A 56,629-nucleotide genomic window follows, 5' to 3' on the forward strand; every position below is an offset into this window, starting at 1 on the left:
GCTGGCGCATCCGCACTATGCGATCTGGCTGCTGGAGATGGACAACCTGCTGGTCGGCCACGCTGCCGCTGGCCCCTGCGGGCTGCCGCACCAGGACGTGCGTCCCGGCGACGGTGAGCTCAAGCGGCTGTATCTGTTGAAGGACTACCAGAACAGTGGCTGGGGCAGCCGCCTGTTCGAGACCACGCTGGAATGGCTGGAGCGCGACGGCCCGCGCACGCTGTGGATCGGCGTGTGGTCGGAGAATTTCGGCGCACAACGCTTCTACGCCCGCTACGGGTTCGAAAAGGTGGGCGAGTACGATTTCCCGGTCGGCAAGATCGTCGACCGCGAATTCATCCTGCGCCGCAATCCGCGCATTGCGGCCGACTGAGCGGCACGCCGATGCCAGCGGGTGCGCGACGTGCGACCGCGACCGCCGACGTGCTGCTGGTGCACGGCATCTGGAACACCGCGCATTGGTTGTTGCCGCTCGCGCGTCGGCTGCGTGCCGAGGGCCTGGCGCCTGCGCTGTTCGGCTACGCCAGCGTGCTCGGCGGTCCGGCGCAGGCGGTGCCGCGGCTGATCGAACGCCTGCAGGCGACCGGCGCGCAGTGGCTGGTCTGCCATAGCCTGGGCGGCCTGGTCGCGCTGCAGGCCCTGCGCGCTGCGCCCGCATTGCCGGTGCGCCGCGTGGTCTGCCTGGGCTCGCCGTTATGCGGCAGCGCTGCCGCGCGCGGCCTGGCCCGACGCGGCGGGCGATGGGCGCTGGGGCGTAGCGCGGCCTTGCTGCAGCACGGTGTCGCGCACTGGGAGGGCGAGGCGGAGATCGGCCAGATCGCCGGCACCGTCGCGCACGGGGTGGGGCGCTGGCTGGCGCCACTGGACGGCGACTCGGACGGCACCGTGGCGCTGGCCGAAACCCGCCTGCCCGGGCTGCGCGACCATTGCGTGGTGCAGGCCAGCCACAGCGGTCTGTTGCGCTCGTCCGAGGCCGCGCAGCAGGTGCTGCGCTTCCTGCGCCAGGGCCGGTTCGGCCACTGAACGCCGCCGCCCCGGTGCGGGCGAGCAATCAGGTAAAATCCGCGCCCTGTCATCCAAGCCAGTCTGGAACCACCCATGGGTAGAGGCCCCTCCATCGAAGGCCGCAAGAACGCCTCCGACGCCAAACGCGGCAAGATGTTCACCAAGATCATTCGCGAGATCAGCGTGGCCGCGCGCGGCGGCGGTGGCGATCCGTCCAACAATCCGCGCCTGCGCGTGGCGGTGGACAAGGGTCTGTCGGCGAACATGTCCAAGGACGTGATCGAGCGCGCCATCAAGAAAGCCACCGGCGAGCTGGAAGGCGTGGAATACGAGGAAGTGCGCTACGAGGGCTACGCCCCCGGCGGCGTGGCGGTGATCGTGGACTGCCTGACCGACAACCGCGTGCGTGCGGTGGCCGACGTGCGCCATGCCTTCAGCAAGTGCGGCGGCAACATGGGCACCGACGGCTCGGTGGCCTTCATGTTCAAGCGCCTGGGCGTGCTGAGCTTTGCTGCCGGCACCGACGAAGACACCCTCACCGACGCGGCGATCGAGGCCGGCGCCGACGATGTGGTGGTCTACCCGGAAGACGGCGCCATCGACGTACTGACCGCCCCGGACGCCTTCGCCCAGGTCAAGCAGGCGCTGACTGCCGCCGGCCTGGAACCGGCCCACGCCGAAATCACCTTCCGCGCCGAAAACGACATCGCCGTCGACGGCGACACCGCCGTGCAGGTCCGCAAGCTGCTCGACATGCTCGAAGACCTGGACGACGTCCAGGACGTGTATTCGAACGTCGATCAGTCGGCGCTTGGCGCGTAAGTGCCGGGAATCGGGAATGGAGAATCGGGAATTGAATCAGCTGCACCCTGCATTGCTCGGCAGCGTCGGGCATGCCAGGAGGCCGCGTTACCCATTCCCGAATCCCGAATCCCCAATCCCGGCGTTTCAATGACCCGCATCCTGGGCATCGACCCCGGCTCGCAGCGCACCGGGCTCGGCATCATCGACGTCGACGAGAGCGGTCGCAGCCGGCATGTCTATCATGCGCCGCTGGTGCTGCTGGGCGAGGGCGACTTCGCCCAGCGGCTCAAGCGCCTGCTGCACGGGCTGGGCGAGGTGATCGAGACCTACCGGCCGCAGGAAGTGGCGATCGAGAAGGTGTTCATGGGCAAGAGCGCCGATTCCGCGCTCAAGCTCGGCCACGCGCGCGGGGCGGCGATCTGCGCGGTCGTGCTGCGCGATCTGCCGGTGCACGAGTACGCTGCCACCGAGATCAAGCTGGCGCTGGTCGGCAAGGGCGGGGCGGACAAGGTGCAGGTCCAGCACATGGTCGGCATCATGCTCAACCTGAAAGGCAAGCTGCAGGCCGACGCCGCCGACGCACTGGCGGTCGCCATCACTCACGCCCACGTGCGCGCCACCGCGCAGCGCCTGGGCGTCAATACCCAACAGGCCTGGAGCCGCAAGAAATGAGAATCAGGATTCGGGAATCGGGAATCGGGAATAGCAACAGCAGAGTCCAGGGCAGCGCGCGCTCTTGCGATTCCCCATTCCCGATTCCCCATTCCCGGCACCTCCTTGGAGGTGCCCAATGATCGGCCGCCTGCGCGGGCTGCTGGCCTACAAGCAGCCGCCGTGGCTGGTGATCGACGTGGGCGGGGTGGGCTACGAGCTGGAGGCGCCGATGAGCACCTTCTACGACCTGCCCGATGTCGGCCGCGACGTGATCCTGTTCACCCACTACGCGCAGAAGGAAGATAGCGTGTCGCTGTACGGATTCCTGCGCGAAGGCGAGCGCAGGCTGTTCCGCGACGTGCAGAAGGTCACCGGCATCGGCGCCAAGATCGCGCTGGCGGTGCTGTCCGGGGTCAGCGTGGACGAGTTCGCCCGCCTGATCACCAGCGGCGACATCACCGCGCTGACCCGCATCCCCGGCATCGGCAAGAAGACCGCCGAGCGTATGGTGGTGGAGCTGCGCGACCGCGCCGCCGACTTCAGCAGTGGCGCGCCGATCACCGGCCAGCTTGGCCCGGATGCGGTGTCCGAAGCCACGGTGGCCTTGCAGCAACTGGGTTACAAGCCGGCCGAGGCCGCACGCATGGCACGCGAGGCCGGGGCAGAAGGCGACGACGTCGCCACGGTCATTCGCAAGGCCCTCCAGGCCGCGCTGCGTTAAGGGCGACTGGCAAAACGACTGCGCGCCCGCCAAGCGGGCGCGGCCGGTGCTCGGAATCGGCAGGGACCACTCGTACACTGCGGCTCCCGTGCGCGGCCCGCATCCAACTGACCACCGCTCGCTACGTTTTTAGTCACTCAACGCCGCGCTGTCTTCCTCTCCTTCACGCCACTTGGCGATACCCTGCCCACTTCATGTCCCAGACCCCCACTTCCGCAGCCGGCCACGGCCATGCGCCTGCCAATAGCCATATGGCCTTGGTCATCGGCGCCATCGGCGTCGTCTTCGGCGATATCGGCACCAGTCCGCTGTACACCCTCAAGGAGGCGTTCTCGCCGCACTACGGGCTGACCAGCGATCACGACACCGTGCTGGGCGTGCTGTCGCTGGCGTTCTGGGCGCTAATGGTCACGGTGACGCTCAAGTACGTCACCATCATCATGCGTGCCGACAACGAGGGCGAGGGCGGCATCATGGCGCTGATGGCGCTGACCCAGCGCACCCTCAAGCAGGGCTCGCGCTCGGCCTACGTGGTCGGCATCCTCGGCATCTTCGGCGCCTCGCTGTTCTTCGGCGATGGCGTGATCACCCCGGCCATCTCGGTGATGGGCGCGGTGGAAGGCCTGGAAATCGCCGCACCCAGCCTGCATCCCTTCATCGTGCCGATCACCGTGATGGTGCTGCTGGTGGTGTTCATGGTGCAGCGCTTCGGTACCGAAAAGGTCGGCAAGGTGTTCGGCCCGATCACCTGCTTGTGGTTCCTGTCGCTGGGGGCGATCGGCGCCTGGAACATCGTCGATGCGCCGGAAGTGATGAAGGCCTTCAACCCGTGGTGGGCGATCCGCTTCTTCATGGAGCATGGCTGGCACGGGGTGTTCATTCTCGGCGCGGTGGTGCTGGCAGTGACCGGCGGCGAGGCGCTGTACGCGGACATGGGCCACTTCGGCGCCAAGCCGATCCGCCATGGCTGGTATTTCTTCGTCTTGCCGATGCTGCTGCTCAACTACCTGGGGCAGGGCGCGCTGGTGCTCAATCATCCCTCCGCACTGAAGAACCCGTTCTTCGAAGCGGTGCCGGGCTGGGCGCTGTATCCGATGATCATCCTGGCCACGCTGGCGGCGGTGATCGCGTCGCAGGCGGTCATCACCGGCGCCTATTCGGTGGCCCGCCAGGCGATGCAGCTGGGCTACATCCCGCGCATGCTGATCAAGCACACTTCGCGCACCACCATCGGCCAGATCTACGTGCCCGGCATCAACTGGCTGTTGATGGTGATGGTGATCGCGCTGGTGCTGATCTTCCGCAGTTCCACCAATCTGGCGGTGGCCTACGGCATCTCGGTGTCGATGACGATGCTGATCGACACCCTGCTGCTGGCGCTGGTGGCGCGCTCGTTGTGGCCGCGCTGGCGCAACTGGGTGCTGCCGCTGTGCGTGGTGTTCTTCATCATCGAGCTGGCCTTCGTCATCGCCAACGGCGCCAAGCTCCTGCAGGGCGCCTGGTTCCCACTGGCGCTGGGCATCGTGGTGTTCACCCTGATGCGCACCTGGCGCCGCGGCCGCGCGCTGCTGCGCGAGGAAATCCGCAAGGACGGCATCCGCATCGACAGCTTCCTGCCCGGCCTGATGCTGGCCCCGCCGGCGCGCGTGCCGGGCATGGCGGTGTTCCTCACCGCCGACCCGATGGTCGTGCCGCATGCGCTGATGCACAACCTCAAGCACAACAAGGTGCTGCACGAGCGCAACATCTTCCTCAACGTCGATACCTTGCCGATCCCGTATGCGCCGGCCGACAAGCGCCTGCAGATCGAATCGATCGGCGACGAGTTCTACCGCGTCTATGTGCGCTTCGGTTTCATGGAGACGCCGGACGTGCCGCTGGCCCTGATGCGCTCCTGCGACCAGGGCGGCATCCATTTCGATCCGATGGACACCACCTTCTTCGCCAGCCGCGAGACCATCGTGGCCAGCGCCAACCGCGGCATGCCGATCTGGCGCGACAAGCTGTTCGCGCTGATGCATCGTAACGCCGCCCCGGCCACCGGCTTCTTCCGCATCCCCGGCAACCGCCTGGTCGAGCTGGGCGCCCAGGTTGAGATCTGAGGCCGCCGGTGGCGGCTCGGGATTAGGGATTGGGGAGTCGGGATTGGCAAGAGCGTAGCGCCGGAGGCGCCTCGCAGCCCATACTAGCTAGCTGCCAATCCCGAATGCGAATCCCCAATCCCCGCTCTAATGGACCGCATCATCGCCAGCAGTGCCACCCGCGAAGACGATGCCGCCGATGCGAGCATCCGTCCCAAGCGCCTGGCCGACTACCTCGGCCAGCAGCCGGTGCGCGAGCAGATGGACATCTACATCCAGGCGGCCAAGGCGCGCGGCGAGGCGATGGACCATGTGCTGATCTTCGGCCCGCCGGGTCTGGGCAAGACCACGCTCAGTCACGTCATCGCCAACGAGCTGGGCGTGAACCTGCGCTCGACCTCCGGCCCGGTGATCGAAAAGGCCGGCGATCTGGCCGCGCTGCTGACCAATCTGCAGCCGCACGACGTGCTGTTCATCGACGAGATCCATCGCCTCTCGCCGGTGGTGGAAGAAGTGCTGTATCCGGCGATGGAAGATTTCCAGATCGACATCATGATCGGCGACGGCCCGGCCGCGCGCTCGATCAAGATCGACCTGCCGCCGTTCACCCTGATCGGTGCCACCACCCGCGCCGGCCTGCTGACCGCGCCGCTGCGCGACCGCTTCGGCATCGTGCAGCGGCTGGAGTTCTATTCGCCGCAGGAACTGACCCGCATCGTGATCCGCTCGGCGGCGATCCTGGGCATCGACTGCACACCCGAAGGCGCGGCCGAGATCGCACGCCGCGCGCGCGGCACCCCGCGTATCGCCAACCGGCTGCTGCGGCGGGTGCGCGACTTTGCCCAGGTCAAGGCCGCCGGGCATATCGATCTGCCGGTGGCGCAGGCGGCGATGCAGATGCTCAAGGTCGACCCGGAAGGCTTCGACGAGCTCGACCGGCGCATGCTGCGCACCATCGTCGAACACTTCGACGGCGGCCCGGTCGGGGTGGAATCGCTGGCCGCCTCGCTGTCGGAAGAGCGCGGCACGCTGGAAGACGTGATCGAGCCCTACCTGATCCAGCAGGGCTTTTTGATCCGCACCGCGCGCGGCCGCATGGTCACCACCAAGGCCTATCTGCACCTGGGCCTGAAGCCGCCGCGCGACCGCTCTCCGCGCATCGGCGAACCAGGAGACCTGTTCTGATGACGCTCCGTTCGTCGCTCGCCCGGGCCGTCTCGACCCACACTCCGTGCCCATGACCACCGATTCCCGACTCCCTATTCCCGAATCCCCGCCTGTATTCAGTTGGCCGACACGCGTCTACTGGGAAGATACCGACGCCGGGGGCGTGGTCTACCACGCGCGCTACGTCGCTTTCATGGAACGGGCGCGCACGGAGTGGATGCGCGCGGCCGGTTACGGGCAGGAACGCCTGCGCCAGCAGCACGAGCTGGTGTTCGCGGTCCGCTCGATGCAACTGGATTTCCTCAAGCCGGCCCGGCTCGACGATGCGCTGTCAGTGTCGGCGGTGTTGCTGCGATGCAAACGGGCCAGCCTGCTGTTTGCGCAGTCGGTACGTCGCGAGGGCGAAGTGCTGCTGACCGCCGAGGTGCGCATTGCCGCACTCGGTACCGGCGACTTCCGCCCGCGCGGGATGGACGATGCGCTGTATGACGTGTTGAAAGCTCTAGAAACCCCAGAATCCGATTACTGAGGAACAAACGGATGTCGATTGCATTGCTCCTGGCCCTGCAGGACACGGTAGTGGAAGCACTACCGCAGGACGTTGCCGCCGCTGCGGCACAGACCGCCAGCGTGGCGCACAACAGCAGCATCAACTATGTCGATCTGATCCTGCGGGCGAGTATCCCGGTCAAGATCATCGTGTTGCTGCTGCTGATCGGCTCGTTCATCAGCTGGGTGATCATTTTCCGCAAGGCGCGCGCGTTCAAGCAGGCCAACCGCGAGGCGGACGAGTTCGAAAACCGCTTCTGGTCCGGTGCCGATCTGGCCAAGCTCTACGCATCGGCCACCGACCGCAACCGCACCGTCGGCGGCCTGGAGTCGATGTTCGAGAGCGGCTTCCGCGAGTTCTCGCGGCTGCGTGACCGCCGCCGGCTGGACGGGCGGGTGCAGCTGGAAGGCGCGCAGCGTGCCATGCGCACTGCCTTCACCCGCGAAGTCGACCAGCTCGAGCGCAATCTCGAATTGCTGGCCAACATCGGCTCCACCGCGCCGTACGTCGGCCTGGTCGGCACCGTGTTCGGCATCATGGTGACCATGCACGACATGGTCAGCAGCGGCGAGCAGGCCGGCATCGCTGCCGTCGCGCCGGGTATCTCCGAAGCCCTGTTCGCCACCGCCATCGGCCTGTTCGTGGCGATTCCCGCCGTGTGGGCCTACAACCGCTTCACCACCCGCGTGGAACGGCTGTCGGTGCGCTACGAGACCTTCGCCGACGAGTTCAGCTCTATCCTGCAGCGCCAGGCCGGCGCGGACGAGTGATGCGCGTGCCCTGCGACAGCTGGCAGGCAGGCGAATCCCGCGCCATGGCCCGCGCATCCCGGTGCGCGGTTGAGGCAGGTGTGACGTTCGCTCATGTCCGTTTCGCACTGCGCAAGGCTTGGACAGGCCAGCCACTCGCGACAGCTCGCACACGCATGTGCGAGGGATCGGATGGGCGAGTCCCTCGCAAGAGCCCGCACATCCATGTGCGGGGGATCAATAGGAACGTTCCGCGATGATTTCCGGTATTTCCCGCCGTAAGAAGCGCAAGCTCAAATCCGACATCAACGTCGTGCCGTACATCGACGTGATGCTGGTGCTGCTGATCATCTTCATGGTGACCGCACCGCTGCTGACCCTGAGCACCGACGTCAACCTGCCGAGCTCGCGCGCCAAGGCGCTGGAGAGCAAGCAGGATCCGGTCGTGGTGGTGGTTGCCGCCGACGGCCAGCTCGCCTTGCAGCTGCCCAAGGGCAAGCCGCAGGCGATGGACGTGGCGGCGTTGCAGGCGCAGCTGGCCGCCATCGTGGCGCAAGACAAGGACGCGCGCGTGGTCGTGGCCGGCGATCGTGCCGCGCCGTATCAAAAGATCATGGACGCCATCGACGTGCTCAAGCAGGCCAAGGTCGAGAAGGTCGGCCTGATCTCCGACTCCGGCGGCACTGCAGGCAGCGATGCACGCTGACGCACTCCCCACCCAGACGGCGCGCGAGGATGGCTGGCTACGGCCGGTCATGCTGGCCCTGGTCGTGCACGTGCTGGTCGCGCTGGTGTTCATCGCCGGCTGGCTGTGGTCGCCCGAACGCTCGGTCGAGCCCGCGGCGGGCGATCCCAGCATGGAAGCCTCGCTGGACGTGTCCGCGGCCGAAGCGCGCGTTGCGCGCCAGGCGCTGAAGGCCACGCCGGTGGAGGCGCCGCCACCGCCGGCACCGCTGCCCGAACCGGCACCGGAAGATACCGTGCCGCCGCCGCAGCCGATTCCCGAACCGCGTCCGCAGGATGCGCCCACGCCACAACAGGCGCAGGCGCAGGAACGCGTCGCGCAGCCGGACAAGGTCGATCAGGACCGCGTCGACGCGCTGGCGCTGTCGGCGGAAAAGGCCAAGCAGGAACAGGAGGCCAAGCGCCGTCAGGAACAGATCGATCTGACCGAGCGCAAACGCCAGGAAGAGGCCGAGCAGAAACTGCGCCTGGCCAAGCAGCAGGAAGAAGCCGACGCCAAGAAGAAGCAGGCCGCAGCGCAACAGGCTGCCGCCGATGCCGAACGCGAGAAGAAGATCGCAGACATCCGCCGTCAGCGCGAGCAGGCCACCAAGGAAGCCGCATTGGCCGAGCAGAAGTTGCGCCAGGTTGCGGCAGCGCGTGCGCAGCAGGCCTCGTCGGCTGCCGCGGCAAATGCGCAACCGACTGCAGGGCAGGGCGGTACCAATACCGATCTGTCGGCCAAATATGCCGCGGCGATCCAGCAGAAGGTGCTGGCGCAGTGGGTGCGTCCGCCGTCGGTGCCGCCGGGCCAGAAGTGCAGCATCAACATCCGCCAGTTGCCGGGTGGCACCGTGATGGAAGCCAAGGTGGCGCCGGGTTGCCCGTACGACGAGGCCGGCCAGCGCTCGATCGAAGCCGCGGTGCTGAGCGCCCAGCCATTGCCGTACCGTGGGTTCGAGTCGGTGTTCCAGCGCAACCTGACGTTTGTGTTCACCCCGCAGGACTAGCAAGCCCCAGATCGGGCGCGCGGCCGCATGACCTGCGCTGCGCCTCGGTCGGGATGTAGATTTGCGGGTGTGTGGCCGGCTGCCTGGCGCAGTTCTGCCGGGTGGATAGTGCTGCGCCACCGCACGCCTGCTCGCTGGTCTGGCCGATGGAACGCCCGATGGTTGACCACTCGCTCCATTTTCACGCTGTCTCGTTCACGATTGCGAGTATGTTCACTCGCTGATTGGTATCCCTTGCACACTTTTCCTGCCCGATCCGAGCCGTCCATGAAAAAACCGCTGCGTTGGCTAGCTGCCTTGACCGCCCTGTTGTTGCCGCTGAGCGCATTCGCGCAACAGCAAGGGCTCACCATCGATATCGTGGGCGGTAGCGCTTCGGCGACGCCGATCACCGTCGTGCCCATGCCGTATCAGGGCTCCGGCACTGCGCCGCAGACCGACGTGTCTGCAGTTGTTGGTGCCGATCTGGACCGTTCCGGCCAGTTCCGCACGCTGCCGGTTGCGCAGATCGTCGAAAAGCCGACCCGCGGCACCGAGGTGCAGTTCCAGACCTGGCGCACGCTCAAGCAGAACTACATCGTGGTCGGCCGCGTCATGGATGCCGGCGAAGGCGCCTACCGCGTGGAGTACGAACTGTTCGACGTGGCCAAGGGCGAGCGCATGCTTGGTCTGGCAATGACTGCGCGTGCCAATGCGATGCGCGATGTCTCGCACCAGATGGCCGATGCGATCTACGAAAAGATCACCGGCGTGCGTGGCGCGTTCTGGACCCGGATCGCCTATGTGACCGCCAGCGGCAAGGGCGGCGCCATGCGCTATGCGCTGATGGTGGCCGATTCGGACGGCTACAACCCGCAGACGATCGTGCGCTCGGCCGAGCCGCTGCTGTCGCCGAACTGGAGCCCGGACGGCAAGAAGCTGGCCTATGTGAGCTTCGAGCGCGGCAATTCCTCGATCTACCTGCAGGACATCGCCACCGGCGCGCGTGAACTGGTGTCCAGCTTCCGCGGCATCAACGGTGCGCCGTCGTTCTCGCCGGACGGTCGCCGCCTGGCGCTGGCGCTGTCGCGCAGCGGCAACCCGGAAATCTACGTCATGGACCTGGGCAGCAAGCAGTTGACCCAGCTGACCAACCACTTCGGCATCGACACCGAGCCGACCTGGGCGCCGGACGGCGGCAGCATCTACTTCACCTCCGATCGCGGTGGTCGTCCGCAGATCTATCAGGTGGCCGCAAGCGGCGGCAGCGCCAACCGCGTGACCTTCCAGGGCAACTACAACGCCACCGCCAGCGTCTCGTTCGACGGCAAGAAGATCGCCGTGGCGCAGGGCAGCGGCAATAGCTATCGCATCGCCATGATGGATCGCAGCCTGGGTTCGCCGAGCTGGAGCACGCTCTCGCCGGGCTCGCTGGACGAGTCGCCGAGCTTCGCGCCGAACGCCAGCATGGTGCTGTACGCCGCACGTGAGGGTGGTCGCGGCGTGCTTTACGCCGTCTCCTCCGACGCTCGCGTTCGCCAGCGTCTGGTCCTGGCCGATGGCGATGTGAGAGAACCTGCATGGGGGCCTTACCGAACCGCGCATTAATGTTAATATTTCGCTGCGTTAAACCACTCATTGGCCCAGAGCCTCCATAGGTATCCCATGAACAAGTCCACCCGCGTCTTGCTTGTCTCCCTGTTGTCCGTTGCCGTGCTGGCCGGTTGTTCGAAGAAGGTGAAGGAAACTCCGCCTGCTCCGACTGACACCACCGCTGGTTCCTCCGTCCCCACCGGCCCGTCCACCGCTGGCCTGTACGGCCCGGGCGACCTGGATACCGATGCCTGCCTGCGCCAGCGCGTTGTCTACTTCGATCTGGATCAGGACTCCCTGAAGCCGGAATTCCAGGCCATCATGGCGTGCCACGCCAAGTACCTGCGTGACCGTCCGTCCTCGCGCATCACCCTGCAGGGCAATGCTGACGAGCGCGGTTCGCGTGAGTACAACATGGGTCTGGGCGAGCGTCGCGGCAATGCCGTTTCGTCGTCGTTGCAGGCTGCCGGCGGTTCCGCCAGCCAGCTGACCGTCGTCAGCTACGGTGAAGAGCGTCCGGTCTGCACCGAAACCAGCGAAAGCTGCTGGTCGCAGAACCGTCGCGTTGAAATCGTGTACACGGCTCAGTAAGAAGCGATGCGCTTTCGAGTGACATCCCTGTTCGTCGCGACGGCCCTTGTGGTCGCCGCGCCGGCGCACGCGCAGCGAGCCAGTCTCGCTGATCGTGTTGCCGTTCTCGAGCAGCAGCAGGCCAACAGCCAGGCCAACAACGATCTCCTCAATCAGCTGCAGCAGGCGCGTTCGGACCTGCAGGGCTTGCGAGCGACCGTGGAACAGCTGCAGCACGACAACGAACAACTCAAGCAGCAGTCCAAGGACCAGTATCTGGATCTGGACGGACGCCTGAATCGGCTGGAAGGTGCAGGTGGCGCAACGCCGCCATTGCCATCGCCCACCGGCAGCGTCACACCTGCCCCGGCTCCGGCCGCGCGGCCTGCAGCGGCGGCAACTTCCGAGAAGCCGCCCAGCGTGCATGGCGATCCAGGCACGATGGCCGTCAGCAACGACGAACGCACTGCCTACAATGTCGCCTTCGATGCATTGAAGAACGGCAAGTACGACGATGCCTCGCAGTTGTTTTTGAGCTTCCTGGAGCTTTATCCAAACGGCGTCTACACCCCCAATGCCTTGTATTGGCTGGGTGAGAGTTACTACGCCACCCGAAATTTCCAGCTGGCCGAGGCGCAGTTTCGCGATCTGGTCAGCCGCTATCCCACGCATGACAAGGCCTCTGGCGGCCTGTTGAAGCTTGGCCTGTCGCAGTACGGCGAAGGCAAGAACGACGAAGCCCAGCAGACCTTGCAGCAGGTCGCATCGCAGTATCCCGGCTCCGACGCAGCGCGCGTGGCCCAGGAGCGTCTGCAGTCCATCCGTCTCGGCCAGCAACTGCGCTGAGCTCGCGCGTTCGCGCCCTAGGGCGTGACGCATACTTTGCCCATGAACGCCGCCGCCGTCCCCAGCGAGATCGTCCAGTCGCCGTTGCCGCGATTGAAGATCACCGAAATCTTCCTGTCCCTCCAGGGCGAAGCCGAGGCCGCCGGCTGGCCGACCGTATTCGTGCGTCTGACCGGTTGCCCGCTACGCTGCCACTACTGCGATACCGCCTACGCCTTCCACGGCGGTGAATGGCACGACATCGATGCGATCGTCGCCGAGGTCGCCGGCCATGGCGTGCGCCACGTCTGCGTGACCGGCGGCGAGCCGCTGGCGCAGAAACGTTGCCTGGTGCTGCTGCAGAAACTGTGCGATGCCGGCTTCGATGTTTCGCTGGAGACGTCTGGCGCGCTGGATGTGTCGGCGGTCGATCCACGCGTCTCGCGCGTGGTCGACATCAAGACCCCCGCATCCGGCGAGCAGCAGCGCAATCGCTGGGAGAATCTGCCGCTGCTGACCGCACGCGACCAGATCAAGTTCGTGATCTGCAGCCGCGCCGATTACGAATGGTCACGCGAGGTCGTCGCGGCCCACGCGCTGGACCGCCGGTGCACGGTGTGGTTTTCGCCCAGCAAGAGCGAAGTGACGCCGCGGGAGCTGGCCGACTGGATCGTGGCCGACCGCCTGCCGGTACGCTTCCAGATGCAGCTGCACAAGCTGCTGTGGAACGATGAGCCGGGGCGCTAAGCCCGAGCGATAGAGCGACCGCGCTCACTCAAAAAAGGCGGGCGCAGCCGGTTGCCCGCAATCGGCATGCCACGCATCCACTGCTGGCATGCCGTTCGCCCCCGCCTGACGATCACCCGCAACGCTCAGTTGCTCGCACTGATCCCGGGTGCAAGGCGCTGCCTGCCAGGACACGGCCGTCTGCGCTTACGCGGCGATCCTGTTCAATTCTTCGACGGCATCGGCCGGCAATTTCAGTTCCGCTGCGAACAGATTGGCGCGCAGATGCGCTACCGACGAGGTTCCCGGAATCAGCAGGATGTTGGGCGAGCGCTGCAGCAACCAGGCCAGTGCCACCTGCATCGGGGTTGCGGCCAGGCGCTCGGCCACAGCGGCGAGCGTGGACGATTGCAACGGCGAGAAGCCGCCGAGCGGGAAGAACGGCACGTAGGCAATGCCGTCGCGCGCGAGCGCGTCAATGAGTGCGTCGTCGTGTCGATGCGCGATGTTGTACATGTTCTGCACGCAGACGATGTCGGTCATGGCACGTGCCTCGGCCACCTGCGTCGCAGTGACATTGCTGATGCCGATGTGCCGCACCAGGCCATCGCGCTGCAGCGCGATCAGGGTCTCCAGCTGTTCGGCAATCGAGCCTTCCGCCGGTTCCTGCGTCTTGAACATCACGCGCAGGTTGACCACCTCCAGCGTCTCCAGCTCCAGGTTACGCAGATTGTCGTGCACCGCCTCGACCAGTTGCTGTGGCGAGAAGGCCGGTAGCCAGGATCCGTCCTTGCCACGGGCACCGCCGATCTTGGTGACGATGGTCAGCGCCTGCGGGTAGGGATGCAGTGCCTCGCGGATCAGCTGGTTGGTGATGTGCGGCCCGTAGAAATCGCTGGTGTCGATATGATTGATGCCCAGCGCAACGGCTTCGCGCAGCACCGCCAAAGCGCCCTCGCGATCCTTGGGCGGGCCGAACACGCCAGGCCCCGCAAGCTGCATTGCACCGTAGCCGATGCGGGCGACGTTGCGATCTCCAAGAAGAAACGTGCCGGCTTTTTCGATGTTGGTCATGGCGTGGCGCTCGCGTGTCGTTGAGCCAACAACGATAGGAAACGTGGTGCGGCATGTGAATTCGCATTTGCTGCGATGCCAGTTCACTCCCGCCAAGGCTTGCGGCATATGGGCGCAGACGCGTCGGCTGAGCGGATCGTCCGGCGGGATGTGCCGGAGTTTCAGGTTTTGCCGGCTCCGCCGGCAGTGCTTTCGCCGCGTTTCTTCGCAACCGTCGCTGCCATGTTGTGTCTTTTGCGTTGACAGACTCCAACGGGCGGAGCGAGTATTCCAGCGTCGCCGCACAATCGGCGACCGGGATTGGTCTCCCGATTACTCAGGCGCACCAGCGCCCATCGATCGATGCAAGGCGCTTTTTTGTTGCCCGGCATCGAGCGGGGTGCGTGCTTGCCATGTTTATGGCGGGCGGTACGCGGGGGGCTTCGGCCCCGCCGGTCCCTGAGTCCGGTAGACCAACCCGTGCCGTCCGCCACCCCGCTTGGTCTCGGGTTGGCGGACTCCAATCTACTCAGGAGTTCTGCATGTACTACGACACCCAAGGAGTATCCGCGTCTGCGGCAGGCCGAATTGGCCGCCATTTCAATTTGACCGCCAGCGCTCTCGGATGGAACAGTGCCGCTTCGTTCGACATGACGCCGAGCCTCGCAGGCACGAACAAAGCCATCCACACCGTTGCGTCTGCCTATCTTCCTCTCGTTGCAGTGATCGTTTGCCCCAATTTGGAGCCGCAGCGATGAGCCTGGGCAAACAGTTCCGCGTCTGCACGGGCGTCGTCCTCAGCTTCGAGATGATGCAGGGCTATGTGCTGGCCATGCTGCATTCCGACGCGCAGCCCGATGCCTCGCCCGTCCTGATCGCTTGCGAAGCCACCGGCTTTGACGACATCCTGCCGGGCGGCGATGCGCAGAGCGTCGTGCTGGGCCGGCTGCATGTCTGCATGCGCGTGGACGCTGCAGTGGACGTGCTCACGTGGCTGCGCAAGCAGGCGCGCGCCGTTGGGGCCGCGCGACGAACGCGGCGCGTGCAATCGCGTGTCCAGAAGACGCGAGCCAGGTGATCAGCGGGAACGACACGGCCGCCAGCGCCGGGCCGGGGACCTGACGGACGGCGCAGCGTGATCGGGCAGGGAGGTACTGGCTTGGGCGGCGCCGCGTGCGCTGCGGTAGGCGCAGCACCCCATCCAACTGCGTGGCCGGAGCATGGTCCCCGGCCATGCACTTGCAGGTGAATTTTACGCAGGCACAAAAAAAGCGCCCTGGGCGCTCTTCAAGCTGCTGATTTGATGGTGGGCCGTGATGGATTCGAACCATCGACCAAAAGATTAAAAGTCTTCTGCTCTACCGACTGAGCTAACGGCCCACTGTCCCGGCAGTGCGCCGGGGTGCGCATTCTACCCTACAGCGGCGTCAAGGCGAAATGGCGTAGTGGGTGGGGTCCGGGACGCCGGCGTCGGCAAAACCGGCCGCGCGCAGGCGGCAGGCGTCGCAGTGGCCGCAGGCGCGTCCGTCGGCGTCGGCGCGGTAGCAGGACACGGTCAGGCCGAAGTCCACGCCCAGGCGCACGCCTTCACGCACGATGTCGGCCTTGCTGAGGAACTGCAGCGGCGCATGCACACGCAGCCCGGCGCCTTCCACGCCGGCTTTGGTGGCCAGGTTGGCCAGCACTTCGAAGGCGCGCACGAATTCGGGCCGGCAGTCGGGGTAACCCGAATAATCGACCGCATTGACGCCGCAGAACAGGTCGTTGGCGCCGATCACCTCGGCCCAGCCCAGCGCCAGCGACAGCATGATGGTGTTGCGCGCCGGCACGTAGGTGACCGGAATGCCGGCGCCACCGGCATCGGGCACGTCGATGTCGTCGGTGAGCGCCGAGCCGCCGATGCTGCGCAGGTCCACGTCCACCACCTTGTGCGCGATGACGCCCTGCGCCGCGGCCACGCGCGCGGCGGCGTCCAGCTCGGAGGTATGGCGCTGGCCGTAGCGCACGCTCAAGGCATGCACGGCGAAGCCCTGCTCCTGCGCAAGCGCGATGACGGCAGCGGAATCCATGCCCCCGGACAACAGAACAACGGCTTTTTTCATGACGGATCGGCAATCACAACGGAATAAGCGGAAAGGCTAGCAGGCTCGGCGTGGCACGGCGACCTGGCAGTCGCTGCGCCGGCAGCGCGATGCCGGGCAACGCGGCTGTGCCAACAGCGCGCGGGTAGGGTGGCGACCGCATCTGTACGTCAATTCGGTGCGACATCCTGCCGGCAGTTGCACACCTCGGGCTTCGGAGGTGCCTGCCCGCTTCGCGTGCGGCACGGCCGGGTCTCAGCGCAGGCTCGCGGCCGCCGCCTTGCGCAAGGCCTGGCCAAGCTGCTGCAAGGCGCGCGAGCGCACTGACGCGCATTGCCAGTACAGCGGCACATCGAGCCAGCGGCCGGGATCGATGATGACGACCTGCTTGTCACGCACGGCCGGGGTGACCATCGATTCCGGCGCCAGACACCATCCTAGTCCGCGTGCGGCGGCTTCGACAAAGCCGGTCGAGGTCGGCAGGTAGTGGATCGGTGGCGCCATCTGCACGCGGGTGATGCGGCGGACGAAGCGCGTTTGCAGCGTGTCCTTTCGGTTGAACACCAGCATCGGTGCGTGGGCCAGGGCCGCTGCGCTGAAGCCTTGCTTGAAATGCGTCGCAACGAATGCGGCCGATGCGATGGCGTGGTAACGCATGACCCCCAGCGCGTGTACATTGCAGCCCTGCAATGGCTTGCGCTCGGCAGTGACGGCGCCAAGCACCGCGCCCGATCGCAATAATTCCAGGGTGTGGTCCTGGTCGTCCATCTGCACATCGAAAAGAACGCCGTGCTCACGGTGCAGCGCCGACAAGGCCGACAGAAACCAGGTCTGCAGCGAGTCGTCGTTGACGGCGATGGCCAGCGTGCGCGGATGCCCGGCAGTGCTGTCGCCGGGAAGGAAATCGGCGATCGCTTCGGATTCCAGTACCTGCATCGGCTTTACCCGGCGTAGCAGGCGCTCGCCGGCCGGGGTAGGGCGGCAGGGAGCTTTCCGGATCACCAGCACCTGACCAAGCCGGTCTTCCAGCGCCTTGACCCGTTGCGAAATCGCCGACGGCGTCACCGACAGACGCTGCGCGGCGGCATCGAAGCTGCCCTCCTCGAGGACGGCGGCGAATGCAGCCAGTTGCGGATGCAGAAGGTCCATGGCGCTCGGCAGGATTAGAAATCCTAATCAGCATACAGAAGATTTAGTTTTCCTAATTACAGTGAAACGCTCAGCATCTGCCTCCTGTGATCCGGGAGATGCTCGTGTTCCTTCAAGCCGCAATCTCTGGCTTCATCGCCAGCGCAGGTCTCATCATCGCAATCGGTGCGCAGAATGCGTTCGTGCTGCGGCAGGGACTGCAGCGCCAGCATGTCGGTCTGGTGGTGGCGATCTGCGCGTTCGGCGACATCGCGCTGATCGTGCTGGGTGTGGCCGGGATCGACGTGCTGGTGACGCAATGGCCGGAGCTGCTGCAGGGACTTCGCTATGCGGGGGCTGCATTTCTCGCGGCATATGGCGCGCTGGCTGCGCGCAGGGCCTGGTGTGGCACCAGCGGGTTGGCGCCGTCGCAGACCGGCGCGGAGCGTTGGCAGCGCGCCATGCTGGCGTGCCTGGCATTTACCTTTCTCAACCCGCACGTCTATCTGGACACGATGCTGCTGCTCGGCAGTCTGGCCGCGCGCTACCCGGGCCAGTTGCGTTGGGCGTTCGCGTCGGGCGCATGCCTGGCCAGCATCGCGTGGTTTTCCGGCCTGGGCTATGGTGCGCGCTTGCTGCAGCCAGCCTTCCGCGATCCGCGCGCATGGCGTGTGCTGGATGCGGCGATCGCAGGATTCATGCTGGTGCTGTGCGCGCTGTTGCTGCTGCCTGCGCAGGCGCTACCCTGAGGCCTCACTGTCCTGGAGCTGTTGTCATGTCGCCGCTGCGCGTCTCTACCGATCAATCCGAGCTCGATATTGCGCTGATCCATCGCTACCTGGCGCAGCACAGCAGCTGGGCCAGGGACATCCCGCTTGCGGTGGTACAGCGCTCCATCGCCAATTCGCTGTGCTTCGGCGGGTTTCTGGAGGGCAGGCAGGTCGCCTTTGCGCGGGTGGTTTCGGACTACGCAACCGTCGCCTATCTGGGCGATGTGTTCGTGTTGCCCGAGCATCAGGGCAAGGGCTATGGCAAGGCAATGATGGATGCGGTCATGGCGCACCCCGATCTGCAGGGGCTGCGCCGTTTCAGCCTGGCCACCAGCGACGCGCACGGTCTTTATGCGCGCTACGGCTTCACCCCGCCGCTGTCTCCGCAGTCGCTGATGGAGCGCTATCTTCCCGGCCTCTATACGCGTTAGCGTTGTAGTGCCTTCTACCTCGACGCCGCACCGGCATGGTGCGGCGTCGAGGCAGAAGGGCGCTTCCACGTGCTGCCGCGCTGCGTGAAGCGAGCCGCGCAATGCGACCTCGCCATGGCGCAGTGCCGGCCGCTGGCTCAGGCGGTGCGGACCTTGCTCAGCAGCTGTGCGACCGGTGCTGCTGCGCGCGTGGCGGGCTGCCGCGTCTGCCGTGCGTCGATCTTGAAGATCGCCACCCCATCGGTGAGCTGCACCGCCTGCTCTTCCATTGCGCGTGCGGCAGCAGTGGCTTCTTCCACCAGTGCGGCGTTCTGCTGCGTGGCTTCGTCCATGTGCGTGATGGTCTGGTTGACCTGCTCGATGCCGGCCGACTGCTCCTGGGAGGCTGCAGAAATCTCGCCCATGATGTCGGTGACGCGTTGCACGCTGGCCACCACCTCGCCCATGGTCTTGCCGGCGCTGTGCACCAGTGCCGAACCCTCGGCCACGCGTTGCACCGAGTCGTCGATGAGGTCCTTGATCTCCTTGGCGGCGCCGGAGGACCGCTGCGCGAGCGTGCGTACCTCGGAGGCCACCACGGCAAAGCCGCGACCCTGTTCGCCGGCACGTGCGGCTTCCACCGCCGCGTTCAACGCCAGGATATTGGTCTGGAAGGCGATGCCGTCGATGACGCTGATGATATCGGCGATCTTCCTGGACGAGGCTTCGATACCGGTCATGGTGTCCACCACCTTGCCGACCACCTCGCCACCTTGCGAGGCAACGCGTGCGGCGCCGATCGCCAGCTGATTGGCCTCGCGCGCGCTTTCGGCATTCTGCTTGACGGTGGAGGTTAGCTCTTCCATCGATGCTGCGGTTTCTTCGAGATTGGCCGCCTGTTGTTCGGTACGTTGCGATAGGTCCTGGTTGCCGGCGGCGATTTCGCTGGCCGCGGAGTTGATCGACACGGCCGATTCCTGGATGTTGCCGACGATCTGCGCCAGCTGGCTGGCCGTGGCGTTGGCGTCATCGCGCATCTGTGCAAACACGCCGCGGAACTCGCCACTCATGCGTGCGGTGAGGTCGCCAGCGGCGATCGACTGCAGCAACGACGACAGCGACTGCAGATTGCCGTCGGCCGTGGACATCAGGTGGTTGAGGCTTTCGACCATGATGCGGAAATCGAACTGGAAGCGCTCGGCATCGCCGCGCGCGCTGAAGTCGCCATTGGCGGCCGCCTGGGCGAGATGCTTGATCTGGTGATTCATCGCCGACAGGTTGAGCTTGACCTGCGACATGGTGTCGCTGAAAACGGCTTTTTCGCCCGGCAGCGGCTGCATGTCTTCGGAGAGTTCGCCAACGGCGTACCGTCCCATGATGCGTGCCAGATCGGTCTGCACTGCCACGTGCGAGGCAACCAGCAGGTTGGTGTCGTTGGCCATGCGCCCGTAGTCGCCCGGGAATGCCGCCGCATCGATACGGAAGCTGATCTGGCCGTTGTCGTGATGCCTGGCCATGTCGGTTTGGGCGGTGATCAGATTACGCAGCTGCAGCTGCATCTTGTCCATGGCCTTGAGCAGACGGCCGGTTTCGTCGGTGGCGCTGGTGTGCACATCGTTGTGCAGGTTGCCGGCTGCGATGGCTTCTGCAGTGCGGGTGGCCTGGCTGAGCGGCTGGGTCAGGCTGCGTGTGATCAACCACGAGAGCAGGCCGCTGATGACCAGTGCGGCAATGCCGCCAGTGGCCAGGGTAATCTTCCCATTGTGCATCGATGCAACCGCGGCCGCATAGGCATCCTTGCTGAGGCGGCGCTCCAGTGCAGCGTTCTCGCGGATCGCCGTCTGCTGGGCGTCCATGGCCGCTGCGGCATCGCCTTGCAAGAGCGCCTGCGCTTCCTGATTCTGATCGCGGAGGCCGTATTCGAGAATCTGGTTATTGAGCTTGACCGAGATGTCGCGCTTTTCCTGCACCAGGTCGAGCGCCTGTTTTTCGGGCGCGCTGCTGGGCAGTGCGACCAAGGCGTCGTGTGCCTGCTTGTAGCGTGCGCGGTTCTTGTCGATCATGTCCATCGCGCGACGGTTGGCTGCTTGGCCAGCGACCATGACGATATCGCGCAGGCCGATTGCCACATTGGTGTTGGCGTCGAGCATTTCCGAGGACAGCTGGATCCTCTCCATGTTGCTGTTGACGATGGTGTCCAGCTCGAAACGGGCGTTGGACATGGTGACCAGACCGGTCGCAACAAGCAGGCCCGACAATAGGATCAAGATGCCAAAGGCCATGCCCAGGCGACGGCCGACATTGAGGCGTTGCAGATATGTGTTCATTACCGCATCCAGGTAGTGCAGCTGAGGGGCTCGATGAATGGGTCATCCATCAGAGCGTCTTGCCCAGCTAGCGGCCGGATTGCGACGAGCTAAAGGTTCGTATTTGAAATTACTTATATTGAATTCATCGTGTGGAAGAAATTTCCCGACGGCCGTCCGCAGCGGCCTGACACGCGCGCAGAAACGGCGTCGTTATTGCGTTGCTGCTGGATCGAAGCATGCCAACGGCGGAACGATTCTCCGACATTCTGCCGACAGGCGGCAACGTACCTGGAGCAAACCAGATGCTGAGACAGGATCCAATTTGCCATGTGTCGCGACACAGGCAATACGTTTGTCTTCAAGAAGCGCAGGCACCGGTGCGGCGCAGTGTTCTTGCGATTCGATCAGCTTCGATGCGGTGCGACAAGGCGGCCTTGCCCAGTGCACCTTGCACGCCGGCATGGCCGCCTGCTGCTGGCACCGCCCATCGCGCGTGAGGCGTCACGCGCATGGCGGCACTATGGCGCTTGCGCTCAACCTTCCAGCGCAGCAAGTACCTCTGCATGAAGCTGCTCGGCGCCGCTTTCGGTATTGAAGCGTGCAAAGATTTCCTCGCCGGAGAGCAGGCCGACCCGGACCGAGTGGCAATACGATCCGAAGTTTTCGCCTGCATTGAAGGGATCGCTGATGACGGAGATATGGTTGAGGCGGACCCGCGTGTTGCCGAACTTGATGAACATCTGCAATCTCCTGTGTGAGCGCCCAGTTTCCCATTTTGTCGGGCAGCGCAGAAGCCGGCCTCACGCATCCGTCGACCCAGCACGTACACTGCCGTCCCCTGAAGCCGAGCTCGCCCGATGTCCGATCCGATCCGTCTCGACAAATGCGTGGCCGCGCTGTTTGGCTGCTCGCGTGGAGAGGCGCAGCAATACATCGAGGGCGGCTGGGTCAGTGTGGACGGGGTCGTGGTCGAAGAGCCGCAAGCCTTGGCGACCGCTGCGCAGGTGACGCTGGCGGAACATGCCGTCCTCGAACCTGCCGAGCCTGCCACGCTGCTGCTGCACAAACCGGCAGGCATGAGCGCCGAGGGGGCGCTGGCACTGGCCACGCCGGCAACGCGCAGCGCCCTGGACCAGCTCGAGATGCGTGTGCTCAAGCGGCACTTCCTGCGCCTGAACGCGCCGCTGCCGTTGGAGCACGAGGCGAGCGGTTTGCTGGTACTGAGCCAGGACGGCCGCGTCCTGCGCAGGCTCAGCGCCGATGCGACCTCCATCGAACAGGAATTCCTGGTGGAGGTGCGCGGGGAGCTGCGCCCCTATGGCATGGCGCGGCTTGCGCATGGCCTGGTGTATCAGCAGCGCAGCCTGTCGCCATGCAAGGTGAGCTGGCAGAACGAGGAGCGTTTGCGCTTTGCGATCAAGCACGTGCAACCCGGCCAGCTGCGTTACATGTGCGGCGAGGTCGGGCTGGAGGTGGTGAGCATCCGGCGCCTGCGCGTGGGCCGCGTGTCGCTGGGCAAGCTGGCCATCGGTGAATGGCGCTATCTGCCGACAGGCGAGCGTTTTTGATTTGCGCGCCTGCTAGGCGCGCCTGATCGCCATGCGGTGACAAGCCGCTGCTGTCGACACCTCGCATGCATCGAGCATGGCGCGACCGCAACGTGGCGATATCGCGGCCGGACGCTATTATTCAGGCCGCCTCGGCAGTGATGCGCTTTTGCGCAGAGAGTGAAGCGCAGCAACCATGTCAGGCAAAAGCCGAGCCACGCCGGCCGGCGCGTGGCCGCTCGCAATGCACTGCGATTGCCCAGAGCGCAAACTGCACTGTGTTCCCGATGCCAGGACCGCTCTCTTTTTCGCTTATTTCTTGTTGCGTTTTTTCTTGGCCCGCGTCACCAGCCAGAACACAACGGCAATCACACCGACGACCAGAATGATGAAGGCCGGTGACAGAAACGAATTGTCGCCCATGGGAATTTTCCTGAAGGTCTTCGCAGCCAAGTGCTGCACTGACGTCAGCCTAGCGAGCGGCCTGCTTGATAGCGTGAAATACACTGCATTTGTGGATCGCAGTGGCGATGCATCGCGAACTCCGCAAGAGCACGCTACGACTGCAAGCGCGATCGCTCGGCAGATGCCGGCTTGCCGTCGTTGCAATATCGGCACGACTGACGACGCGCTTGTGCGTGTGGCAATGGCAAGCGGATCAGTCTCCAGTCGGAAGCGCAGGGACAGCAGTGCTTGGACATCGGCTACGAGGCTATCGACTCAGCGCGCAGGCAACGTTGGCGTGTAGCTCAGCCACAACGGTCTCAGCGCGGGGCAGGCTGGAGATTCTCGCAACGTCTGCCCTAGGGCAGGCACAGTGGTCGCGTGTGTCACCAAGCGGCTTGATAGCAAACGCAAGTGCGGCGTCTACGCTTGCGTACGGATACCGTGTTCATCTGAGAAAAACACGCGCAGCCAGCAAGCGGACGTACAACCCGCTATCAAGCAGGAGCGTCTCACCCGGTGCCAGCAATGTGCCGACGTGGGGCGTGCTCAGCGCCTCGCGAGTTGAGCGGCCCAACAGGCCTCGCGTCCGGTGGCTGCAGTTTAGATGGGGCAGGCGCCATGTAAATCGGGACTGCGCCGACAGGCTGTCGGGACGTTTCCGACAATTTCATCCCGTCAGGATGCGTCCGTACCCGAGCGCAGCCTGGTCACATCACCGAAGGTCGAGCTGCAGCGGACGCTGGCACATCGATCTGCGCCGCGCTGCTGCCCTCATGCGACCGGAGTAGAAAGTACCCGGTGCTTGGCCATCACGCTGCGGATTGCGCCCAACAGCTGCTCGGGGGTATAGGGCTTCTCGAGGAAGGCCACGCCATCCGGCAGGATCTCTTCCACATACTCGACCGCCAGGCCGGAGGTGAGCAGCACGGGCAGGTTGTAGGGGGCGTGCGCGGTCTTGAGCGCCAGATCCACGCCGGTCAGACCGCCCGGGAAATGGATGTCGGAAAACAACACATCGACGCGCGGGTCGCTTTCGATCAGGGCCAGGGCTTCTTCGACCGAGCCTGCGCTGCGGCAGGTAAAACCATAGCTTTCCAGCACAAGGCAGCTGAGTTGTCGGGTGCCATCGCCGTCTTCGACGACGAATACAACTGGCCGTTCCTTGTTCTGTGACATGAGCACGTCTCGTAAGGCAGGCCACATTCTCAGCGATGCGGCAGTGAACCCTCTGTCAACGCAGACGGAGCCGTACGGTTACCAGCCGAACGGGCCAGGACCGTAGCCGCCGGGGCCGTAACGCGGCCCGAACAACGCGCCTTCGCCGCGTCCGACGCTGATGCTGACGCCGATCTGATGCGCCTTGCCGTCGTCGTCGTAATAGGTCCTGCAGGAATTCAGATTGACGGCCTGCCAGTTGCTGTTGCCGCCGCGGTTGGAGTAGCCCATGCCGGTTTCGACCGCACCATGCAGCTTGCCCTGGCATTGTTCGGCGCGTTCGGCAGCAAGCGAGGCCGCGCTGGGGCGGGTCAGCGCAGGCTTGGGTCCGCTCTTGTCGCCGTAGAAGGTGCCTGGCGGGTCGGTGCTGTATTCGGGGTCGGAGCGGTACTGCACCGGGGCTTGCGGAACGCTCAGGTCCAGCGACCGCGCCGAGCCCGGCTCGGCGCTGCTCTCGCCGGCCTGGGCGAGCGCGCTGCCGGCGGCAAACAGAGTGGCCAGGAAAAGCAGGCTGCGTTTCATCGGGTGGACTCTACCAGGAGGGACTGACAGCGCGTGCCAGATCGCCTTGTGAAGCTAGCAACGGCTGATTGAATGCGCGCTGTCGATTGTGCGGAATTTTGTGCCAGTGCCGCCATTGCGGTGACACACGCTGTTGCATCAGCCCTGCTCGCGCACGATCTCGATCAGCTGCGCTCCATAGCGGGCCAGTTTGCCGCCACCGATACCGCCGACACGCGACAGTGCATCGATACTGGTGGGCCGCTGTTCGGCGATATTGCGCAGCGTGCTGTCGTGGAAGATCACAAAGGCCGGCACGTTCTGCTCCTTGGCCAGCTCCGCGCGCAGGCCGCGCAAGGCGTTGAACAGCACCAGATCCTGCGGCTGCACCGGCAGGCCGGTGCGTTGCGCGCTGCGCTCGCGCCCGGCAGCCGGATTCTCGCGCCGCATCATCACCTGGCGCTCGCCCTTGAGCACCTGGCGGCTGGCGTCGGTCAGGCGCAGGCCGCCATGGCCCTCGCTGTCGACCTCCAGCAGGCTGGCTGCCACCAGCTGGCGGAACACCCCGCGCCAGGTGCGCTCGTCTAGGTCGCGGCCGATGCCGTAGGTGCTCAGCTGGTCGTGGCCGAGCTGCTTGATGCGCTCGTTCTCGCTGCCGCGCAGGATGTCGATCAGGTGGCCCACACCGAAGCGCTGCCCGCTGCGGTACACGCAACTGAGCGCCTTCTGCGAGGCCACGGTGGCGTCCCACGCGGCGGCAGGCGTCAGGCAGTTGTCGCAGTTGCCGCAGGGCTTGGGATAGGTCTCGCCGAAGCCGGCCAGCAACACCTGGCGGCGGCACTGCATCGATTCGCAGTAGCCGAGCAGGTGATCGAGCTTGGCGCGCTCCAGCCGCTTGCGTTCCTCGGCCGCTTCGCCCTGTTCGATCATCTGCTTGAGCAGCACCACATCGCCCAGGCCGTAGCAGAGCCAGGCCTCGGCCGGGTCGCCATCGCGGCCGGCGCGGCCGGTTTCCTGATAGTAGCCTTCCAGCGACTTGGGCAGATCCACATGCGCCACGAAGCGCACGTCCGGCTTGTCGATGCCCATGCCGAAGGCGATCGTGGCGGCCATGATGATGCCGTCCTCGCGCAGGAAGCGGCGCTGGTTTTCCGCACGCACCTCGGCCGGCAGGCCGGCGTGGTAGGGCAGGGCATTGAAACCCTGCGAGCACAGATACTGCGCGGTCTCTTCGACCTTGCGCCGCGACATCGCATAGACGATGCCGGCCGAGCCGCGGTAGCGGCCCAGGAACTCCTGCAGCTGCTTGCGCGCGTTGTCCTTCTGCACCACGGTGTAGCGGATATTGGGGCGGTCGAAGGAGCTGACGAAGTGGCGCGCGTCGACCAGATCCAGGCGTTCGGCGATCTCGCGCTGGGTCGGCGGGTCGGCGGTGGCGGTCAAGGCCATGCGCGGGATATGCGGCCAGCGTTCGTGCAAGACGGTGAGCTGGCGGTACTCGGGGCGGAAATCGTGGCCCCATTGCGAAACGCAATGCGCCTCGTCGATGGCGAACAGCGCGATGCGGCTGCGTTCCAGCAAGGACAGGAAGCGCTGGGTCAGCAGGCGCTCCGGCGCGACGTAGAGCAGGTCAAGGTCGCCGGACAGCAACGCACGTTCGACCCGCTGGGCGTTTTCCGCGTCCAGCGTGGAATTGAGGAATTCGGCGCGCACGCCGAGCTGGCGCAAGGCCTCGACCTGGTCCTGCATCAGTGCGATCAGCGGCGAAACCACAATGCCGATGCCGTCGCGCAACAGCGCCGGCACTTGATAGCACAGCGACTTGCCGCCACCGGTGGGCATCAGCACCAGGGCATCGTTACCCGCAGCGACGTGTTCGACAATGGCTTGCTGTGGGCCGCGGAAGTCGTCGTAACCGAAGACGCGGCTGAGCAGTTCGTGGGCGGGGGAAGACATCCGCCTAGGATACCGCGCAGGTCAAGCCCTGGTCGGTGTCAGGCTGGCGGTGTTGCGCGATGGTGTGTCGGGGATTGCCGCGATGTGGTGGGTGTGCCTACGAGTGCTGATGCGGACGTTGCTGGATATGCGGCGTGCGGCATGGAAAATGGCCGGTGGCCGAGCGTTGCTTAAGTCGACTGGAGCTTCGCTCCGTACGCTCACCCCAAGCCCAGCGCGCCCATGGCGCGCCAGCAGTGCCCCCTCGTCCCGAGGGGAGAGGGGCTCTGTGTCTAATTTATGGAGCAGGGGCCCAAGGTTCCGGCGCAGCGAAACCTTGGGCACACCCGTAGGGGCCAGGCCCAGGGGTTACTGCAGCAGCGAGCGCAGCATCCAGGCGTACTTCTCGTGGGTCTGCAGGCGCTGGGTCAGCAGGTCCACGGTCGGGTCGTCGCCAGCGTCGTCGGCAGTGCCCAGCACCTTGCGCGCGGTGCGGCAGACCGCCTCGTTGCCACTGACCAGCTGGCGCACCATTTCACGCCAGTCGGCGCTGTCGCTCAGTCCCTGTTCTTCCGGGATCGAGGTCAGGGCGACGAACTCGCTGTAGGAGCCCGGTGCGTTGTAGCCCAGGGCGCGGATGCGCTCGGCCACTTCGTCCAGCGCGGCCCACTGCTCGGTGTACTGGGTCTCGAACATGGTGTGCAGCGAGTTGAACATCGACCCGGTGACATTCCAGTGGAAGTTGTGGGTCTTCAGGTACAGGGTGAAGGCGTCAGCCATATAGCGGGCCAGACCGTCGGAGATCTGCTTGCGATCGCCGTCCTTGATCCCGATATCGATGTGTGGTGCCGATGCTGCGGCGACCGGCAGTGCGTCCAATGCTTCATTGATGACGACGGGCTTGTTGGCGTTCTTTTTCTTGGACATGGGAATGGTCCTCCTGAGGAAACAGATATCGGGTCACAATAGACAGGCTAAAGGATCTGCTGTCATTCAATCTTTCACATTTTTCGATCAATGAGCGCTATCGACACCGACCTTGCCAACACTTTGCGTGAGCGCCGCCGCGCCGTCGATGGCGCGATGAGCCGCGACCGTGGCCGGTTGCTCGGTCTATGGTCGCGCTGGCAGGGCAAGCCCGGCAATCCGCAGGTGCGCGAGGCCTTCGAGCAGGCGCTGGCGGCGTCGCAGGCGCAACGCCAGGCGCGCGCCGAGCAGCAGCCGGCCATCACGCTGGACGAGCAACTGCCGATCGCGCGTGAGGCAGAGCGCATCATCGCGTTGATCCGCGACCATCAGGTCGTCGTCATCGCCGGCGAGACCGGCTCGGGCAAGACCACCCAGCTGCCCAAGCTGTGCCTGGCGGCCGGGCGCGGCGCGGCCGGCATGATCGGTTGCACCCAGCCACGCCGGATCGCCGCGCGTGCGGTGGCTGCGCGCGTGGCCGAGGAGCTGAAGACGCCGCTGGGCACCACGGTGGGCTTCCAGGTGCGCTTTACCGACCGGGTCGGCGAGCAGTCGCGGATCAAGTTCATGACCGACGGCATCCTGCTGGCCGAGATCGCCAGCGACCGCTGGTTGTCGGCCTACGACACCATCATCGTGGACGAGGCGCACGAACGCAGCCTCAACATCGATTTTTTGCTGGGCTATCTCAAGCAACTGCTGCAAAAGCGCTCCGATCTCAAGTTGATCGTCACCTCGGCCACCATCGATACCGAGCGCTTCGCCCGGCATTTCGACAACGCGCCGGTGATCGATGTGGAAGGCCGGACCTTCCCGGTCGCGGTGCGCTACCGGCCGCTCGAAGGCGAAGCCGACGACGGCGGCGACGGCGAGCGTGGCAATGGCCGCGATGGCGAGCGCACCGTCAACGATGCGATCGTGGCGGCGATCGACGAGATCACCCGCATCGATCCGCGCGGCGACGTGCTGATGTTCCTGCCGGGCGAGCGCGAGATCCGCGATGCGCATCATGCGCTGGAACGACGCAAATACCGCGAGACCGAAGTGGTGCCGCTGTATGCGCGGCTGTCGGCGGCCGATCAGGACCGCGTGTTCAACCCCGGCCCGCGCCGGCGTCTGGTGCTGGCCACCAACGTGGCCGAAACCTCGCTGACGGTGCCGCGCATCCGGTATGTGGTGGATCCGGGTTTTGCGCGCATCAAACGCTATAGCCCGCGTCAGAAGCTGGACCGCCTGCACATTGAGCCGATCTCGCAGGCCAGTGCCAACCAGCGCATGGGCCGTTGCGGCCGCATCGCCGAAGGCATCTGCTACCGCCTGTATGCCGAAGCGGATTTTGCCGCGCGGCCGGCATTCACCGATCCGGAAATCCGCCGCTCGTCACTGTCGGGCGTGATCCTGCGCATGCTGCAACTTGGGCTGGGGCGGATCGAGGATTTCCCGTTCCTGGAAGCGCCTGACGAGCGTGCGGTCGCCGATGGCTGGCAGCAGTTGCTGGAGCTGGGTGCGATCGACGGCAACCGCCGCCTGACCGCGACCGGCCGCCAGATGGCGCGCCTGCCGGTGGACGTCAAGCTGGCGCGCATGCTGGTGGCTGCGCAACAGCACGGCTGCCTGCGCGAGATGATCATCATCGCCGCGTTCCTGGGTATCCAGGATCCGCGCGAGCGCCCGCCCGAGGCACGCGAAGCGGCCGACAACGCGCATGCGCTGTTTGCCGATGCACGCTCGGAATTCGTCGGCATCCTGCGGTTGTGGGAGGCGTACCGACAGGTGCACGAGGATCTCACCCAGTCCAAGTTGCGCGATTGGTGCAACCGGCATTTCCTCGGGTTCCTGCGCATGCGCGAATGGCGTGAGCTGCATCGGCAGCTGCGCCTGTTGTGCGAGGAGCTGGGGTGGAGCGAGGAGCCGGCCGCTGCGATGCTGGCGCCATTGCTGGCAGGTGCCAGCGCGCCTGCGCGCGAGGACGGGCACAACGCCAACCGGCCGACGCGTGGGCAGTTGCATCGCGCTGCGCGGCTGGCGCGCGAAGGCAAGCCGGATCCGAGCGCGCCACCTGCACAACCCACCTCTGCTGCTGCCGCCAAACAGGCCGAAGCGGCCGAAGCCACGGCACGCACCAGCGAGCGCGAACGTGCAGCGGCGTATCAGGCCCTGCACCGCGCGCTGCTGGCCGGCCTGCCCACGCAGATCGGCCATCGCACCGAAAAAGGCGACTTTCTCGCCGCGCGGCAACGCCGGTTCGTGCCGTTCCCCGGCTCGGCACTGGCACGCAAGCCTCCGCCGTGGATGCTGGCCGCCACGCTGCTGGACACGCAAAAAGTCTGGGGCATGACCAATGCCGCGATCGAGCCGGACTGGGCGATCGCCGAGCTGGGGCATCTGCTGGCACGCAAGCACTTCGACCCGCACTGGTCGCGTGCGCAGGGGCAGGTGGTGGCGTCCGAACAGATCAGCCTGTTCGGCCTGGTGCTGGCGCCGAAGAAGCCGGTCCATTTCGGCAAGATCGACCCGGCCGGCGCGCATGACCTGTTCGTGCGCCAGGGCCTGGTCACGGGCGAGATCAACACGCGTGCGGCGTTCATCGCCGACAACCTCAAGGTGCTGGAACAGGCGCGCGAGGAAGAAGCCAAGCTGCGTCGTGCCGGCATCGTCGCCGACGACGACTGGCAGGCGCGCTGGTATCTGGATCGCATCCCGGCCGAGCTGCACTCGGCCAGCGGGCTGGATGCATGGTGGAAGACCTTGCCGCCGGACAAGCGCCGCAGCCTGCATTGGACATTGAACGACCTGTTGCCGGGCGAAGGCAGTGAGGCCGACCGGTTTCCGAAGTATTTCCCGCTGGGCGATGCGCGGTTGCCGCTGCATTACCGCTTCGAGCCGGGCGCCCTCGATGACGGCGTGACGCTGGACGTGCCGCTGCACCTGCTCAACGCGCTGGATCCGGCGCGGCTATCGTGGCTGGCGCCGGGCTTCGTCGCCGACAAGGCATCGGCCCTGATTCGCAGCCTGCCCAAGGCGCAGCGGCGCAACTATGTGCCGGCCCCGGATTTCGGGCGCGCGTTCTACGAGGCCTACAGCATCGCCTCGGCCGACGACATCCGTGGCGAGCTGGCGCGCTTTCTGACCAAGGCCACCGGCACGCAGGTGGCGGCGCTGGATTTTGACGAAGAATCGCTGGACACGCATCTGCTGATGAACCTGCGCCTGCGCGATGACGACGGCAAGGTGCTGGCCGAGTCGCGCGACCTGGACGGATTGCGCGCCCACTTTGGCGAGCGTGCCGGCCAGGCCTTCGCCGCGCGTGCAGGGCGCGCGCTGGCTGCCGAGGGCTTGCGCGATTTTCCGTCCACGCCGATTCCCGAACAGGTTGCCGGCGAAGCCGGCGTGCCGGCGTATCCGGCGTTGGTGGATCAGGGCGACGACGCGGCGTTGCGCATCTTTGCCGACCGCAACGAGGCGGCCCAGGCGCATCCGCGCGGCGTGCGCCGGCTGCTGGAAATCGCGCTGGCCGACAAGATCAAGCAGGCGCGCAAGCAGTTGCCGGTGTCGCCCAAGACCGGGCTGCTGTACGCGGCGATCGAGTCGCAGGAGCGCCTGCGCGGCGATCTGGTTGATGCCGCGCTCAACGCGGTGCTGGCCGATGGTCTGGGCGCGATCCGCGACCCCGTTGCCTTTGCCCAGCGCCGCGACGAGGCGATCAAGCGCCTGTTCGGCGAGGCGATGGAGCGGCTGACGCTGGCCGAAAGCATTCTCGCTGCGGTGGCCGAGCTCAAGCCTCTGCTGGAAGCGCCGTTGATGGGCTGGGCGCGCGGCAACCTGGACGATATGGAGCAGCAGCTGCGTGCGCTGGTGCACGCCGGCTTCCTGCGCGAAACACCGGCCGAGGCGCTGGCCAATTATCCGCGCTATCTCAAGGCGATGATCCTGCGAACCGAGCGCGCCAAACGCGATCCGGCCCGCGACCAGGCGCGCATGCTCGAACTCAAGCCGTTCGTGGATGCATTGGACGAGGCGGCTGCGCGTGGGTTGCAGCAACGTGATGAATGGCAGTCGCTGCGCTGGGACCTGGAGGAGTTGCGCGTGTCGGTGTTTGCGCAGGAGCTGGGTGCCAAATCGGGCGTGTCGGCGAAGAAGCTGTCACAGCGGGTGGCCGCGTTGCGCAACTGACTGGTGCCGGAGGCGCTGGTGACGGCGGCTTGCCGCCATCGCCAGCGCGCTGGGTCGGCGCAGGTCCTGCCACCGACTGGTCACTCAGGCCGAGCACTGCGCTTTGAGCGGTGAACGCAACGCAGCGCGCAGTGGTCAGCTGGGCGTGAATGATGCCCGGAACCGGCGTGTACACCCGGTACATGCCGGTTCCGGGCACCGGCCGCACCGCGTGGCGGTGCGCGCCGTTCGGTTGCAAGCCGCTGTCAGAACTTCATGTGCAGGCTCGCCATGTAGCGGCGCCCGCTCCTGTAGCGGCCGGCCAGATGGTCGGTGTCGCCGAGATACTGCAGGTACTGCTCGTCCAGCAGGTTCTGCGCGTCGATCTGCAGCGACCAGTTCGGGCTGAATGCATAGCCGATGCTCGCGCCGAGTTCGGCGTAGTCATCCACGCTTGCCGGCGCGGCGCCGGCCACGTAACCGCCTGCCAGATAGCTGTCGCGCCAGTTGTAGGTCAGCCGGGCGTTGAGCGGGCCTTTTTCGTAGTACGGGCTGACTGCCACGCTGTTGCGCGACTGGTAGGGCAGGGCATCGCCGGTGTTGTTTTCGCCATTGGCGTAGGTGTAGTTGGCGGTCAGGCCGAAGCCGCTGTCGCCGAACGGCTGCTGGAATGCGATGTTGAAGCCCTTGACCTTGCCATCGCCGGCGTTGCGTAGCCGCTGGATGCTGTAATCGCAATAGCCATCGGCGGTGCAACCGTTGCTGCCGAGCAACTGCGCCCAGCTCTGCGGCGCGGTATCGCGCAGCGCGTTGTACTGGCGTTCCACGCTGGCGCTGGTGTCGATGTAGTTGTCGATCTTCTTGTAGAACAGCGACCACGCCACCACCGACTGCTGCGCAAAGTAATACTCGGCCGACAGGTTGAAGTTCCAGGATTCGTACGGCGACAGCTCGGCATTGCCGCCGCTGCCGGTCAGCGTGGTGTCGTTGAGGAAGGTGTTGTTGACCATCTGGTTGTACGGTGCCCAGGCGATCACCTTGGCCGCGGCAAAGCGGAACACCCAATCGTCTGCGGCCTCGTAGGACAGCGTGAGCGAAGGCAGCAGGAAATCCTCCTTGCGCGTGCGGGTCTGCCACAGGCTGTCGGCGTTCTGCAGGGTGGGCGTGCCGCTGTAGACGAAGCCGCTGCCCTCGGTTTTCGAATCGACATAACGCAGCCCGAGATTGCCGCGCAGGCCGCCGCCGGAGAAGTTCAACTGGGCATAGGCGGCGTTGTTGGTCTGCTGCAGCGCCCAGGTGTTGTTGAGGTAGCTGGCCGGATCCGGCGCGCCGTAGTCGACCGGGCTGTTGCGGATCCAGTCCAGCACATTGTTGCGGCCTGCCTGCACATGCCGGCCGTGGTCCGGATGGAAATCCTGCAGATCGGTCAGCCCGATCGTGCCCACGTCGGCCAGCGTGCCCGGCGTCACGCCGCCATAGACGTTGAGCTCGAAGCGCTCCTCATGCTTGCCATGACGTACGCCCAGCAGCAGTTGGTTGAACACGCTGTCGAACTGCAGATTCAGATCGAGTTGGCCGTAGGTGTCCTTGCTCTCGGTGGAAAAGATGCCGTTATTGCCGAACCAGCCGCCGGCCGAGCCCCAGTTGGCCGGATCGCGCGCACGCGCCGGATCGTCGAAGCGAATGCCGCGCCGCGTATCCCAGCTGAAACCGCCGTTGTAGAACGGCTCGATGAAGTACTGCGACAGATCCTTGTTCTCGGATCTGCTTTGGCCCACCTGTCCATTCAATCCCCAGCCATCGCCGCGGAAAGCGCCGCGCAGGTCCAGGCCCTTGGTGGTCACTTCCGATTCGCGCACATTGTTGTCGTAGATCACGGTGCCGCCGAGCGGGTCGGCATTGGCGCCGGAATGCCCGCTGGTCACCACGCCGTTGCGCAGGCCGCCGAGTTGATCCACTGCCGCCACCGTGCCGGCATTCCAGGTCAGAAAGCTGTACATCGACTGGTTGTAGTTGTCGAAGTTCTCGTTGATGTACAGGCCGCTGAGGTTGAATTCCAGCGCCTCGCTGGGCTTGAGCTGCAGATTGACCACGGCACTGTCGCGCTCGCGATCCTGCTGGAACCAGGCCGCGTTGATCGAGTTGGGCACGTCCGCATCGGCAGGCACGCCGCCTGCGGCATTGGCGAACGTGCTGGCCGGCGCGTAGCCGAACACTTCCATGCCGCGGCGATCGACGCGTTCTTCGTAATGCTGCGCCGATACCGCAATGCCGAAGGTGTCGGCCGCGTTTTTCCAGCTATACAGCAGTGCAGCGTTCGGTTTGCCTTCGCTGGCCTGCGCGCTGTAGCTGTAGCCGATGGAGGCGGCCACCTCGTTGACGTCCAGGTCCAGCGGTTGCCGGGTGTGCATCAACACGGTGCCGCCCAGGCTGCCCTCGGTCAGGCGTGCTTCGGAGGATTTGAGGATTTCCGCACGGCCCAGGATCTGCGGCGCCAGCAAGGTGTAGTCGAATCCGCGGCTGGGTTGCTCGCCGTAGAGCCAGATCGCCTGCGCCACCGGGTGGCCGTCCAGGAAGGACAGATTGAGGCTGGGGTCGGTGCCGTCGATGCTGACGCGCTCGCCCTGGCCGAAGCGCCGGTCCAGGGTGATGCCGGGAATCTGCGACAGCGCCTCGGCCACATTGGTGCTCGGAAACTTGCCGATGTCTTCGGCGGTGATCGCTTCGGAAATGCCGGCGTTGTTGCGTTTGGTGTCGAGCGATTTTTCCAGGCTGGCACGGATGCCGACCACCTGCACGGCATCCAGATCGGTGGCCTGTCGGTCGAGCGCGTCCTGGGCTTGCGCAGCGAATGCCAGCGACAACGCGATCGCGCTGGACAGCAGGGTGGTGCTGTATTTCATGATGTCTCTCCTCATCACGCACAGGGATGGACGGCGGGCTGCTGCTCGCCGGATGCGGGGTCTTGCGGCGCGCGCCCGGGGCCGAGCGCGTGGTGGATCGCTTACGTCAGGTCAGCGTGGTGTTGCAGATACCAGTTGGCCGCGCCGAGCACGCCCAGTTGCCCGTGCTCGACCAGCTTGACCGGAATGCGTTCGAGGACCGCGCGCATGCGTCCCTTGGCCAGAAAACGCTCGCGAAAACGGCTGTTCTGCAGGAACGGCCCGATCGTCGGCAAGAAGCCGCCGGCCAGATAGATGCCGCCGGCGGCGCCGTAGGCCAGCGCCATGTCGCCGACCGCGCTGCCCAATATGCCGCAGAAGACCTGCAGGCACTCACGTGCCAATGCATCGTCTTCGTGCAGCGCGGCATGCGTGATCGCGGCCGGCAGCCGATGGCCAGGCGTGGCGCCCTGCAGTTCGCACAGGGCGTTGTACAGATGCAGCAGGCCTGGTCCGGACAGCACATGTTCGAGCGGCAGATAGCGCTCGCCACGCAGCAGGATCCGCAGCACCTGCAATTCCATCTCGTCGTTGCTGGCCAGGGCGACCTGGCCGGCCTCGGTGGCGAGCACGATCGCCCGCGGCCTGGCATCGATCCAGACCGCCGCACCCAGGCCGGTGCCGGGGCCGACCACCAGGATCGGGCCGCTGGCGCGCGCATGCCGCGGCGTCGGCCCGCTCAGTTGCAGCGCGGCGCGTTGTTCCATCAGCGGTGCGGCGTAGGCCACCGCTTCGAAATCGTTGACCAGGTGCACGCTGGGCACGGCGAGCGCGGCGCGAATGCGGCCAGGCGAAATCGTCCACGGCAGGTTGTTGCTGATGAAGCTGCCATCGTCCAGCGCGACCCCGGCACTGGCGATCACCACCGCCTCGAAGTCGCGCCGTTGCTGCAGGAAGTCGGCAAGGATGGCGTCCAGACTGGCGTGTTCGGCGCAGCGGTAGGTGCGGTAATGCGACAACTCGGTCGCAGCAGTACCTGTCCGCGCGATGTGGCCGACCCGCACATGCGTGCCACCCACGTCGGCCGCGATGAAGCCGGTGGCAACCGGTGCGGTGGGCAAGCCAGAAGCGAGAGCAGAACGCGAAGTCGCAGCCACGTGCAGTCCTTTGGAGTCGTCCGAGCGGCCAAAGCGATCGGCGAGTAGCGGCCTGTGTAGAAGTTGGTGACAACGATGTCAATGGTTCAGTCGGGTTGGATCGGTCTTGCTGGCGGACTCGAGTGAAAAATCGCCCATTTCAGGGCCGTCTGCATGGGCGTGATTGCGCAGTGCGGAAGCGTGCGCACACACCGCTGCGCCGTTGCAACGGTCGCGTCTGTTGTCGCCATCTGGACGCTGAGCGGCGCCGATATCGCTCCGTGGCATCGACATCGGCTTCGGCGGTGGCTACCGCCAGCCCGGTTGCGTCAGCGCTCCGCGCAGTTGCCGACTCAGCGCGCAGCCGCCGCAGAGGCAGCGCCCGGCAAGGTGCTGCAGGCCGCGCCATCCGTGGGTGGCGCCTGCGTCGGGTACTGCTGCTTGCCGAGCACATAGGTCTGGCTGGTGGCCACGAAGCCGTCCGCGTAGGTGGCCTCGACGAAGTACGCGCTCCAGCCGGCATCGGGAATCTGCACCGGTACCGACACGGTGTTGCCGCGTGCAGACGTGATCGGCGTGGCGCTGTAACGAATGCCGCAGGCATAGCGGAAGTCGCGCGCCGCCGGGTTGCTCGCCTGCCATAGACGCAACTGCGCAGGACGCTCGGAGGAATGGAAGCGGATCTGCGGGTGTTCGCCTGGGTGCAGGGAGTCGCGCACGTTTGGCAGCGCGCGTTGTTGCTGCAGCCGGGTCACGAAGGGCACCAGGCTGTCGACGATGAAGGCGCGGATGCCGTTGTGCGCGCTGTTGGGCACCATGCGCAGCGCCTTGCTGCCGGGTAGCGCGTCGTAGAAGAACTGCGTGTTGTCCGGCAGGAAGAAATCGTCGCCGCTGGCATTGACGATGCACTTGGGCACGGCCAGGCGTTTGCGCTGCGGCGTGTGCAGATAACGCAGCGGGTCCTGCAGTTGCACCAGCTGCGCAAATGCCGGTGTGTGCAGCTGCGCGGTGATTCCCTGCCTGGCGTAGGCGCCGAATGCGATCGGCCAGTTGCCGCCATAGGCCCGGGACATGTGCTCGAGCACGGCCGGCATATTGAGGATGTCGATCACAAACGGCACCACGGCCGCCACCCGCGCATCGGCGATGGTGGCGTGCCAGCTGGCCCAGCCACGTTTGGAGGCGCCGGCGAGGATGAAGCGATGAATCTGCAACGGCGCCAATTCGCGTTCGGCCAGGCTCATGGTGCGCGCGATCGCCGCCGCCATCGGCACATGCAGCGGCAGGGTCTTGCGTTGCTGCGGCGATGCCAGGAACAGCGACCAGCTGTAGGCGACGCTGTCGTCCTCGCGGCGCGGCGTGCCATCGTTGCGATAGGTCAGTGCCTGGCTGGGCAGATCGCCGAGCGCGATCACCACGGTGCGGCTGCGTTGCGCCAATGCGGCCAGGGCCTCGGGCGGCAATTCGCTGGACGGCTGTGGCGCGCCGCCATCGACGGGATGGCGGGTGCCATTGGTGGAGATCAAAAGTGCACGTGTCGGCAACGCATCCGCCGGCACGTAGATCGCCACATCGTGCTGCCAGCTGGCTGGTTGCACCAGTGCCTCGGGCGACCATTGCTGCGAGGTCAGCAGGTAATCGCGCCTTTCGACACCGCCCACCATGCGGGTGCCCACGCGCCGGTAGACCAGCGGTTGGCGCTCGATGGCATCGTGATAGCACACCAGCGCCTGGTCGATGCCGACTTCGGGCGCATCAGCGCATTGTTGCGCTGACAGGGTGGGCGTGGCCGCATCTGCAGGCGCAACGCCTGCGAGCCAGGCCAGCGACGCCAGCAACGCCAGGCTGCAACGTGTCATCGAACGCATGCGTGTTCTCCGGGTGGCCTGCTCAGTCTGCGGTAGCGGGCCGGCAATGCCCGGACGCGCTTACTTGACCCGGCGCACCTTGGCCGGCGTGTTGTAGCCCTCGATCTGCAGATACCACACGCCGACCAGGCCCGGCTTGATCTTGACCTTGGGGGTCTCCTTGCGCACGCCCGACAACGTCGCAGCGTCGGTCTGCTCCCAGTCCTGGCCATTGGCCAGCGTGTACACGCGCCCCTTCGAAAAGCCCTTGAACTCACCGACAATGTTGCTCTCGATCGGTTCCTTGCTGCCGAAATCGAAGAAGCCGCGGTTCTTGACGATCACTTCCTGGCGGCCGGCTTCCTTGGCCTGTTCGACCACGACCGCAGCTTCCTTGGCGACCTTGCCCTGCAGCCAGTCGTTGAGCGCGGCCAGCTCGCCGGCATCGAGCTTGTCCAGGCCGGCGGCCTTGAACTGTTCGGCGCTCATCTGCGACTGCAGGTCGCCCTGCACCGCGCGCTGCGCCAGGGCCGGGAGAGCGGTCAACGCGAAGGTCAGGCAGACCAGCAGGGGAATGCGGCGCGCGAGCGACATGGAGGCGATCCGGAAGACGAAGAGGCCGCTAGTGTAGACGCTGGAGCGCATCGTGCAGCCTGAGACCACAGGTGCTGATGTGAGTGCGGGACAGCCCCAAGCCGCTTCGCACAGCTCGGAGACACCACCAGGTTGTGGTGCGCTCCGGCACCGGCGACTTAAGGTCTACGCGGGCACTTTCGCACGCTCGGGACGGCGGTAGACAAACTCCGGTGCGGGCGCTGCAGCTTCGCGTTCTGCGGTGGCGCGCACCTCGGCATGCCGCGGCGAGCGTTCGCAGACCGGGTCCAGCGTGGCGGCATCGCCACTGAGCGCCAGCGCCTGGCAGCGGCAGCCGCCCCAGTCGATCTCGCGCTTGGGACAGCCCTGGCAGACCTCAGGCATCCACGCGGTGCCGCGGAAGCGCACGAAGGCCTCGCCGTTGTTCCAGATGTCGGCCAGCGAACGCTCGCGCAGATTGTCGAAGCGCATGCTGTCAATGGTTTCGGCCGCATGGCAGGGCAGCACATCGCCGCGCGGGGAGATGTTGACAAAGCGCTGGCCCCAGCCGCCCATGCACGGCTTGGGCTGGCGGGCGTAGTAATCGGGGGTGACGAAGTCGATCGCCAGGCGATCGCCGAGCTCGCGGCGGGCGGTTTCCACCGCGTCAATCGTGGCCATCAGCTGCTCGCGGCTGGGCATCAGTGCGGCGCGATTGCGCAGGCCCCAGCCGTAGTACTGGGTATGCGCCACTTCGATGCGCTCGGCCTGCCATTCCAGCGCCAGCGCGATCATGCCGGGCACGCGATCGGCGTTATGGCGATGCAGGACCGCATTCAGCGTCAGCGGCAGGCCACGCGCACGTACCGCGGCGGCGAACTCGCGTTTCTTCGCCAGGCTGTTGCGATAGCCGGCGATGCGGTCGGCACCGGCCGGGTCGACGTCCTGCACGCTCAGCTGCACATGTTCCAGTCCTGCAGCCTGCAATTGATCCAGCATCGGCTCACCGCCGGCCACGCCGGAGGTGATCAGGTTGCTGTACAGCCCAAGCGCGCGTGCATGCGCCACCAGCTCGGGCAGGTCCTTGCGCAGCATCGGTTCGCCGCCGGAAAAATGCGCCTGCAGCACCCCCATGTCGGCAGCCTGCTGCAGCAGCGAGCGCCAGCCGGCGGTATCCATTTCCTCGCGCAGCGCCGCCAATGCGATCGGGTTGGAGCAATACGGGCAGGCCAACGGGCAGCGATGGGTCAGTTCCAGCAGCACCGACAGCGGCGGCGGGGCGATGTTCATAGCCGCAGCAGACGCTTCTGATGCAGGGTGTTGGTGAGTTCGATCACATCAACCTCGATATCGGCCGCGTCGGCATCGAATTCGCCCGCCAGTTCCAGCGCGATCTGCGCCAGCGAGCGCGCGCCGTCGTAGCGCTGAGCCACTACCAGTGCGATCTCGTCCAGCTCGACCACCCGTTCCGGCGCCAGCAGCACCCATTGGTCGCGCGCGCGGTCGTGCTGCAGGCGCACGCCTGCGCGCAGGGCCGGCTGGCTGTCGCGGGTGATGCTGCTCACGCCGCGGCCCGGCTGGCGTCGCGGGCGGGCACGAACGCATCCGGCCACATGATGCCCGGGGCGACGTAGGCCACGTGCAATGCGTCCAGTTGCGCCCACAGCACCGAGCACTTGAAGTGCAGCGCGGCCTTGACCAGGTCCTGTTTCTCGACGGTATCGGCGTGCTGCTTGACGTAGTCCAGCGCAAAATCCGAATCACGGGGCGCCTCGGTCAGGCGATGCTCGAAATAGGCCAGCGCTTCGGGCGAGACGAAGTCGTAATGCTTGAGCATGCCGGCCACGCGCCGGCCGATGATGTTGGGGGCGAACAACTCGGTCAGCGAGGAGGCGATCGCTTCGAGCAGGCTTTTTTCGCGCACGAACTGCAGATAGGCCTGCACCGCGAACCGGGTGCCGGGCAGCAGCGCACGGCCGGATTCCACCAGCGTGCGGTCCAGGCCGAGCGCGTCGGTCAGGTGCAGCCAACGGGCAATGCCGCCATCGGTGGGGCTGTTGCCGTCGTGATCGAGGATGCGTTGCCGCCAGATCCGCCGCAACGCCGGGTCGTCCATGCGCGCCAGGATCGCGGCGTCCTTCAATGGAATGCAGCGCTGGTATTCGAAGCGGTTCAGCGCCCAGGCCTGGACCTGGCCGCGATCGAGCTTGCCCTCGTGCAGCAGCGCGTGGAAAGGATGCTGGTCGTGATACAGGCGGGCGCCGATGGCACGCAGGTCCGCTTCCAGCTGGTCCGGGGTGAGCAGGGTGGTCACAGGGTGATCTCCAGGCCGTCGTGGGCGACGTCCCAGCCGCTGGCACGCGCGCTGGCGTACTCCGGCGAGTGGATGTCGAGCACGGGATTGGTGGTGTTGATATGGATGAAGATCTTGCGCGCCACCTCCAGCGGGGCAAACGCGGCAATGGTGCCGTCGGGGCCGTCGATGCTCATGTGGCCCATGCGCTGGCCGGTCTTCTGGCTGACGCCCAGTTGCACCATCTCGTCGTCACGCCACAGCGTGCCGTCGAAGAACACCAGTTCGGCGCCTTGCAGGCGCGCGCGCAAGGCATCGGTCATCGCCGCGCAGCCGGGAATGTAATGCACGCGGTGCTGGCCATCGTCGATGGTCAGCCCGAGGGTTTCTTCGTTGGAGCCGGCCAGGTCGCTACCGCTGCGCGATTCCATGAACAGCGGCACCTTGCCGGGCACCGAGAATGGCGTCAGTTGCAGACCCAGCAGCGACACCGGCGTGTCGAGCGCAAACGGCTGGCGCTGCACATACGTTGGATTGACTGCATCGAAAATGGGGTTCTGCGCCAGCAGGTCCAGCACGCGGCTGCTGGCATGTAGCGAAAACGCCTGGCTCTCGCGCATCGACAGCAACCCGGCGATATGGTCGATCTCGCCGCTTGTCAGCAGCACTGCTTCGATTGGCGAATGCCGCAGACGCTGCTGCGGCCACAGCGCGGGCGTTGCGAGAATTTGTTGACGGAAATCGGGTGAGGCGTTGATCAGGACCCAACGCTGGCCATCGGCGCTGACGGCGATGCTGGCCTGGGTACGACGTTGGGCACCGCCCGCTTGTTGCCATGCCCGCCGACTGGCGGGGGTGTGGCAATTCCACTGCGGGTGCCCACCGCCGGCCGCCGATCCCAGAACGATGATGCGCATGGAGAACTGTTACCTATCTGCCGGCGATTGCCGGTCATGCATCGGGAGGAAGGGCGGCAGGTGCGCTCAGAATTCGCCGGAGACGTAGCAGTTGATCTCGGCGCCACAGTTGACTTCACGAACGACAGGCTTCTTCCAGGTCTTCATCGGCTACCTCGCAGTTGGTTGGAATGACGTGGCCGCAGCAGGACGCAGCGGCAACGCCACTGGAGGATAGGCAGGCGGTTTGGGCGAGTTGTAAAAAGCGCGTAAAAAGCCGATTGAGCGTGCCGATTGACCTGCGGCGCTGCACCAATCCGGGCGCGCAGCGGTTGCGAATCAAGACCTTGGCGGGTGAACCGACCATAAGCGCAAGCGTGCGGCATTGCGCCTATCGCGAGCCACTTGCGCGTTGTGGAGAAGGTGACGCGCACGTTACCGTAGCTGTCAGCCCCTTGTTGTTGCCCACTGCCGTGTCCACCGCTGCGACCAGTTCCTCATTCGAGCGCCTGCAGACCTTGCTGCAGCGTCCCGCCATCGCATCGATCGCGTCAGACCTGCGTGACGCCTTGGCGCAGGCCTGGCAGCAGCTGCCAGCGCAGAGCGAGAACGTGCCCTGGGCGCTGCTCGCCGACACGCTGGACGCATTGGGGTTGCTGGCAGCCGACGAGGCCACCTTGATTGCGGCATTGCTGTTCGACCTGCCGGCCTTGCGTGGCGCGATCGCCAGCCTGCCATGGCAGCCGGCCGAGCGCCGGGTGGCGGTCGAAGGCTTGCTGGACGGGCTGGATGCGGCCGACCAGGTGTGGGCCCTGCACGCCGGTCGCGAGGCCGGGCGCAACAGCGAAGGTCTGCGGCGGCTGCTGCTGTCCATCATCCACGACCTGCGGGTGGTGCCGATCCTGCTGGCGCGGCAGTTGGCGCGCATGCGCGTGGCCGACCGCCTGAGCGAAGAGCAGCGCCGCGCACTGGCCCAGCTCACCCGCGACATCCATGCGCCGCTGGCCAACCGGCTGGGCATCTGGCAGGTGAAGTGGGAGCTGGAGGACCTGGCGTTCCGGCACCTGGAGCCGGACACCTACCGCCGCATCGCCCGCGAGGTGGACGAAACCCGCGTGGCGCGCGAGCGCTACCTGGATGCAGTCAAGCGCACCCTGTCGACGACGCTGGCGCAGCAGGGCCTGCGCGCGGAGGTGAGCGGACGGCCGAAGCACATCTACAGCATCTGGCGGAAGATGCAGAAAAAGCGCCTGTCCTTCGACCAGTTGTACGACATCCGCGCGGTGCGGGTGATGGTCGACGACGTGGCCGCCTGCTATGCCGCGCTGGGGGCGGTGCACTCGCTGTGGGCACCGGTGCCGAGCGAGTTCGACGATTACATCGCCCGACCCAAGGCCAACGATTACCGCTCGCTGCATACCGCGGTGGTCGGCCCGGAAGGGCGCACCATCGAAATCCAGATCCGCACCCACGAGATGCATGCGCAGGCCGAGCTCGGCGTGGCCGCGCACTGGAAATACAAGGAAGGCGGCAAGGGCGGCGAGAAGGCCTTTGACCGCAAGATCCTGTGGATGCGCCAGCTGCTGGAGCAGGTGCAGGAAGGCGACCACGGCGAGCTGGCCGGTGCGCTGGATGCCGAGCTGATCGAAGACCGCGTGTATGCGCTGACGCCCAAGGGCGAGGTCATCGATCTGCCGCAAGGCGCCACGCCGCTGGATTTCGCCTACCACGTGCACACCATGGTCGGGCATCGCTGCCGCGGCGCGCGCGTCAACGACCGCATCGTGCCGCTGACCTATCGGCTGCGCAGCGGCGACCGGGTGGAGATCATGACCGCCAAGGAGGCCGACCCACACCGCGACTGGTTGCTGGCGTCCAACGGGTTCCTGGCCAGCGGGCGTTCGCGCGACAAGGTGCGTGCGTGGTTCCACAAGCTCGACCGCGCGCGTAACGTACAGGCCGGCAAGGACCTGCTCGATCGCGAGCTCAAGCGGCTGGGCCTGCAGCACGCCGACCTGGGCGTGGCCACGCGCAAGTTCCACGCCGAGAATGTCGACGATCTGTACATCCAGGTGGCGCTGGGCGATACCGGGCCCAACCAGGTCAGCCGCGCCCTGCTGGAGGCCGAACGGGCCGCCTCGCAGCCCGCGGTGCCAGCGCCGCCACGGCCCACCGCACGCCGAGAGGGCCTGGGCAAGTCCAAGTTCACCGTGCAGGGCGTGGGCAATCTGCTGGTGCAACTGGCGCGCTGCTGCCAGCCGGTGGCGGGCGAGCCGATCGCCGGCTATCTGACCCGCGGCCGCGGCATCACCGTGCATCGCACCGATTGCGCTGCACTGTCGCGTCTGGCGGCGGCGCATCCGCAGCGCGTGTTGCCGGTGGAGTGGGGCCAGGCCGGCAGCGGCTACGAAGTGGATGTGCAGGTGCGCGCGGTCGACCGCCGCTGGCTGCTCAAGGACATCACCAACCTGATCGCGCAGGAGGACGCGCACGTGCTGGAAATCAACAGCGACAACGTGCGCGACACCGGCAGGGCGCAGCTGCGCCTGCGCCTGAAGGTCAGCGATTACGGCCAGCTGTCCAGCCTGCTCGGCAAGCTGGATGCCTTGCCCGGCGTCAACGAGGTGCGGCGACTCGGTTGAGTGCGCCGCGGCTCGCCGGCGCCAATCGCTTTGAAACAGACGGCACCCACCGCAGGCGAGGTGTGCTTGCCTGACGGTTCCCGATTCCCGATTCCCCCAAGCCCACATCGTCTTCGCAGCAGACAGCTACCATGACCCGGTGAACGCGTCCCCCTCAGGTCGCGCCAAGGACGGACGCCACCGCATGTTCCCGCTTCCGCGCTGGGCCCGATCGCCCCGCCTCTGGGCGCCATTGCGCAGCCGCGCGCTATGGCGCGTGGTGCTGGTGTTGTGCGCCTGCCTGTTGCTGGCCACGGTCGTGCTGCGCAAGCCGCTGGCCGATTTGCTATGGCCGGACACGCGCATCCAGCAACTGCTGCAGCGCGGCGATGCGGCGCTGTCACGCGGCCACCTCAGTGCGGCCGATGGCAACGGCGCGCGCGAATTGTTCGCGGCCGCGCTTGCACTGGACAGCGACCGTGGCGAGGCCCGCGCCGGCCTGGCACGCACCGGTGCCGCCGCCGTGGTGCAGGCACGTGCGGCGGTCGCAGCCGGGGATGCCGCCGCTGCACAACGTGCGTTGACGCTGGCGAACGCGTTGGAGGTGCCGCAGGCACAGATCGCCCCGGTCGCGCTGCGCCTGCGTGCGCTGCAGGCGCGTCGGGCCGGCCTGGACGCCTTGTTCGCCCAGGCAGTGTCCGCGCAACAGCAAGGGCGCCTGGATGGCAACCCGGACAGCGCGCTGCCGTTGTACCAGCGCATCCTGACCCTGGCGCCGGACCGTACCGATGCGCTGGAAGGGCGCGAGGACGCATTGACCGATCTGCTGGCGCAGGCCCGCCACGCACTGGCGCGCGATGCGCTGGCCGATGCGGCGATGCTGCTGGCTGCCGCCAAGCGCTATGACGCCGGGCATGCCGATGTGCCGCTGACCGAAGGCCACTATCACCGTGCGCTGGAACAACGCCGTCAGCGCGCACAGGGCCTGTTGCGGCGCGGCCGGCTGGCACCGGCCGCACGCGACTTCACGGCAGTGCTGGCAGCCGAGCCGGAGGATGCGGCCGCCCGGCGTGGGCTGGAGCAGGTGGCCGGCGAATATGCCGCGCAAGCCGGCCGGCAGGCGGCCGACTTCCGGTTCGACGCCGCGCTGCAGTCGCTGCAGGAAGCCAAATCCTTGCTGCCGGGCGCTGCGTCGATCGCCCAGGCCGAGCAGGCCATCGCGCGTGCACGCGATGCACAGCGCAGCCCGGAAACCGGGTTGTCGCGCGGTACCCGCGAGCGCCGCCTGCGCGCGCTGCTGCAGCGGGTGACGGATGCCGAAGCGCGACAGCAGTGGATGACGCCGCCCGGCGCCAGTGCCTACGACGCGGTGCGTGCGGCGCAGGCGCTGGCACCGCGCGATCCGCGCGTGCTGCAGGCCGCCGCACGTGTGGTGCCGGCCAGTCAGCGCTGCTTCGAGGACGAGCTGCGCAACAACCGCCTGCGTGCCGCGCGCGGCTGTCTGGACGCCTGGCAGGCGCTGACGCCCAGTGACGATGCGCTGGCCGGCGCGCGCCGCCGGCTTGCGCAGCGCTGGGTTGCGGTAGGCAGCGAACGCCTGGGACAGGAAGACGCTGCCTTCGCACGGCGCGCGCAGGACGAGGCGCACCAGCTGGATCCGGGGCTGCCGGAACTGGCCGAGTTCACGCGCCGGGTCAAGGCCGTGGTGGAGCAGCGCTGACGCAGCGCCGGCTTTCGATAGCGCCGCCTAGAGCGCAATGCCCGAGCGAATGGCGCGCACTCACTCCGTAATAAACAGCTCGCGCACCGTGCCACGCGCCGCATCCAGCGAAAAATGCCGGGCCACGTTGTGCAAGCCGTTGTCGGCCAGGCGCTGCCATAGCGCCGCATCACGATACAGGCGCACGATCGCATCGGCGAACGCGTCGGCGTCGTCCGCCACGCAGACATCTTCGCCATCGCGCAGATGCATGCCTTCCACCGCGCAGGTGGTGCCGACCACCGGCTGCCCATGCGCCATGCTCAGATTGATCTTGCCTTTGACGCCGGCGCCGAAGCGCAGCGGCGCCACCGCGATGCGTGCGTTCTCCATGAACGGCAGCAGATCCGGCACATGTCCGTGCAATTGCACGCCGGGGCATTCGTCGGCCAGCAGTGTCAGCGCCTCGGGCATGTCCGCGCCGATGCAATGGAAGATCACCTGCGGCAATTGCGCGCGCACCTGCGGAAAGATCGCGCTGATGAACCACTGCACCGCATCCACATTGGGGGGATGCCGGAAGCCGCCGACGAACACCAGATCGCGGCGTTGCGCGAAAGGCTGCCCGCTGCCGGCCACCTCATGCAGATTGGAGAGCAGGGCGGTGCGGATCTGCGGTGCGTCCGCCTGCAGTTGCGCCTGTTCGGCCGCCGAGACCAGCAGCGTGACATCGGTGGCGGCCATGATCTCCAGTTCGCGCAGGCGGGTGCGTTCTGCCGCGCGCAACAGGTTGGCTTCGCCGGCCAACTCGGCGCCGCGGCGCTCGCGCAGGTAATGCAGATCGACGGTGTCGAACAGCGTGCGTGCCTGCGGGGCGTATTGCCTGAGCAGCGGCAGACAGGCGTGCGCAACGTGGTGACGCACCAGCAGCACCACGGCAAACCGCGGGCCATGCGTGCGCAGCCAGCTGCCGATGCCCTCGAGAAACGGCGCGTACCAGACTTCCACGCCCAGTTGCTGCAGTGCCTGCGTGTGCCGTCCGGCGTGCTCGCGGCGGGTCGGCAGGAATACCACGTGCGCGCCTTCTTCGCATAGCAGGCGGATCAGGTTGAACTGCCGCAACGAGCCCGAGTCGCGATCCGGCTGCGGCACGCATTCGTCCAGGATCAGCACCTGGCGCTGGCCACGATGCAGCAGCGCAGGTCCGGGAACCGTGCCGACCGGCAACCGCGTTGCCAGTGCCTGCTGCCACTTATCGGCGAACACGCCTTGATTGCGCACCTGATACGCCTTCACCCCGGTGCGGGTGTCGGTGCCATTGCTGGTGCCCTCGTCATGCACCACCACGCTGGCCGGCTGCACCAGCACCCGATAGCCGGCTGCACGCACCGCAAACGCCAGGTCGGTGTCCTCGTAATACGCCGGCATGTAGCGGCGATCCAGCCCGCCCAGCGTCTGCAACAACGCGCGTGGCAACGCGATCGCCGCGCCGGAGCAATAGTCCATCGCACGCACGTAGGCGTAGCGCGGGTCGTCGGCCGATTCGAAACGGCCATAACTCCACGCGCTGCCATCGGCGAACACCACGCCGCCGGATTCCTGCAGGCGTCCATCCGGATACACCAGCTGCGCGCCGACCAGGCCGGCGGCGGGGTTCTGGGCAAAGGTGTCGATCAGCCGATCCAGCCAGCCGGGCTGCGGGATGGTGTCGTTGTTGAGCAGCACCACGTAGTCGCCGCGTGCCAGTGCGATGCCGTCGTTGCAGGAGGCGATGAAACCGCCATTGCTGACGCGCCGGTGGTAATGCAGCCCCTGCACCTGCGGCAGCTGCGCTTGCGTGGCATCGCTGCTGCCGTCGTCCACGACGATGATCTCCACCTCCAGCAACGGCGGATGCGCCGCCAGTGCGCGCAGGCACGCCAGCGTGTGGGCGATGTGGTTGTAGACCGGAATCACCAGCGTCACGCGCGGGGCGTCGCTATGCGGAACCGCAAACGCGGCAAACGGCGTCGCCTCCGGCAACCACAACGGCGTGCCGAGCGCCACCGGCGGTGCCTGCGTATGCACGCGGATGCGCTGCCAGGTAGCGCGCCAGCCGCGTGTGCGCATGCTCGCCACGCTGCGGTGAATCAGCCCGAGCACGCGATTGAACAGATAGCGTGCATCGGCCAGGGACATCGACATTCCGTTGGAACTCCAGACGTGGCGTGGCGAAGAAAACCCGGCGGGCAGTCGTCGGTGGGCAAGGACCGCGCAAGGCAAGCGCAGGGTACGAAGGGTACCCGCAGATGCAAAGCGCGGTCCGTGCCCGCCTGCCGGCAGGCGTCGCAGGTTTTGTTAGCCGCTCTTAAGTCAAAGGGTCCGGCTGACCACAACCACGACAGCGCTGCGCTAGACTCGCCGGACTCTACATTCTCGCATCCCTGTGCCCCGACGCCACGACAACGACGCTCCCGACGATTTCGAGGACGATTCCACCGAGCAAGGCTCCCGCTGGCAACGCAGGCTGATTGTCTGGGCCTTTGCGGCATTCGCGCTGGCGCTCGGTTTTTTGATTCCCTATACGGTGTATCTGAACAAGCAGGTCACCCAGCGTTTCGGCGAGCTGCGCTGGCAGATCCCGACCCGCGTGTACGGGCGGCCGTTGGTGCTGGCGCCGGGCAATGCGCTGGATGCGGCCACCCTGAAGACCGAGCTGGACGCCGCCTCGTACCGCGACGACGGGCAAGCCAAGCTGGCCGGCACCTACCAGCAGGACGGCAGCCGCTTCACCATCGCCAGCCGCGGCTATGTCGATGTGGACGGGCGCGTGCCTGCGCGGCGGGTTGAGGTCAGCCTCTCCGGTGGGCGCGTGGCCAGCCTGCGCGACGCCGGCGACCGCAAGGCGCTGAAGAGTGCGCGGCTGGACCCGGCGCGCATCGCCACGCTGTATGGGCAGAAGCAGGAAGAGCGCCGCCTGGTGCGCATGGAAGAAGTGCCCGAGCTGCTGGTCACCGGCCTGCAGGCGGTCGAGGATCGCGACTTCAACAGCCACCACGGCATCGATCTCAGCGGCATGGTGCGTGCGGCCTGGATCATGGCGCGCTCCGGCGGCCAGGTTCGCCAGGGCGCCAGCACCTTGACCCAGCAGCTGGCGCGCAGCGGCCTGCTCGGCATCGGCAAGGAACAGACGGTCACCCGCAAGTTCAACGAAATTCTCTACGCAGTGATCATGGAGGCGCGTTACGACAAGCGCACCATCCTGGAGGCCTATCTCAACCAGGTCTATCTGGGCCAGCGCGGCGGGCAGGCGATCCATGGCGTGTCCTCGGGCGCGGAGCTGTGGTTCGGCCGCGAGCTCAATTCGATGACCACCGAGCAGATCGCCTTGCTGATCGGGCTGGTCAAGGGGCCGTCCTACTACGACCCGCGGCGCAACCCGGAGCGCGCGCTGGATCGGCGCAATTTCGTGTTGGGCAAGCTGCACGAAAACAACCTGATCGACGCGGCCGAATACAAGCGCGCGCTGGCCGCACCGCTGGGCGTGCCCACCGAGCCGGGCCTGGTCGCGGCCAACCGCTTCCCGGCCTATGTGGACCTGGTGCGGCGCCAGCTGGCGCACGACTACCCGGAAGGCGTGCTGCAGGGCGCCGGCATGAGCGTGCTGACCGGCATGTCGCCGTCCGCGCAGGCGTATGCCGAAGGCGCGGTGACCGGCACCATCAAGCGGCTGGACAACAAGAAGCGCCCACCGCTGCAGGCCGGCCTGGTGCTGACCGACGTGCATAACGGCGACGTGCTGGCGGTGGTCGGCAGCCGCGACGTGGCCAAACCGGGCTTCAACCGCGCGGTCGAAGCGCAGCGGCAGGTCGGCTCGCTGCTCAAGCCGTTCGTCTACCTGCTGGCGCTGGCCTCGCCGGACCGTTGGGCGCTGTCCAGCTGGGTCGACGATGCACCGGTAACGGTGCAGCTCAGCCGCGGCAAGACCTGGTCGCCGGGCAATTCCGACAACCGCAGTCATGGCACGGTGCGGCTGATCGATGCGCTGGCGCATTCCTACAACCAGGCCACGGTGCGCGTGGGCATGCAGGTCGGCCCGGAGCGCATCGCCCAGCTGATCCAGGTCCTGGCCGGCATCAAGGCCGACACCAATCCCTCGCTGATCCTCGGTGCCACCGATCAGAGCCCGTACGGCATGGCGCAGCTGTATCAGTTTCTGGCTGCCGGCGGCGAGATCCAGCCGCTGCATGCGGTGCGCGGCGTGCTCGATCCGCAGGGTAAGCTGCTCAAGCGCTACGACAAGACCCCGGCGCCGGCGCAGGAAGGCGATTCGGTGGCGGCCAACCTGATCAGCATCGCCCTGCAGCAGGTGGTCAGCGGCGGTACCGCACGGCAGTTGCTGGGCGATGGCCTGGGACGGCTGTCGCCGGCCGGCAAGACCGGTACCTCCAACGACGGCCGCGACAGCTGGTACGCCGGCTACACTGGCGACCATCTGGCGGTGATCTGGATGGGCAATGACCAGAACGAGCAGACCGGCCTGTACGGCGCCACCGGCGCGATGCGGGTGTGGTCGAGCATCTTCGCCCGGCTGCCGAGTGCGCCGTTGAAGGTCAGCGGCAAGGGCCTGGACTGGCAGTGGGTGGACGCGGCCGGTACCGGCGTGACCGATGCTGGCTGCCCGGGTGCGCGCCAGTTCCCGTTCGTGGTTGGCTTCACGCCGGCCTACGCCCCCTGCGCCGGCAATGCACCGTCGATCGAAGGCGTGCCCGGCGACGCAGCCGCGCCGGCCGAGCAATCCAGCGGTGGTGGCTGGCGTCGCTTCTTCGGCCTGGAAAAGAAGCCGGAAGACCCCGCGCCGGCACCCGCCGCGGCTCCACCTGCACGTTGACTGGAGTGACCCGATGAACCGACTGCACCGTTTGCTTGCCCTTGCTGGCGTGTCTGCTGCACTGACCGCCTGCGTCAGCGCGCCACCCCCGCCACCGCCGACCCCGGTGGACCCGACCACGCCGACACAGCGGCTGTTGCTGATCGAACGCGAGGCCGGCGTCGACGACACCGAGCTGTCGGTGCAGCCATTGCGCGACCCGCAGGTGGACGATCTGCGCGAGACCGCCAAGAGCAAGCGCCAGTCCGGTGATCTGGCTGGCGCGGCGGCGGCGCTGGATCAGGCCGTGGGCCTGGTCTCCGGCGATCCGGCCATCCTCCAGGAGCGTGCCGAAGTGGCGGTGCTGCAGGCCGATTGGCCCGCCGCCGAGCGGTTTGCCAAGCAGGCCATCGAGCTGGGTTCCAAGACCGGGCCGCTGTGCCGTCGGCATTGGGCCACCATCGAACAATCGCGGCTTGCGCGTGGCGAGAAGGAAAACGCCGCCTCGGCCAAGTCGCAGATTGCCGGCTGCACGGTGCCGGGCGTGAAACGCTACTGAGCGCGGCAACGACGCCGGTTGCGCGTACCGCAGGCTAGCTGCGGCACGCGCGTGATGCGGCTTGCATCCCTTGCAAGCCCGCCGCTCGACGCGCAGTCAGTCTTGCCCGCGCATGACCGCCAGCGGTGTTGTGCGGTTCGTCATAGGTCTTAAACGCCGGCTGCGCGGCGGTTGCCACTGCCGGCCCACAGGCGCAACCCACGCAGCATCACCGCGCACGCGCTAGGCTGTCGCGCTTGCCCCAGCTTCCGGTCCCATGTCCCAACTTGCCACTGCCAGCATCGAGGCGCTCAGCGAGGGCGGGGCGCTTGCGCGTCAGCTCGATGCGTTCGCGCCGCGTGCCGCGCAGCTGCGCCTGACCGGCGCCATTGCCGAGGCGTTCGAAGCGCGCGAGGTGCTGTTGGCCGAAGCCGGCACCGGTACCGGCAAGACCTACGCCTATCTGGTGCCTGCGCTGCTGTCGGGGCTGAAGACCATCGTGTCGACCGGCACGCGCGCGCTGCAGGACCAGTTGTTCCATCGCGACCTGCCACGCGTGCGCGCCGCGCTCGGCATCGGCCTGCGCAGCGCGCTGCTGAAGGGCCGCGCGAACTACCTGTGCAAGTACCGCACCCAGCAGGCGCGCGGCGAACCGCGCTTTGCCACGCCCGAGCAGGTCTCGCAGTTCCAGCGCATCGTGGCCTGGAGCGGGCGCACCCAGTTCGGCGACATGGCCGAGCTGGAAGCCTTGCCGGACGACTCGCCGCTGCTGCCGCTGGTGACCTCCACCGTCGACAATTGCCTGGGCACCGAGTGCCCGTTCTACGGCGAATGCTTCGTGGTGCAGGCACGCCAGCGCGCGCAGGCGGCCGATCTGGTGGTGGTCAACCACCATCTGCTGCTGGCCGATCTGGCACTCAAGCAGGAAGGTTTCGGCGAGATCCTGCCTGGCGCGCAGGCCTTCGTCATCGACGAGGCGCACCAGCTGCCGGAACTGGCGGCGAACTTCTTCGGCGAAAGTTTCGGCATGCGGCCGTGGCAGGAGCTGGCGCGCGATTGCATGGTCGAAGCGCGCCTGGTCGCCGGTGCGCAGGCCAGCCTGCAGGAACCGATCCTGGCCCTGGACGAGGCCTTGCGCGGCCTGCGTGCGGGCATGGAAGGCCTGCCCTCGCGCGGCACGCAATGGCGCGCGCTGGCCAGGCCGCAGGTGCGCGAAGGCTTTGATGCGGTGTTGTCGTCGCTGGCGCGCCTGGGCGAGGCCTTGCTGCCGTTGCGCGAGGCCTCGCCCGGCTTCGATGGCTGTTCTGCGCGCGCGCAGGAAGCGCTGGCACGGCTGTCGCGGTGGTTGGGCGAGGACGCGCCGGTGCCGGATTTCGACCAGGAGCTGCCGGACACCGTCGACAACGACGTGCTGTGGTACGAGCTCAGCCCGCGTGGATTCCGCTGCCAGCGCACGCCGCTGGATGTGTCCGGCCCATTGCGCGAGCATCGCGAAAAATCGCATGCGGCCTGGGTGTTCACCTCGGCCACGCTGGCGGTGGGCGGCGAGTTCGACCACATCGCGCAGCGCCTGGGCCTGAGCGATCCGGTGACCCTGTTGCAGCCCAGTCCCTTCGACTGGGCGCGCCAGGCGCTGTGCTATCTGCCGCCGAACCTGCCCGATCCTGCCGCGCGTGGATTCGGCACGGCGCTGATCGCGGCGCTGACGCCGGTGCTGGAGGCCTCCAACGGCCGCGCCTTCCTGTTGTTCGCCTCGCACCGCGCGCTGCGCGAAGCGGCCGAAGCCTTGCGTGGTGCGCCGTGGCCATTATTCGTGCAGGGCGAGGCGCCGCGTGCCACCTTGCTGCAGCGTTTCCGCACGTCCGGCAACGGCGTGCTGCTGGGGTCTGCCAGCTTCCGCGAGGGCGTGGACGTGGTCGGCGATGCCTTGAGCGTGGTGGTGATCGACAAGCTGCCGTTCGCCGCACCCGACGACCCGGTGTTCGAAGCGCGCCTGGATGCGATCCGCCGCGACGGCGGCAACCCGTTCCGCGACGAACAGTTGCCGCAGGCGGTGATCGCGCTCAAGCAGGGCGTGGGCCGGTTGATCCGCAGCGAGACCGATCGCGGCGTACTGGTGCTGTGCGACCCGCGGCTGGTGAACAAGGGCTACGGCCGCACCTTCATGAAGTCGCTGCCGCCGTTTGCGCGCACCCGCGAGATCGGCGATGTGCGCGCGTTCTTTGGCGTCGCCGAGCCAGTGGGCGACAATGGCGTGCTCGCGTTGCCGTTCGGCGACGCCTGAGCTTCCCCCTCCTGCCTGCGGTCCTGCCATGAAAGTCCTCGCGTTCGAGACCTCCACCGAAGCCTGTTCCGTCGCGCTGCACATCGACGGCCGCGTGCTCGAACGCTTCGAACTGGCGCCACGTCGGCATGCCGAACTGGCGCTGCCGTGGGCCGAACACCTGCTCGCCGAGGCCGGGATCACGCGCCGCCAGCTCGACGCGATCGCGGTCGGTCGTGGCCCGGGCGCCTTCACCGGCGTGCGTCTGGCGATCGGCATCGCGCAAGGCATCGCGCTGGGTCTGGACCTGCCGGTGCTGGCGGTATCCACGCTGCAGGTGCTGGCCTGGCGCGCGCCCGCCGAGGCGAGGAAGGTGCTGGCCTGCATCGATGCGCGCATGGGCGAGGTGTATGCCGGCGTCTTCGCGCGCGATGGCGACACGCTGCGGGAGCTGATGCCGGAAGTGGTCTGCGCACCGCAGGCCTGCATCGTGCCGGACACGCTGCACCGCTTTGCCGGTGTCGGCAGCGGGTTCGCCGCTGCCGATGCACTGCTGCAACAGCGATTCGCAACACAGCTGACCAGCATCGATGCCGCCGCGTTGCCGCATGCGGCCGACCTGCTCACGCTGGCCGTGCCGGCGCTGCTGCGCGGCGAAGGCGTGGCGCCGGAGCGGGTGGAACCGGCGTACCTGCGGGACAACGTGGCGCTGACCCTGCTCGAGCAGCAGGCCGCACGCGCAGCCAAGGCCGCTGGCGCCGCGCCATGACAGACGCGTTGCAGCGTGCACGTTTCCGCGGTTGCCTGCTGGGCCTGGCGGTGGGCGATGCGCTCGGCACCACGCTGGAATTCTGCGCGCCGGGCAGCTTCACGCCGATCGACGACATGCGCGGCGGCGGCCCGTTCGCGCTGCGCGCCGGGCAGTGGACCGACGACACCTCGATGGCCTTGTGCCTGGCGCACAGCCTGCTGTATCGGCAAGGCTTCGACGCCGCCGACCAGATGAATCGCTATTGCAACTGGTACCAGCACGGCTATCTCAGCAGCACCGGCACTTGCTTCGATATCGGCGCGACCGTGCGGCAGGCGCTGGAGCGCTATCTGGATGGCGGCCCGGCCTTCAGTGGCAGTACCGATCCGCGTTCGGCCGGCAATGGCTCGCTGATGCGGCTTGCCCCGGTGGCGATGTATTACGCGCACCGCCCCGCCGAGCTGGGCGAGCGCGCCGCCGACAGCTCGCGCACCACGCACGCCGCGGACGAAGCGCTGGATGCCTGCCGGCTGTTTGCCTGCCAGTTGCGTGCCGCGTTGCTCGGCGGCCAGCGCCAGCAGGTGTTGCAGACCCGCTGCGAAGGGCTGTCGACACCGGCGCTGCGTGCGTTGTCGGTGCGCGACCATCGGGCGGTTCCCGCCGCAGGGATCCGCGGTACCGGCTACGTGGTCGATGCGCTGTCTGCGGCGCTCTGGTGCTTCGCCACCACCGACACGTTTGCCGATGCGGTGCTGCGTGCGGCCAACCTGGGCGACGATGCCGACACCACCGCGGCCATCTGCGGTCAGCTGGCCGGTGCGTTTCATGGCATCGACGGGATTCCCGCCGCCTGGCGCGGACGCGTGCAGGATGCCGACGCGATCATCGACCTGGCCGATCAGCTGTACGCGGCTGCGCAGGTCGCCTGACGCCGCACGCACCGCACGCGCCAACGCCGTCGCCGCAGTAGAAAACGCGTCCTGATCGGACACGTGACAGCTCAACGATCGTCGTGCAGTTCGCCGCCGGGCAAAAACAGCCAGGTGCGGGTGACCTGCAGGATATCCACGTCGTCCTTGGTCCTGGGCAACGGCGGGAACGGCTGTGCCAGCTGCACCACCCGCAGCGCCGCCGCATCCAGGGCCGGGGTGCCGCTGGAGATCAGCACGCGGCTGCTTTCCACGCTGCCGTCGCGGCGCACGCCCACGCTGATCACCACCTTGCCGCCGAGGCGGCGACGGCGCGCCTCATCCGGGTAATTGAGATTGCCGACGCGCTCGGCGCGATCCACCCAGGCACGCAGGTAGTTGGCGTAGGCGTATTCGCGGGTACTGGCCGAGACGAACTTGCGGTTGGGGCGCTTGGCGTATTGCTCCGAGCGCAGATGCACCTCGGCGGCGAGCCGGGCCATTTCCGCGTCGCGTTGCACGCGTTGCGCATCGGTGGGCGAGAGCAGGTCGGTCTGCGGATTCGGCTGCGCGGTGGGCACGGTCTGCTCGCCGCGGCGACTGGTCACCACGCGGGTCTGGGTCGGCTCCGGCGCCTGCACCGTGGTCGCGCGCTGCGCCTGCGGTGCCAGTCCGCTGCGGTCCTGCGGCACCACGCCGGGTTGGCTGTCGCGCGGGCGCTGCGCGGTGGCGTGATTGCCGCCGCCCTGCTGGTTGGCCTGGGCCAGAAAATCGGCCTGTTTGGGCGTCAGCGGGGTGCTGGTCTGGCTGAAGATCACATCCAGCGTCGGCACCAGCGGCGCGTCTTCGCTGACCGCAAATCCCACGCCCAGGATCAGCACGCCGTGCAGCAGCAGCGAGATCACCAGCGTCGCGGTCAGCCGGCGACGCTCGTCCATGGCAGCCGGCAGTGCCGCGGCCGCGCTCATTGCGCCGCGCCGGCCTCGATCGCATCGAACAGCAGCCCGGCGATGTTCAGGCCGAACTGCGCATCCAGCTCGCGCACGCAGGTGGGGCTGGTGACGTTGACTTCGGTCAGGTAATCGCCGATCACGTCCAGGCCGACGAAGCGCATGCCGCGGCGGCGCATTTCCGGGCCTACCTGCGCGGCGATCCAGCGGTCGCGCTCGGACAGCGGCCGGCCTTCGCCGCGCCCACCGGCCGCCAGGTTGCCGCGGAATTCATCGCCTTGCGGAATGCGTGCCAGGCAATAGTCCACCGGCTCGCCATCGACCAGCAGGATGCGCTTGTCGCCGGCGGTGATGTCCGGGATGAAGCGCTGCGCCAGGGTCAGCTTGCGGTTGCCGTCGGTCAGCGTTTCCAAAATCACGTTGAGATTGGGGTCGCCGGTGCCGCTACGGAAGATCGAGCGCCCGCCCATGCCGTCCAGCGGCTTGAGCACGGCCTGGCCGTGTTCGAGCACGAAGGCCTTCAGTGCCGCCGCATCGCGGCTGACCAGGGTCGGCGGGCAGCACTGCGGAAACAGCAGCGCGGCCAGCTTCTCGTTGTAGTCGCGCAGGCCCTGCGGGTCGTTGACCACCTGCGCGCCGGCGCGCTGGGCCACGCTCAATACCTGGGTGTCGTAGATGAACTCCGCATCCACCGGCGGATCCTTGCGCATCAGCACCACCTGGTCGGGACCGAACTCCAGCTCGGCAAACTC

Annotated in this window: 49 protein-coding genes, 1 tRNA gene and 2 other RNA genes (2 of these 52 only partly in view); 29 read left to right on the forward strand and 23 right to left on the reverse strand. The window is 66.7% G+C overall.

Annotation, left to right across the window (positions count from 1 at the left end; translation table 11 throughout):
- From LL972_RS00440 to queE, 16 genes are all read left to right on the forward strand, one after another.
- Positions 1–373 carry the 3' portion of a GNAT family N-acetyltransferase gene (locus tag LL972_RS00440; RefSeq protein ID WP_228325940.1) on the forward strand. 155 nt of this gene lie to the left of the window's left edge, so only the last 373 of its 528 coding nucleotides appear in the window; its start codon lies off the left edge, out of view; its stop codon occupies positions 371–373.
- Between the two features lie 11 nt (positions 374–384).
- Entirely contained in the window at positions 385–1,023 is a 639-nt protein-coding gene (locus LL972_RS00445) for an alpha/beta hydrolase (RefSeq protein ID WP_228325941.1), read from the forward strand.
- A gap of 75 nt (positions 1,024–1,098) precedes the next feature.
- Complete coding sequence (locus LL972_RS00450) at positions 1,099–1,827, forward strand: YebC/PmpR family DNA-binding transcriptional regulator (protein ID WP_228325942.1); 729 nt, start codon at positions 1,099–1,101, stop codon at positions 1,825–1,827.
- A 129-nt stretch (positions 1,828–1,956) separates the two neighbouring features.
- Positions 1,957–2,481 (forward strand): crossover junction endodeoxyribonuclease RuvC, encoded by a 525-nt coding sequence (ruvC, locus tag LL972_RS00455; RefSeq protein ID WP_016904120.1) that lies wholly within the window; start codon positions 1,957–1,959, stop codon positions 2,479–2,481.
- Between the two features lie 118 nt (positions 2,482–2,599).
- A complete protein-coding gene (gene ruvA / locus LL972_RS00460; protein ID WP_104533898.1) occupies positions 2,600–3,184 on the forward strand; it encodes a Holliday junction branch migration protein RuvA in 585 nt (194 codons plus the stop codon).
- Positions 3,185–3,245: 61 nt separating this feature from the next.
- A non-coding RNA gene (locus LL972_RS00465) (sX9 sRNA) lies at positions 3,246–3,319 on the forward strand.
- 59 nt (positions 3,320–3,378) lie between these two features.
- Complete coding sequence (locus LL972_RS00470) at positions 3,379–5,286, forward strand: potassium transporter Kup (RefSeq protein WP_228325943.1); 1,908 nt, start codon at positions 3,379–3,381, stop codon at positions 5,284–5,286.
- Positions 5,287–5,415: 129 nt separating this feature from the next.
- On the forward strand, positions 5,416–6,450 hold the full coding sequence (gene ruvB, locus LL972_RS00475) for a Holliday junction branch migration DNA helicase RuvB (RefSeq protein ID WP_228325944.1): 1,035 nt from the start codon (positions 5,416–5,418) through the stop codon (positions 6,448–6,450).
- Between the two features lie 52 nt (positions 6,451–6,502).
- The gene (ybgC, locus tag LL972_RS00480) at positions 6,503–6,961 is read left to right on the forward strand and encodes a tol-pal system-associated acyl-CoA thioesterase (protein ID WP_228325945.1); all 459 of its coding nucleotides are present in this window, start codon (positions 6,503–6,505) and stop codon (positions 6,959–6,961) included.
- An 11-nt stretch (positions 6,962–6,972) separates the two neighbouring features.
- On the forward strand, positions 6,973–7,752 hold the full coding sequence (gene tolQ / locus LL972_RS00485) for a protein TolQ (protein WP_016904125.1): 780 nt from the start codon (positions 6,973–6,975) through the stop codon (positions 7,750–7,752).
- Between the two features lie 235 nt (positions 7,753–7,987).
- Positions 7,988–8,437 carry a protein TolR gene (gene tolR / locus LL972_RS00490; RefSeq protein ID WP_016904126.1) on the forward strand — a complete coding sequence of 150 codons (450 nt, stop codon included), beginning with the start codon at positions 7,988–7,990 and terminating at the stop codon, positions 8,435–8,437.
- The gene (gene tolA / locus LL972_RS00495) at positions 8,427–9,464 is read left to right on the forward strand and encodes a cell envelope integrity protein TolA (RefSeq protein WP_228325946.1); all 1,038 of its coding nucleotides are present in this window, start codon (positions 8,427–8,429) and stop codon (positions 9,462–9,464) included. The genes tolR and tolA overlap by 11 nt, the downstream gene beginning before the upstream one ends.
- Positions 9,465–9,731: 267 nt before the next feature.
- Entirely contained in the window at positions 9,732–11,051 is a 1,320-nt protein-coding gene (tolB, locus tag LL972_RS00500) for a Tol-Pal system beta propeller repeat protein TolB (protein ID WP_228325947.1), read from the forward strand.
- Between the two features lie 57 nt (positions 11,052–11,108).
- Complete coding sequence (gene pal, locus LL972_RS00505) at positions 11,109–11,627, forward strand: peptidoglycan-associated lipoprotein Pal (RefSeq protein ID WP_228325948.1); 519 nt, start codon at positions 11,109–11,111, stop codon at positions 11,625–11,627.
- A gap of 6 nt (positions 11,628–11,633) precedes the next feature.
- Positions 11,634–12,452: a tol-pal system protein YbgF gene (gene ybgF, locus LL972_RS00510; protein ID WP_228325949.1), complete on the forward strand. Its 819-nt coding sequence runs from the start codon at positions 11,634–11,636 to the stop codon at positions 12,450–12,452.
- Between the two features lie 42 nt (positions 12,453–12,494).
- Positions 12,495–13,178 (forward strand): 7-carboxy-7-deazaguanine synthase QueE, encoded by a 684-nt coding sequence (gene queE, locus LL972_RS00515; RefSeq protein WP_228325950.1) that lies wholly within the window; start codon positions 12,495–12,497, stop codon positions 13,176–13,178.
- A 186-nt stretch (positions 13,179–13,364) separates the two neighbouring features.
- On the opposite strand, the gene LL972_RS00520 is transcribed toward queE, so the two are convergent.
- Complete coding sequence (locus LL972_RS00520) at positions 13,365–14,231, reverse strand: aldo/keto reductase family oxidoreductase (protein ID WP_228325951.1); 867 nt, start codon at positions 14,229–14,231, stop codon at positions 13,365–13,367.
- A gap of 521 nt (positions 14,232–14,752) precedes the next feature.
- Here LL972_RS00520 and LL972_RS00525 point away from each other — a divergent pair.
- Both LL972_RS00525 and LL972_RS00530 read left to right on the forward strand, forming a co-directional pair.
- Complete coding sequence (locus LL972_RS00525) at positions 14,753–14,968, forward strand: hypothetical protein (RefSeq protein ID WP_228325952.1); 216 nt, start codon at positions 14,753–14,755, stop codon at positions 14,966–14,968.
- Complete coding sequence (locus tag LL972_RS00530; RefSeq protein WP_228325953.1) at positions 14,965–15,288, forward strand: hypothetical protein; 324 nt, start codon at positions 14,965–14,967, stop codon at positions 15,286–15,288. Before LL972_RS00525 ends, LL972_RS00530 begins: the two co-directional genes overlap by 4 nt.
- Positions 15,289–15,514: 226 nt before the next feature.
- Here LL972_RS00530 and LL972_RS00535 read toward each other — a convergent pair.
- The 3 genes from LL972_RS00535 to LL972_RS00545 all read right to left on the reverse strand — a co-directional run bounded on the left by LL972_RS00535 (position 15,515) and on the right by LL972_RS00545 (position 17,440).
- Positions 15,515–15,590, reverse strand: a tRNA-Lys gene (locus LL972_RS00535).
- A 47-nt stretch (positions 15,591–15,637) separates the two neighbouring features.
- Entirely contained in the window at positions 15,638–16,312 is a 675-nt protein-coding gene (gene queC, locus LL972_RS00540) for a 7-cyano-7-deazaguanine synthase QueC (RefSeq protein WP_104584688.1), read from the reverse strand.
- A gap of 234 nt (positions 16,313–16,546) precedes the next feature.
- Positions 16,547–17,440, reverse strand: coding sequence for a LysR family transcriptional regulator ArgP (locus tag LL972_RS00545; RefSeq protein WP_228325954.1), 894 nt, complete (start codon positions 17,438–17,440; stop codon positions 16,547–16,549).
- A gap of 98 nt (positions 17,441–17,538) precedes the next feature.
- Here LL972_RS00545 and LL972_RS00550 point away from each other — a divergent pair, with 98 nt between their 5' ends.
- A complete protein-coding gene (locus LL972_RS00550; protein ID WP_266104428.1) occupies positions 17,539–18,168 on the forward strand; it encodes a LysE/ArgO family amino acid transporter in 630 nt (209 codons plus the stop codon).
- Between the two features lie 26 nt (positions 18,169–18,194).
- Complete coding sequence (locus tag LL972_RS00555) at positions 18,195–18,620, forward strand: GNAT family N-acetyltransferase (RefSeq protein WP_228325956.1); 426 nt, start codon at positions 18,195–18,197, stop codon at positions 18,618–18,620.
- Between the two features lie 137 nt (positions 18,621–18,757).
- On the opposite strand, the gene LL972_RS00560 is transcribed toward LL972_RS00555, so the two are convergent.
- The gene (locus LL972_RS00560) at positions 18,758–20,926 is read right to left on the reverse strand and encodes a methyl-accepting chemotaxis protein (RefSeq protein WP_228325957.1); all 2,169 of its coding nucleotides are present in this window, start codon (positions 20,924–20,926) and stop codon (positions 18,758–18,760) included.
- Between the two features lie 515 nt (positions 20,927–21,441).
- Positions 21,442–21,648 (reverse strand): hypothetical protein, encoded by a 207-nt coding sequence (locus tag LL972_RS00565; protein WP_228325958.1) that lies wholly within the window; start codon positions 21,646–21,648, stop codon positions 21,442–21,444.
- A 117-nt stretch (positions 21,649–21,765) separates the two neighbouring features.
- On the opposite strand from LL972_RS00565, the gene LL972_RS00570 reads away from it, so the two are divergent.
- A complete protein-coding gene (locus tag LL972_RS00570; RefSeq protein WP_228325959.1) occupies positions 21,766–22,476 on the forward strand; it encodes an rRNA pseudouridine synthase in 711 nt (236 codons plus the stop codon).
- 1,197 nt (positions 22,477–23,673) lie between these two features.
- Here LL972_RS00570 and LL972_RS00575 read toward each other — a convergent pair.
- The 4 genes from LL972_RS00575 to LL972_RS00590 form a co-directional block, all read right to left on the reverse strand.
- Complete coding sequence (locus LL972_RS00575) at positions 23,674–24,078, reverse strand: response regulator (RefSeq protein ID WP_228325960.1); 405 nt, start codon at positions 24,076–24,078, stop codon at positions 23,674–23,676.
- Between the two features lie 78 nt (positions 24,079–24,156).
- On the reverse strand, positions 24,157–24,639 hold the full coding sequence (locus LL972_RS00580; protein ID WP_228325961.1) for a hypothetical protein: 483 nt from the start codon (positions 24,637–24,639) through the stop codon (positions 24,157–24,159).
- A gap of 138 nt (positions 24,640–24,777) precedes the next feature.
- Entirely contained in the window at positions 24,778–26,574 is a 1,797-nt protein-coding gene (recQ, locus tag LL972_RS00585; RefSeq protein ID WP_228325962.1) for a DNA helicase RecQ, read from the reverse strand.
- Positions 26,575–26,922: 348 nt separating this feature from the next.
- Positions 26,923–27,480 (reverse strand): Dps family protein, encoded by a 558-nt coding sequence (locus LL972_RS00590; RefSeq protein ID WP_102580821.1) that lies wholly within the window; start codon positions 27,478–27,480, stop codon positions 26,923–26,925.
- Between the two features lie 90 nt (positions 27,481–27,570).
- On the opposite strand from LL972_RS00590, the gene hrpA reads away from it, so the two are divergent.
- Complete coding sequence (gene hrpA / locus LL972_RS00595) at positions 27,571–31,692, forward strand: ATP-dependent RNA helicase HrpA (protein WP_228325963.1); 4,122 nt, start codon at positions 27,571–27,573, stop codon at positions 31,690–31,692.
- 109 nt (positions 31,693–31,801) lie between these two features.
- Here the strand turns inward: hrpA and LL972_RS00600 are convergent.
- From LL972_RS00600 to pqqA, 10 genes are all read right to left on the reverse strand, one after another.
- A non-coding RNA gene (locus LL972_RS00600) (sX9 sRNA) lies at positions 31,802–31,876 on the reverse strand.
- Positions 31,877–31,937: 61 nt separating this feature from the next.
- Complete coding sequence (locus tag LL972_RS00605) at positions 31,938–34,574, reverse strand: TonB-dependent receptor (RefSeq protein ID WP_228325964.1); 2,637 nt, start codon at positions 34,572–34,574, stop codon at positions 31,938–31,940.
- Positions 34,575–34,675: 101 nt separating this feature from the next.
- Complete coding sequence (locus LL972_RS00610; protein WP_228325965.1) at positions 34,676–35,710, reverse strand: glucokinase family protein; 1,035 nt, start codon at positions 35,708–35,710, stop codon at positions 34,676–34,678.
- A gap of 332 nt (positions 35,711–36,042) precedes the next feature.
- Complete coding sequence (locus tag LL972_RS00615) at positions 36,043–37,557, reverse strand: PhoPQ-activated pathogenicity-related family protein (protein ID WP_228325966.1); 1,515 nt, start codon at positions 37,555–37,557, stop codon at positions 36,043–36,045.
- Positions 37,558–37,617: 60 nt separating this feature from the next.
- Positions 37,618–38,130, reverse strand: a complete 513-nt coding sequence (locus LL972_RS00620; RefSeq protein WP_228325967.1) for a hypothetical protein — start codon at positions 38,128–38,130, stop codon at positions 37,618–37,620.
- A 165-nt stretch (positions 38,131–38,295) separates the two neighbouring features.
- A complete protein-coding gene (gene pqqE / locus LL972_RS00625) occupies positions 38,296–39,399 on the reverse strand; it encodes a pyrroloquinoline quinone biosynthesis protein PqqE (RefSeq protein WP_228325968.1) in 1,104 nt (367 codons plus the stop codon).
- Positions 39,396–39,674 carry a pyrroloquinoline quinone biosynthesis peptide chaperone PqqD gene (gene pqqD, locus LL972_RS00630; RefSeq protein ID WP_228325969.1) on the reverse strand — a complete coding sequence of 93 codons (279 nt, stop codon included), beginning with the start codon at positions 39,672–39,674 and terminating at the stop codon, positions 39,396–39,398. Before pqqD ends, pqqE begins: the two co-directional genes overlap by 4 nt.
- Entirely contained in the window at positions 39,671–40,423 is a 753-nt protein-coding gene (gene pqqC, locus LL972_RS00635) for a pyrroloquinoline-quinone synthase PqqC (protein ID WP_228325970.1), read from the reverse strand. The genes pqqD and pqqC overlap by 4 nt, the downstream gene beginning before the upstream one ends.
- The gene (pqqB, locus tag LL972_RS00640) at positions 40,420–41,319 is read right to left on the reverse strand and encodes a pyrroloquinoline quinone biosynthesis protein PqqB (protein WP_228325971.1); all 900 of its coding nucleotides are present in this window, start codon (positions 41,317–41,319) and stop codon (positions 40,420–40,422) included. Before pqqB ends, pqqC begins: the two co-directional genes overlap by 4 nt.
- A gap of 66 nt (positions 41,320–41,385) precedes the next feature.
- Positions 41,386–41,466, reverse strand: a complete 81-nt coding sequence (pqqA, locus tag LL972_RS00645; protein ID WP_002812057.1) for a pyrroloquinoline quinone precursor peptide PqqA — start codon at positions 41,464–41,466, stop codon at positions 41,386–41,388.
- A gap of 290 nt (positions 41,467–41,756) precedes the next feature.
- Between pqqA and LL972_RS00650 the strand changes: the two genes are divergently transcribed.
- On the forward strand, positions 41,757–43,940 hold the full coding sequence (locus LL972_RS00650) for a RelA/SpoT family protein (protein WP_228326018.1): 2,184 nt from the start codon (positions 41,757–41,759) through the stop codon (positions 43,938–43,940).
- Between the two features lie 184 nt (positions 43,941–44,124).
- On the forward strand, positions 44,125–45,639 hold the full coding sequence (locus tag LL972_RS00655; RefSeq protein ID WP_228325972.1) for a hypothetical protein: 1,515 nt from the start codon (positions 44,125–44,127) through the stop codon (positions 45,637–45,639).
- A gap of 60 nt (positions 45,640–45,699) precedes the next feature.
- Here the strand turns inward: LL972_RS00655 and LL972_RS00660 are convergent, their stop codons facing one another.
- Positions 45,700–47,802, reverse strand: coding sequence for a glycosyltransferase (locus LL972_RS00660; protein ID WP_228325973.1), 2,103 nt, complete (start codon positions 47,800–47,802; stop codon positions 45,700–45,702).
- 241 nt (positions 47,803–48,043) lie between these two features.
- On the opposite strand from LL972_RS00660, the gene mrcB reads away from it, so the two are divergent.
- The 5 genes from mrcB (at position 48,044) to LL972_RS00685 (ending at position 54,948) form a co-directional block, all read left to right on the forward strand.
- Positions 48,044–50,488: a penicillin-binding protein 1B gene (gene mrcB, locus LL972_RS00665; RefSeq protein ID WP_228325974.1), complete on the forward strand. Its 2,445-nt coding sequence runs from the start codon at positions 48,044–48,046 to the stop codon at positions 50,486–50,488.
- A 13-nt stretch (positions 50,489–50,501) separates the two neighbouring features.
- Entirely contained in the window at positions 50,502–51,026 is a 525-nt protein-coding gene (locus LL972_RS00670; protein WP_104584642.1) for a hypothetical protein, read from the forward strand.
- 256 nt (positions 51,027–51,282) lie between these two features.
- On the forward strand, positions 51,283–53,289 hold the full coding sequence (locus LL972_RS00675) for an ATP-dependent DNA helicase (RefSeq protein WP_228325975.1): 2,007 nt from the start codon (positions 51,283–51,285) through the stop codon (positions 53,287–53,289).
- A 28-nt stretch (positions 53,290–53,317) separates the two neighbouring features.
- Positions 53,318–54,037, forward strand: coding sequence for a tRNA (adenosine(37)-N6)-threonylcarbamoyltransferase complex dimerization subunit type 1 TsaB (tsaB, locus tag LL972_RS00680; protein ID WP_228325976.1), 720 nt, complete (start codon positions 53,318–53,320; stop codon positions 54,035–54,037).
- The gene (locus tag LL972_RS00685) at positions 54,034–54,948 is read left to right on the forward strand and encodes an ADP-ribosylglycohydrolase family protein (protein ID WP_228325977.1); all 915 of its coding nucleotides are present in this window, start codon (positions 54,034–54,036) and stop codon (positions 54,946–54,948) included. The genes tsaB and LL972_RS00685 overlap by 4 nt, the downstream gene beginning before the upstream one ends.
- Positions 54,949–55,019: 71 nt before the next feature.
- Here LL972_RS00685 and LL972_RS00690 read toward each other — a convergent pair whose 3' ends face one another.
- Both LL972_RS00690 and gshB read right to left on the reverse strand, forming a co-directional pair.
- A complete protein-coding gene (locus tag LL972_RS00690) occupies positions 55,020–55,895 on the reverse strand; it encodes an energy transducer TonB family protein (protein WP_228325978.1) in 876 nt (291 codons plus the stop codon).
- Positions 55,892–56,629 carry the 3' portion of a glutathione synthase gene (gshB, locus tag LL972_RS00695; protein ID WP_228325979.1) on the reverse strand. 213 nt of this gene lie beyond the right edge of the window, so only the last 738 of its 951 coding nucleotides appear in the window; its start codon lies beyond the right edge, outside the window; its stop codon occupies positions 55,892–55,894. The genes LL972_RS00690 and gshB overlap by 4 nt, the downstream gene beginning before the upstream one ends.

The sequence above is a fragment of the Xanthomonas campestris pv. asclepiadis genome (assembly GCF_020784175.1).
Classification (GTDB): domain Bacteria; phylum Pseudomonadota; class Gammaproteobacteria; order Xanthomonadales; family Xanthomonadaceae; genus Xanthomonas; species Xanthomonas campestris_D.

Excerpts from the sequence above, each read along its gene's own strand:
- LL972_RS00445 (WP_228325941.1), top strand. The coding sequence starts at position 385 with ATGCCAGCGGGTGCGCGACGTGCGACCGCGACCGCCGACGTGCTGCTG.
- LL972_RS00450 (WP_228325942.1), top strand. The coding sequence starts at position 1,099 with ATGGGTAGAGGCCCCTCCATCGAAGGCCGCAAGAACGCCTCCGACGCC.
- ruvC (WP_016904120.1), top strand. The coding sequence starts at position 1,957 with ATGACCCGCATCCTGGGCATCGACCCCGGCTCGCAGCGCACCGGGCTC.
- ruvA (WP_104533898.1), top strand. The coding sequence starts at position 2,600 with ATGATCGGCCGCCTGCGCGGGCTGCTGGCCTACAAGCAGCCGCCGTGG.
- LL972_RS00470 (WP_228325943.1), top strand. The coding sequence starts at position 3,379 with ATGTCCCAGACCCCCACTTCCGCAGCCGGCCACGGCCATGCGCCTGCC.
- ruvB (WP_228325944.1), top strand. The coding sequence starts at position 5,416 with ATGGACCGCATCATCGCCAGCAGTGCCACCCGCGAAGACGATGCCGCC.
- ybgC (WP_228325945.1), top strand. The coding sequence starts at position 6,503 with ATGACCACCGATTCCCGACTCCCTATTCCCGAATCCCCGCCTGTATTC.
- tolQ (WP_016904125.1), top strand. The coding sequence starts at position 6,973 with ATGTCGATTGCATTGCTCCTGGCCCTGCAGGACACGGTAGTGGAAGCA.
- tolR (WP_016904126.1), top strand. The coding sequence starts at position 7,988 with ATGATTTCCGGTATTTCCCGCCGTAAGAAGCGCAAGCTCAAATCCGAC.
- tolA (WP_228325946.1), top strand. The coding sequence starts at position 8,427 with ATGCACGCTGACGCACTCCCCACCCAGACGGCGCGCGAGGATGGCTGG.
- tolB (WP_228325947.1), top strand. The coding sequence starts at position 9,732 with ATGAAAAAACCGCTGCGTTGGCTAGCTGCCTTGACCGCCCTGTTGTTG.
- pal (WP_228325948.1), top strand. The coding sequence starts at position 11,109 with ATGAACAAGTCCACCCGCGTCTTGCTTGTCTCCCTGTTGTCCGTTGCC.
- ybgF (WP_228325949.1), top strand. The coding sequence starts at position 11,634 with ATGCGCTTTCGAGTGACATCCCTGTTCGTCGCGACGGCCCTTGTGGTC.
- queE (WP_228325950.1), top strand. The coding sequence starts at position 12,495 with ATGAACGCCGCCGCCGTCCCCAGCGAGATCGTCCAGTCGCCGTTGCCG.
- LL972_RS00520 (WP_228325951.1), bottom strand. The coding sequence starts at position 14,231 with ATGACCAACATCGAAAAAGCCGGCACGTTTCTTCTTGGAGATCGCAAC.
- LL972_RS00525 (WP_228325952.1), top strand. The coding sequence starts at position 14,753 with ATGTACTACGACACCCAAGGAGTATCCGCGTCTGCGGCAGGCCGAATT.
- LL972_RS00530 (WP_228325953.1), top strand. The coding sequence starts at position 14,965 with ATGAGCCTGGGCAAACAGTTCCGCGTCTGCACGGGCGTCGTCCTCAGC.
- queC (WP_104584688.1), bottom strand. The coding sequence starts at position 16,312 with ATGAAAAAAGCCGTTGTTCTGTTGTCCGGGGGCATGGATTCCGCTGCC.
- LL972_RS00545 (WP_228325954.1), bottom strand. The coding sequence starts at position 17,440 with ATGGACCTTCTGCATCCGCAACTGGCTGCATTCGCCGCCGTCCTCGAG.
- LL972_RS00550 (WP_266104428.1), top strand. The coding sequence starts at position 17,539 with ATGCTCGTGTTCCTTCAAGCCGCAATCTCTGGCTTCATCGCCAGCGCA.
- LL972_RS00555 (WP_228325956.1), top strand. The coding sequence starts at position 18,195 with ATGTCGCCGCTGCGCGTCTCTACCGATCAATCCGAGCTCGATATTGCG.
- LL972_RS00560 (WP_228325957.1), bottom strand. The coding sequence starts at position 20,926 with ATGAACACATATCTGCAACGCCTCAATGTCGGCCGTCGCCTGGGCATG.
- LL972_RS00565 (WP_228325958.1), bottom strand. The coding sequence starts at position 21,648 with ATGTTCATCAAGTTCGGCAACACGCGGGTCCGCCTCAACCATATCTCC.
- LL972_RS00570 (WP_228325959.1), top strand. The coding sequence starts at position 21,766 with ATGTCCGATCCGATCCGTCTCGACAAATGCGTGGCCGCGCTGTTTGGC.
- LL972_RS00575 (WP_228325960.1), bottom strand. The coding sequence starts at position 24,078 with ATGTCACAGAACAAGGAACGGCCAGTTGTATTCGTCGTCGAAGACGGC.
- LL972_RS00580 (WP_228325961.1), bottom strand. The coding sequence starts at position 24,639 with ATGAAACGCAGCCTGCTTTTCCTGGCCACTCTGTTTGCCGCCGGCAGC.
- recQ (WP_228325962.1), bottom strand. The coding sequence starts at position 26,574 with ATGTCTTCCCCCGCCCACGAACTGCTCAGCCGCGTCTTCGGTTACGAC.
- LL972_RS00590 (WP_102580821.1), bottom strand. The coding sequence starts at position 27,480 with ATGTCCAAGAAAAAGAACGCCAACAAGCCCGTCGTCATCAATGAAGCA.
- hrpA (WP_228325963.1), top strand. The coding sequence starts at position 27,571 with ATGAGCGCTATCGACACCGACCTTGCCAACACTTTGCGTGAGCGCCGC.
- LL972_RS00605 (WP_228325964.1), bottom strand. The coding sequence starts at position 34,574 with ATGAAATACAGCACCACCCTGCTGTCCAGCGCGATCGCGTTGTCGCTG.
- LL972_RS00615 (WP_228325966.1), bottom strand. The coding sequence starts at position 37,557 with ATGCGTTCGATGACACGTTGCAGCCTGGCGTTGCTGGCGTCGCTGGCC.
- LL972_RS00620 (WP_228325967.1), bottom strand. The coding sequence starts at position 38,130 with ATGTCGCTCGCGCGCCGCATTCCCCTGCTGGTCTGCCTGACCTTCGCG.
- pqqE (WP_228325968.1), bottom strand. The coding sequence starts at position 39,399 with ATGAACATCGCCCCGCCGCCGCTGTCGGTGCTGCTGGAACTGACCCAT.
- pqqB (WP_228325971.1), bottom strand. The coding sequence starts at position 41,319 with ATGCGCATCATCGTTCTGGGATCGGCGGCCGGCGGTGGGCACCCGCAG.
- pqqA (WP_002812057.1), bottom strand. The coding sequence starts at position 41,466 with ATGAAGACCTGGAAGAAGCCTGTCGTTCGTGAAGTCAACTGTGGCGCC.
- LL972_RS00655 (WP_228325972.1), top strand. The coding sequence starts at position 44,125 with ATGTTCCCGCTTCCGCGCTGGGCCCGATCGCCCCGCCTCTGGGCGCCA.
- LL972_RS00660 (WP_228325973.1), bottom strand. The coding sequence starts at position 47,802 with ATGTCGATGTCCCTGGCCGATGCACGCTATCTGTTCAATCGCGTGCTC.
- LL972_RS00670 (WP_104584642.1), top strand. The coding sequence starts at position 50,502 with ATGAACCGACTGCACCGTTTGCTTGCCCTTGCTGGCGTGTCTGCTGCA.
- LL972_RS00675 (WP_228325975.1), top strand. The coding sequence starts at position 51,283 with ATGTCCCAACTTGCCACTGCCAGCATCGAGGCGCTCAGCGAGGGCGGG.
- tsaB (WP_228325976.1), top strand. The coding sequence starts at position 53,318 with ATGAAAGTCCTCGCGTTCGAGACCTCCACCGAAGCCTGTTCCGTCGCG.
- LL972_RS00685 (WP_228325977.1), top strand. The coding sequence starts at position 54,034 with ATGACAGACGCGTTGCAGCGTGCACGTTTCCGCGGTTGCCTGCTGGGC.
- LL972_RS00690 (WP_228325978.1), bottom strand. The coding sequence starts at position 55,895 with ATGAGCGCGGCCGCGGCACTGCCGGCTGCCATGGACGAGCGTCGCCGG.